We start from the raw sequence: 55,154 nt of genomic DNA on the forward strand, positions 1-55,154 counted from the left end.
GATGGCAGCGTGCGCTGGGTCGCCGTGAACGGACGCACCGAGTTTGAAACCATTGGCGACGAGCGCCGCGCGGTGTTGACCTGCGGCGTGGTGCGGGACGTGACCGAGGAACGCGCCATCATGGACGAGCTGATGGTGGCACAGACGAATCTGGCCACGGCTGTCGAGGCGGCCAACCTCGGCATCTTCCAGTCTGATTTCATCAGCAATACATCCAGCTGGGACCGGCGCGCCGTGATGCTGTTCGGGGCCGATGTCGACGGTGCTCAGCTCGGGGAGCAGGAGATCTTCGAGTCGATCCATCCCGATGACTATGAGGAGGTGATGAGGGCAATCCAGCGCTCGATGGATCCCGACGGCGACGGCGAATACAAGGCCGACCACCGCATCAAGGGCGTCGACGGCGCGTTCCGCTGGATTGGCGTGCGCGGGAAAACCGAGTTCGGCATGCACAAGGGCGAGCGGGCGCCGCTCTACCAGCGCGGTGTCGTGTTTGACCGGACCGAGGACAAGATGCGCGAGGAGCAATCGGCGCTGCATGTGCGCGAAATGAACCACCGCGTGAAGAACACGCTGTCGCTGGTCACGTCGATCATGAACCAGACGCTGCGCTCTTCGGATGACCTGGAGGATTTCCGCGAGAAGTTTTCGGGGCGCGTCGGGGCGATTTCCTCGGTGCACTCGATCATCGTGGATGGCACCAGCAGGCCAGCGCGCCTGCGCGACCTGATCGAAAGCCAGGTGACGCCCTATGTGCCGGACACGGGCGACTGCCTGGAGGTCGAGGGCGAGCAGGTGCAGCTGACGGCTGAACGCGCGCGGGCGCTTGGCCTGGTCCTGCACGAGCTGGCGACGAATGCCAGCAAGTATGGCGCGCTGAGCGTGGCCGAAGGCAAAGTCCGGATTAGCTGGCAGTGCGTTCGCGAGGACGGGCACGACTTTGTCGACATACGCTGGGAAGAAATGGGCGGGCCGGCCGTCTCGGCGCCGGAACGGACCGGATTCGGCAGCAAGCTGATCATGAGCCTGCTCGGCAAGGGGGACGGGTCTTTCGCGAAGACGGACTACCTGCCCGGCGGCGTGCAGGTTTACATGCGCGTGGGTCTCGAGCCGGACTGATCCGGCCACCAGCAATTTCATCAATCTCGATGCGAACCGTGTGGCCTTTGGAGGGATCGGCCCATATTTCGATTGACGTGCGCCGTATTTGTAACAATATTACATCACAATAATTGACACGGGACCGGATGACCGGCCCGGCAAAACCGGAGGAAACACGCATGCTGAACTCAACCGCAACCCGCACACCGGCCGCCGCCCTGATGGCCCTGCCGGTGGCCTATGGCCTGTTCCTGCTGATGAATTCGCTGATCGACGTGAAGGAGATCACGATTGCTCCAGTGGCTTCGCGCGTGCTGGATGCGATCACGCCGCAGCGGCCGGACCCGGATGCGCCGATTACCAACCGCGCGAAGCCCACACCTTTGGAATCGGCCACGCAGCCGCCTCCGCCGCCGCGCGCGTCCGCGACGCAGACTGACATTTTCCTGCCAACGCCTGTCGTGCCCGGCGCCGTGCCGGAGGGCCTGTCGAGCCATGTGCAGATGCCGACGATCAAGCCGGTTGTCGTATCCTCGCGCGACTATCAGGTGGTGCGTCCGCCTTTGCCTGTCTATCCGCGCCGGGCCGCCGAGCGGGGCATTTCGGGGACATGCAATGTGGCGTTCAGTATCGACCCGCGTGGCAAGCCGTTCCGCGTCTCGGCCACGTGTAGCGACCCTGTCTTCGTCAGCGAAGCGGAAAGCTCGGTCTCGAAAGCGGAGTTCGCGCCGCAACTCGTCGACGGCCAGTTCGTGACGGTGACGGGGCTGGAATATCCGCTGAATTTCAAGCTGGGTGAGTGACCGCTTCACCTGCTGCGCAGGCACCTCCCCCGCAAGCGGGGGAGGATGAAGGGGACTATTCCGCCGGGACGGAGGCGGGTTTGCGTTTGTCGAAATTGGTCCAGACGCCGTCTTCGCCGTGCCAGTCGCCGCGGGTTGCGCCTTTGGAATATTCGGTGGCGCGCTGTTCGAAGAAGTTGGCGTGCTCGACCCCGTTGAGGATTTCCGAGAGCCAGGGCAGCGGGTGCTTGTCGATGCCGTAGATCGGCTCAAGCTTCAGCTGGCCGAGGCGCCAGTCGGCGATATAGCGGATGTATTGCTTGATATCGTCGGGCGTCATGCCTTCGATCTCGCCGGCTTCGAAGGCGAGTTCAATGAACTTGTCTTCCAGCGCGACCACGGTGCGGCAGTTTTCGCGGATCTTCTCGCGCAGCGCGTCAGTCATCACGCCGGTTTCCGCGCAGAAGGCGTGGAAGAGCTTGATCATGCCTTCGCAGTGGAGCGACTCATCGCGGATCGACCAGGTGACGATCTGGCCCATGCCCTTCATCTTGTTGAAGCGCGGGAAGTTCATCAGCATGGCAAAGCTGGCGAAGAGCTGGAGGCCTTCGGTGAAGGCGCCGAAGACGGCCATGGAGACGGCGATGTCCTCATTGGTCTCACAGCCGAACTGGCCGAGATAGTCGTGCTTCGCCGACATCTCCTGATATTCCATGAAGGCGGAGAATTCGGAATCGGGCATGCCGATGGTTTCCAGCAGCAGCGCATAAGCCGCGATGTGGATCGTCTCCATGTTGGAGAAGGAGGCCAGCATCATCGACACTTCGGTCGGTTTGAAGAGCGGCATGTAATTGGTCATGTAGTTCGCGCCGACCTCGACGTCGGACTGCGTGAAGAAACGGAAGATCTGGGTCAGCAGGTTACGCTCGCCGTCCGACAGCTTGACCGCCCAGTCCTTGCAGTCCTCACCCAATGGCACCTCTTCGGGCATCCAGTGGACCTGCTGCTGCTTCTTCCAGAAGTCATAGGCCCACGGGTAGCGAAACGGCTTGTAGGCAAAGCTGGGTGTCAGCAGTCCTGGCAAATTCTGGTGTCCGTCAGCCATGGGGGCCTCCTTGGTGTTCATGTCGATGTCTGGAGTAATATACACCACATATAGTGCTTCATTCAGGTTAATGACGCAAGATGTTCCGGTAACGATTGCGACACTTGTCCACAGGCCTGCACACAGGAAAAGCGCTGGCGACGTGTTTGCGGGCAAATGCGCCCAAATTTCTTATACGCCCGATTCCGGTGCGAGTCCCCCGTCGGTCGCGGGGCATTTTGCAGGGGGCGCACGCACAACCCTAATGCGCATCTCGGGACAAATTCGTACGTCAGATTAGCTTATTGTTTATTATATATAATATATACACGCCTGATGCGTTTTGTTGACCAACCTTCTTACGACCCTGAATGGCCTGCGATAATGCCCACGCAAGCGGGGACGCAATAGAGACCGCCCCCATGATCTCCGCACTTGAACATCTTCGGCAGATTTTCGATGCCCTGCCCTATCCGGTCTTCGCCAAGAACGGGAAGCATCAATGGATCTATGGCAACGCCGCGTTCGAGCAACTTATCGGCACCGATGACTATATCGGGAAGGATGATTCTGCCTATTTCCCGATGGAGCAAGTCAAGGTGTTCCGCACCCAGGACCGCCGCGTATTCGGCGGCGAGGAAAGCCTCAATGAGGAAGAGATCGGTGAGGGCCTTTTTGCACTGACCCGCAAGATACCGCTGACCTTGCCCGACGGGTCGCTCGGCCTGGTCGCCATCATTCTCGCCACACTCAAATCTGATGCAGCGACGACGGACCGGGCGTGGATATCCGAAGCCTTGCGCCGGGAACCGGCAGAACAGAAACAGCATCTGGAAACCTCCTGGTCCGAACGGCATGAGGAGCTGCAACAGCGCCTGACCGCAGTTGAAAGCATGCATTCCAGTACGCTGCAGATTGCGCGGACGGACGCGACGACCGGTCTCATGAACCGTCTGGGCTTTGATGCCGAGATCGAAAAAGCCATCCTTGCGTCCAAGGAAAGCGGCAAGCCCTTCGGCGTCGCGTTCATCGATGTTGACCGGTTCAAGCAGATCAATGACCGGTTTGGCCATGCGTCCGGCGACAAGGTGCTGACCGTCGTCGGCAGGCGGCTCAATGAGCTATCTGACGTATTCGCCGTGGCCCGCTGGGGCGGTGACGAATTCGCCCTGCTGACAGAACTGCCGAATATCGGCCTGGAAGCCCTGAGCCAGGGATTCGAAGAGGCGCGCCAATATGCCTTCCGTCCGGTCAAGGATGGTAATCGCAGGATCAGCATTTCCGGGTCCGCCGGTATGGCCGTCTATCCCGATGATGCGACCGACGCTGAAGAGCTGATGCGCTATGCCGATATTGCCCTGATCCGGGCCAAGCAGTCTGGACGCGGACGCGTTCTGATTTTCGATCACAAACTCAATGATGCCGAAAAGCGCCGTACACGGATAATGAGGGACCTGCCCGAGGCCATCGCCAATGGCGAAATAGTGCCCTATTACCAGCCTATCATCTGTACGAGCAAACGCACTGTTCGCGGTGTCGAAGCACTGGCGCGCTGGACGCACAAGGAGTTGGGGCCGATCGATCCGGCAGAGCTGTTTGAACTCGCCCACATGGCCGCAATGGCGAGTGACGTCGACAAGCATCTGCGCACCATGGCCCTGGAGCAGGTAAAGCCGTGGCTGGACAATGGCCTGATCAACTACCTTTCACTGAACATTTCACCGCAGGACATCGTCTGTGAGGATTTCGCAGAGAAGTTTCTGGGCAGGCTGAAGGCGATGGAGATCAGTCCGCAAAGTATCTGCGTTGAGATCCTGGAATCAGCCATTGTCAGCGATCTTGGTCTGGCGCACGCCAACCTCGAGCAACTGAGTGCTGCAGGCGTGAAGATTGCGCTGGATGATTACGGCACAGGGTTTTCAAACCTGCGAGCCTTGCTGGACCTGCCGCTGGACAAGCTGAAGCTGGACCAGTCGCTGGTGCGCGCACTCGGCACGAACAACAAGGTGGGCAACCTGCTGATCTCGATCATGGAGCTGGCCAAGGCGCTGGATGTGCGGGTGGTGGCCGAGGGAATAGAGACCCGGCTGCAGTCCAGCTTCATCACCTCCATCGGCTGTGACCTGATGCAGGGATACCTGTTTTCCCCGCCCCTGCCCTATGCGCAAATGAACGAATGGCTGGGCGAGTATCGCGAGAAAGTGGCCTGAGACCTGTCGCGCTAGTGAGCGTGGCGGGATGACGGCGACAGGTGGGCTGGCAGCACGGGGCGCGGCTGGCCAGGCGCGGTCGCATTCACCGGCATGACGGCCTGAGAGGCAGTCAGCGGCACGTCTTCCCAATCGCTTGTCTCCAGCCCCGATTCGAGACGACGCTCGGCACGCATGGCGCGGCGGAAGACGAAGGCTGTGAGCACGACGAGGCCGACGACCGAGATGGCCAGGGCAATGTTGACGAAGGTCTGCGGGACGTGGAGTTCGGCGAGGAGTGTCCAGACGGCGGTCAGGTCGACAATGGTCGTGATCTCCATGATGAGGAGCGTCATGACCAGGGCTTTCAGGAAGCGGCCCATGAGATGTGTTGTCCATGAAAACACCAGCATGCGCTGGCACAGGTTCTATTATCTGCCTGTCCCGACCGGCCCGCAAGATGGATTTATCAGGTCGCTAGTGTGTCGCCGCGCAGGCGGCCGGGACATGGGCGCCGAGCATGGGCAGGCCCTCGGTGCAAAGTTCCAGACCGCCCTGCCACATCATGTGCAATGCCACATAGAGGATCACGGCAAGTCCGACAAAGGCGATCCAGCGATGCTTGCCAAGGATGCGCGCGATCAGCGATGAGGCGAGGCCCATCAACAGGATGGACAGCGTGAGGCCGAAGACCAGCACCCAAGGATGTTCGCGCGCGGCGCCGGCGACGCCGAGGACATTGTCGAGCGACATGGAGACGTCGGCGAGGATGATCTGCACAACGGCGGCGCGCAGGGACTTGGCAGGTTTTTGCCCGGCAATCGTGCCGTCACCATCAAGGTCTTCCGCCGCAAGGGCTTCAGCCGTGTTGTGCGCAGCGTGTTCCTGAAGCTCGCGCCACATCTTCCACGCGACCCAGAGCAGCAGGACGCCGCCGGCAAAGAGCAGGCCGACAATCAGGAGGAGCTGGGCTGCAACGAGCGCAAAGGCGATGCGCAGCACCGTGGCGGCGATGACGCCAATGAGAATGGCCTTGGCGCGCTGCTGCTTTGGCAGGCCGGCGGCGGCCATGCCAATTACCACGGCATTGTCGCCCGCCAGGACGAGGTCAATTGCGATAACGGCGAAGAACGCCTGAATGAGTTCCGGCGTCAGGAAATCTGGCGTCATGGCGGGAAGGCTTTCCTTGCCGGTTAACCTGGAAATGCTGTCGGCTTCGTTACTCAGATGGGGGTGATCGGTTCAGGCGGCAATGCCATACCTGTTGAAACGGGTCTCCGCTTCTAGGAGCGCGCTGTGCTTGTTGTGATTTCGGCCGTCGTCGAATTGGCGATGAAGCAGAGTTCGTGCGCCTCATGGTGCAGGGCTTCAATCTGGTCGGCGGACGGGGCGAGCCCCTCATAGCTGACGACCGGGTTCAGGGTCACACGGGTGATCGCCATGCGACCGGCCGGATTCTTGCCCATCACACCGACGGCCTGGTCTTCATAGGTGTTGACGACGAAGCCGGCATCACGCGCCTTGTGGAGATAAAACAGCATATGACAGCTGGAGATTGACGCGACAAAGGCCTCTTCGGGATCGACATTACCCGCGACTGAATACGGCAGCGGGACAATATCAGGTGATGCCGAAGCCGGCACTTTCAGGCCGCCGTCAAACTCCCACTCATGCGCGCGTGTGTGCTTGTTGGCCTTGAAGTCCCCCTCACCACGCGACCATCTGATGATGGCTGTATGTTTACCCATGTCAGGTCTCCCGAATGTGCACATTGCGGCTGCCGCTGTTTACCCCGCCGCGACGGCCAGGATCAAGCCGCATGAATCGGAATGCGGTTGCCGCTTCGCCGGTCTAGTCAGGCACCGGAAACTGACAGGAGGCCCCATGCGTGTCGCAGATATTTACTGGGCAGATGTTGAAGCAGCGCTGGACGCAACCGGCTTTGCCTCGCTGGGCGTGCTGCTGGAGGCCGATGCACGAGCGGCGCTGGTCGGCGCGTTCGGTGAGAGCGCACCCTATCGCAGCCATGTGCATATGGCGCGGCACGGGTTTGGGCGGGGGGAATACAAGTATTTCCGCTATCCCCTGCCCGCCGCGATCGCGGCGCTGCGGGAGGCGCTGTATCCGGGCTGCGCGGCCATCGCCAATCGCTGGGCTGAGCGGATGCGCCCGGACATGCACTATCCGGCCGAGCATGCCGACTTTCTGGAGACATGCCGCGCGGCGGGACAGACGCGACCGACGCCGCTGATCCTCTCCTATAAGTCCGGGGACTATAATTGCCTGCATCAGGATCTGTATGGCGGGATCGTTTTTCCGCTCCAGATCGTTATCCTGTTGAGTGAAGAAGATGATTTTGACGGCGGTGAATTTGTGATGACCGAGCAGAGACCAAGGATGCAGTCGCGAGCGCATGTCGTGCCGCTGCGCGCGGGCGAAGCGGTGGTGTTCGCGGTGAACGAGCGGCCTGTGAAAGGCACGCGGGGCGACTATCGCGTGAAGATGCGGCACGGTGTCAGTACGCTGACGCGGGGCGCGCGGTTTGCGACGGGCATTATCTTCCATGAGGCGACCTGATGGCTGACCTGTTGAGCGATTTGAGGCCGGGCGAAGCGTGGCATGGCGAAGGCGTGCTGCACTTGCCGAGCTTTGCCGATGCGGGCGCTATATGGGCCGCGCTGCACCCTGTGCTGAAGGCGGCGCCGTTCCGGCATCTGGTGACTCCGGGGGGAAAGACCATGTCAGTGTCGATGACGAATTGCGGACGGGTTGGATGGGTGTCTGACCGGGCGGGCTATCGGTATCAGGCGGTTGACCCGCTGAGCGAGCGGCCATGGCCGGACATGCCCGACGCCTTGCGCGATGTTGCCGTGCGGGCGGCGGCGGCGTTCGGGGCGCCGGACTTTGACCCCGATGCCTGCCTGATCAATTGCTATGATGTCGGCGCGCGGCTAACGCCGCACCAAGACCGGGACGAGCAGGACCTTGGCCAGCCGGTTGTATCTGTGTCGCTTGGCCTGCCCGGCCGGTTCGTGATTGGCGGGACGGAGCGGGCTGGCCCGAAGCAGACTGTGCTGCTGGAGCATGGCGACGCGCTGGTGTTCGGGCGGGAGGCGCGCCTTGCCTATCATGGCGTGCTGCCGATCAAAGCAGGCGATCACCCGGTGATCGGCGCACGACGCATCAGCCTGACGTTTCGCAAGGCGGGGTGAGGCTCAGAGATTGAGCGCGGCGGTAAGGAATCTGGCGCAGGTTTCTGGCGTGCTGGCTGTCGTATCAACTTCAAGGTCGTAGTGGACGTGGGCATGCACGCGCCCGTATTGCCAGCGAACCTGGCCGATCTCGCGATCACCCCGCGCGACTTCCCGTCGCTCGCTCGCCTCAAGCGTGGCGTAGACTTTGACGAAGGTGACGTCATGGCTCGCAAGTAGAGCCTGATACTCGTCCTGCTCCTTATCGAGCATGACATCATCCACGATGAGATTGAGCCCTTCATTCGCCATGGCAGCAATAGCGTGCCGCATGCCGCGCAGGACACGGGCCGCATAGGGACCCGTCTTGATCATGACTTCCGGGGGATCGATGCCTTCCAGTGGCAGGATCCGTAGACCCTCCGGATGATGCGCATAGCGCAGCGGCATCATCTCAAGAAAGGTGTCCATCTGCACATGCAGGAAAGGCTGCTCAGCCACGGCCTGCAGAGCACGGGCTAGCGTGGTCTTGCCTGCACTGCTGGTGCCGTTGAGAATGACGACCTTTGACCGCATAGGGAATATTTCACCAGTGACTGAATGCCCTACATCTATCGGCCGCATACCCGTGCGGCAACCGCTTCCCTTCTCGACTCCTGCCGGCAGGCCGTGCACCATGGGCACAAAGAAAAACAAGGGAGAAGACGATGCAAGTTGCCGCCTATGCTGCGAAGAGCCCGGAAGCACCGGTTGAGCCACTCGAGATCACGCGCCGCGACTTGCAGCCTAATGATGTGCTGATCGACATTACCTGGTGCGGGGTGTGCCATAGCGACATCCACACGGCGCGCAATGAATGGGGCCGGACGAAGTATCCGATTGTTCCGGGACACGAGATTGTCGGAAAAGTCAGCGCGACTGGCGCAAATGTTCGCAAGCACAAGGTGGGTGATACGGTTGGTGTTGGCTGCCTGGTGGATGCCTGCCTGACGTGTGGGGCCTGTCATGATGGCGACGAGCAGTATTGCGAGAAAGGATCGACGGGCACCTATGGCGGCACCGAGCCGGTGATCGGCGGGCAGACGCATGGCGGCTATTCGAAACAGATAGTGGTGCGCGATGAATTCGTACTGAAGGTTTCCGATAGGCTGAACCCGGCGGAAGTGGCGCCCCTGCTGTGCGCAGGCATCACCAGCTGGTCGCCGCTGAAACACTGGAACGTCAAGGCCGGTGACAAGGTGGGGGTGATCGGGCTGGGCGGCCTCGGCCATATGGGCGTGAAGTTTGCCGTGGCGATGGGCTGCGAAGTGGTGATGATCACAACGTCAGAAGAGAAAGGCACCGATGCCAAGCGTCTGGGCGCGCATGACGTCCTGGTGTCGACGGACAGGGACGCGATGAAGGCGCAGCGGGGAAGTTTTGATTTCCTGCTGAACACCGTGCCGGTGAAGCATGACCTGAACCCCTACCTCATGCTGCTTGGACGCAATGGCACGATGGTGATTGTCGGGGCAATCGAGCCGCTGGAGCCGATGCATGGCGGCCTGCTGCTGAGCGGACGCAAGCGCGTGGCGGGATCGGGCATTGGCGGCATCGCGGAGACGCAGGAGATGCTGGACTTCTGCGCCGAGCATGGCGTGACCAGCGACATTGAAGTGATCGCGATGAAGGATATCAACGCCGCCTATGACCGCGTGGTCAAAGGCGACGTGAAATACCGGTTCGTGATTGATATGGCGACGCTCTAGCGGGCGACGGAGATGGAGAAGGCGCCGAAACGCTGGGGCGTGACTTGCGCGTCGAATTCCTCGGTGCGGTTCACATAGGTGAAGGCGAGCTGGACGTCTCGGTAGTGGATGGCGAGGCCGGCCTGAAGATCGCCGACATAGGTCTTGCGATCATCGACGCGGGGGCTGTCGCGGAACAGGTTGCCATCAAGGAACATGTCGCGGCCGACGGCGCGGCCAGCGACGCCGACAAAGAAGTAGCCGCCCATGGGATTCTCTTCGGTGCCGGGGATGAACTCGCCAGCGCCTGACAGGGCCGGACGGATGCGCGGCGGGCCGAAGCTGGAATCGAGGTCCCAGCCGATCCGCGCAGTCAGGCCCGAGGACGCATAGGTGCGCACGTTGCCGAGCGCACCGCCAAGGTCGAAACCCAGATCGGTTTCGACGCCGAGCGGCAAGGTTGGCCCCGGAAAGCGGTAGAGGCGCTGGGCGATGATCTCGACGCCGGGTTCATCCTTCAGCTGGCTGGTCCAGCCCTGCGCCTCCGCGACGCCGATGATGCGGTGAAAATTGTTCTGGACGAATTCGCCGCCCGCAGAGGGGCCGACAATGCCGAGATTGACCTGCAGCGTGTCCTGCGTGTTGCCATTGGTGCCGACAATCGTGCCTGAAGCGTAGAGCCAGCCGGCATAGGGCCGGTCTGTCGGGTCTGGCACGGCCAGCGTCTTGTCCTCGGGCGTGAAGATGACGTGGCTGAGGGCAAAGCCCTGGCGCAGTTCCTGACGCTTCAGATCGAGGAAGGGAATGCGGTCGGCAACCCATTCGAGCGCCGGGAAGATTTCGTCGGCGCCGGACACGCGCTCAATGCGCAAACCGTTGGAGTAGTTTCGGTCCGTGCCACCGCCGAACTTGTCGTTCTCGACAGTGAGCGAGACGACCGCGGGTTTCTTTACCTCCTGGGCATGAGCCAGGGGCGTAACAAAAAGGGCCGCGACAAGCGCGACCCGTGAACAGGTGTGGGTCAACATCATGACCGGTGAACTAGCATCTATCGACGCATCGTGAAACTTACACCTGCGAAATCTTCAGTGTTGCTGAAACTGCCATTGCGGTCTTCGTATTTCACTTCGCGGCGGATGTAGCTGAGCGAAAGCTCCCCGCCTGCCCGCTGGATCGAAACGCCTGCCTGAAGGTCGCCGACCGTGACCTGATCGGTCAGGGACATGTCGTTGAGATTTGGGGCGAAGCTGGTGTTGCCGGCATCCCAGATGAGGGCTTCGCCATCGGCGCCGGCGAAGATGTACCAGCCTTGAGGCTGGCCGTTCTTGTCGAGGATGTTCAGATCCTTACCGATCCGGACTTCACCGCCGACGCGCTGGCTGAGGAGTTCGCCATCATCCCGCACGGCGATACGCGGGGCGACGCCGACGTCAAACTTGAGGCCGGTCAGGGCGCGGGGCGCAGCGAAGGCCACTTCGGCGGCGATGTCTTTTTCGATCTGGGTTGGCGCGCCCATGCCGAGCTTGCCGCGTTCGGCTGCGATTGCCACCAGAGCGGGGCTGCCGGTCCAGGAGAGCTCCGGAAGGTCAGACGGGACGATGCCGGCGAGTGAGTCGAAACTGGCGGTCGACCCGTTATTGAATTGTGCCACCGGGGCTGGCAGCACACCGAGCACTGTGCCTGAAAAATGCGCAGGTGCGCCGTCGACGACATGAACCGACACGTCGGCAGGCTGTTCGGCTTGAATATTGTGGGTTCCAAGCGCCGAAGGCACTGCCATGCTCATGCCGAGACTTGGCGGCACGGCCGGTTCGCTCCGGACAAAATCATGCGGAGATGTAGACACACAGCCCTGGCAGGCCATGGTCATGACTGTTGATGCTATTGCGAATACCATACGCTTGACACCCTTCATGGCTAATCCTCGTACGCTCACGCTTGTAGAGAATTACACCTTACCCGACTTAATGTAGCATAAAGGACACAGGATCCCCAAATGCCTTTCGCTCGTAAAAGATTAATTACGCCCTATTGAACGCCTTCCTGTAGTTACGGTTCCACAACCCGCATTTTTTTCGATTTTTCCCGCAAGAATTGGGCCGTTGGGCCCATCAATCTTGTTAATCCGTATGAATTTTTGTTCGAATTGCGGCAACCCGGCAAGACCTTGCACGAAATTCAGCCAGGCAGACGTTCCACCTGAATGCGAAAGGCGGCCAGCCCGATTGGACTGACCGCCTTGCCATGCGTGGATTGTGAGACCGGCCTATTGGCAGGCAAGGCACTCGTCATAATCGGTATTCGGCGTGTCGAGCGTCTGGCCCTCGATCCGTTCGGAACCGGCAAAGGCTGCACGCTGCACCGATTTGGAGCGGCAGTAGTAGAGAGACTTCAGGCCGCGTTCCCATGCTGTCCAGTGGAGCATGTGGAGATCCCACTTGGAGACATCACCCTTGAGGAAGAGGTTCAGCGACTGCGACTGGCAGATATAGGGCGTGCGGTCGGCCGCCAGCTCGATGATCCAGCGCTGGTCGAGTTCGAAGGCGGTCTTGAAGACGTTCTTCTCGTGCTCGTCGAGGCATTCAAGGTGCTGGACCGAGCCCTCATGCTCAAGGATGGAAGTCCATATCTCGTCAGTGTTGAGGCCCTTCTGATCGAGCAGGGTTTCGAGTTGCTGGTTCTTCACCGTGAACGAGCCCGACAGCGTCTTGTGGGTGTAGACGTTGGCCGGGATCGGCTCGATGCCTGCGGATGTACCGCCGCAGATGATCGAGATCGACGCGGTTGGCGCCACGGCGAGCTTGTGGCTGAAACGGGCCATCATGCCGACGTCGCGGGCATCCTCGCAGGGGCCACGCTCCTTGGCGAGCTTGACCGAGGCGGCATCTGCACCCTGGCGGATGTGCTTGAACATCTTCTCGTTCCACACCTTGGCCATGGCGCCTTCCATCGAGACGTTCATCATCTGGAGGAAGGAGTGGAAGCCCATGAGGCCGAGACCGACCGAGCGTTCGCGCTTGGCCGAATAGACGGCGCGGGCCATTTCCGGCGGCGCGCGCTCGATGAAGTCTTCGAGCACATTGTCGAGGAAACGCAGGATGTCTTCGATGAAGTGCTCTTCCTTCGACCATTCCATGAACTTCTCGGCATTGACCGAGGAGAGGCAGCAAACAGCCGTGCGATCCTGACCGCGATGGTCGACGCCGGTGGGCAGCGTGATCTCGGAGCAGAGATTCGACTGGGTGACCTTGAGGCCGAGCTTGCGCTGGTGCGCAGGCATCGAGTTGTTCACGGTATCGGTGAACAGGAGATAAGGCTCGCCGGTCTGCATGCGCAGCTCGAGGATTTTCTGCCAGAGCTTGCGGGCATTGATGGTGCGCAGGACTTCGCCCGATTTCGGGCTGACCAGGCCATAGTCTTCATCATTGCGGACGGCTTCCATGAAGTCGTCAGTGATGTTGATGCCGTGGTGCAGGTTGAGGCTCTTGCGGTTGAAGTCGCCGGACGCCTTGCGGATTTCGAGGAATTCCTCGATTTCCGGGTGGTGGACGTCGATATAGCAGGCAGCCGAACCGCGGCGCAGGGAGCCCTGCGAAATCGCGAGCGTCAGCGAATCCATCACACGGATGAAGGGGATGATGCCGGACGTCTGACCGTTCTGGCCGACTTTCTCGCCGATGGAGCGGACATTGCCCCAATAGGTGCCGATGCCGCCGCCATTGGAGGCGAGCCAGACATTCTCGGTCCAGGTCTCGACGATATCGTCAAGCGAATCGCCGACCTGGTTGAGGAAGCAGGAAATCGGCAGGCCGCGCGCAGCGCCGCCATTAGAGAGGACGGGCGTCGACGGCATGAACCAGAGTTTGGACATATAGTCGTAAAGGCGCTGGGCGTGCTCGGCGTCGTCGGCAAAGGCCAGCGACACACGCGCGAACATATCCTGATACGACTCGCCGGGCAGCAGGTAGCGGTCGCGCAGGGTCGTCTTGCCGAACTCGGTCAGCAGGGCGTCACGCGATGGATCCGTCTGCACGGGCGCGCCTTCGACCACGCGCAAAACCGCCTCGGCACCGGCTTTCGGCTTGCCTTTACGGGGCGAATTTTTGGTCACAGACTTGGCCTCGGATGCAGACATGTGCAGCCCTCCAGTTTCATTGTTAAATATAGGAACTGAAGCCCCCGGTCGCCAGATATGGCGCCCAACTTCTCTCCTGACACAACATATAGTGTCCGAAGGTTAACAGTGGGTCAACGGGACAATTCGTGAAAGTGTCAAATTTGGCGTGGAATTCGGGTTAACAAAGCCTTAACGCGACGCCGGATCACCCGCCCCCAAAGGCGAATTGCGCAACTGCTTATTCGTGCAGCAGGCGACCGTCGGGGTCAATCCAGAAATCGGGGGAAAAAGGCGGAGACAGGCGAACGACCCGGGCGGAACTCGTTGGGGCTGCTTCGTTCCCGATCTGACCCGATTGGCGAATGGCCCGTCCGCCACCTGCCTCCTCCGGGCTATATGCGCGGAGAGACAGCGAATCGCAAGGGCGAGGATGAGTCGGTTTCAGGTATCCCCAAGAATCACGCGCTCTTCAGCGGAGAAAGCGCGGGCCCGCGACAGGAACCTTTGCTCGCGGCCATTGTCGAGCGAGAACATGCCGCCACGCCCAGGCACTACATCTAGTATGAGCTGGGTATGCCGCCACGCGTCGAACTGGCTGGACGATATGTAGACGGGCACACCATCGACCGCACCGAGGCAGATGTCGACGTCGCCGAGACGGAACTCGTCCGCCGGGTAGCACATGGGGCTGGAGCCATCGCAGCAGCCGCCGGACTGATGAAAGATGATCTCGGGATGATCCTTGCGAATCTTCTCGATGAGGCGGAGCGCCGCTGCCGTGGCGGTGACGCGTGGGGGGATGGTCGGCGCTTCGGTCATGCGACCTCCGGTTTCGGGCAACTGGTAAAGCTTTGGCGTGTTCCGGCGCGCAACAGGAAGGCGCGCGCGCCGGAACCGCTTGTCAGCCTGAAGGGGCGCCTTCAGGCGATCAAAAGAAGCCGAGCTTTTGCGGGGCATAGCTGACCAGCATGTTCTTGGTCTGCTGGTAGTGATCCAGCATCTTGGAATGATTCTCGCGGCCGATGCCCGACTGCTTGTATCCGCCGAAGGCCGCATGGGCCGGATAGGCGTGGTAGCAATTGGTCCACACGCGGCCCGCCTGGATGGCGCGGCCGAAGCGGTAGCAGGTGTTCGCATCGCGGCTCCAGACACCGGCGCCGAGGCCATAGAGCGTGTCATTGGCGATGGCGAGCGCTTCGGCGTCATCCTTGAACGTGGTGACCGAGACGACCGGGCCAAAGATCTCTTCCTGGAAGACGCGCATCTTGTTGTGGCCCTTGAGGACCGTCGGCTGGATGTAGTAGCCCCCCGCAAGGTCGCCGCCATGGTCGACAGCGGCCCCGCCGATAAGGACTTCCGCGCCCTCCTGACGACCAATGTCGAAATAGGAGAGGATCTTTTCTTTCTGCTCGGAGGAGGCCTGTGCGCCGACCATGGTGGACGGATCGAGCGGATTGCCGAGCTTGATGGCCGCCACGCGCTTCAGGGCCCGTTCCATGAAGCGGTCATAGATCGACTCGTGAATAAGGGCGCGGGACGGACAGGTGCAGACCTCGCCCTGGTTCAAGGCGAACATGACGAAGCCTTCGATAGCCTTGTCGAGATAGTCGTCATCTTCGCGCATGACGTCTGCGAAGAAGATGTTCGGCGACTTGCCGCCGAGTTCCAGCGTGACCGGGATGATGTTCTCGGAGGCATATTGCATGATGAGGCGGCCGGTCGTCGTCTCGCCGGTGAAGGCGATCTTTGCGATGCGCTTGCTGGAGGCGAGCGGCTTGCCGGCTTCGAGACCAAAGCCGTTGACGATGTTGAGCACACCCGGTGGCAGGATGTCTGCGATCAGCTCGGCGAAGACGAGGATCGAGGCGGGCGTCTGCTCGGCTGGCTTGAGGACGACACAGTTGCCCGCAGCGAGCGCGGGCGCGAGTTTCCACACGGCCATCAGCAGGGGGAAGTTCCATGGGATGATCTGACCGACGACGCCAAGGGGCTCGTGGAAGTGATAGGCGACGGTGTCATTGTCGATCTCGCTGATGCCGCCTTCCTGCGCGCGGATGCAGCCTGCGAAATAGCGGAAGTGATCGACTGCGAGTGGCATGTCTGCGGCCATGGTTTCGCGGATGGGCTTGCCATTATCCCAGGTCTCGCAGGTGGCGAGGAGTTCGAGGTTTTCCTCCATGCGGTCCGCGATACGGTTGAGCATCAGGGCGCGTTCGGCAACCGGGGTTTTGCCCCAGGCATCCTTCGCGGCATGGGCAGCATCGAGGGCAAGTTCGATGTCTGACGCATCAGACCGCGCGATGGCGCAGATCGTCTTGCCTGTGATGGGTGATGGGTTGTCGAAATAACGCCCGGCCTTGGGGGCGACGAACTTGCCGCCGATGAAATTGTCGTAACGGTCCTTGAACGGAGACGTCATTGTCGTGGAATCGAGAAACTGGGTGTCGGCCATGTTGATATTTCCTCCATTGGCTTCTTCGTCGTGATGCGAAGACTGGAGTTCAACATTGTCTTGAAAGGATGCGCTGTCAGGTGGGGCGCGAGCGGGCCTGAGGGCCAAGTGTCTCAGAACTGAGACAGGTTACGCCGGAAACGTCAGTCTGCGCTGAGGCCCAGCCGGTCCATGCGGCGATAGAGGGTTGCGCGGCTGATGCCAAGGGCGCGGGCGGCGGCGGCCATATTGCCGTCGGCGCGTGCAATGGCGCGTTTCAGTTCGCGCCGTTCGGCGCTGTCGAGGCCGATGCCGCGCTGGTCGGAATCGCCGAATATGTCGCCGGCGGGGCGCGGCGTGGCGAACGCGCCCTGCCCGAGATTATAGGCCTGACGGGCGGCGCGCGTGGCGCCGATGACGAGGTCATCGCCATTGACGGCAAAGAGGACTGCCCCGCGCTGACCATCGCCCTGCCCGCGCACGATGCGCTGGCCAGCAAAGGCGCTCTGGAAATGATCGGCTTCGATCTGGCGTGCGGCATCAGCCACGGTTTGTGCGATGAGTGTGGCGAAGGGCTGGGTCAGGTCTGACCGGCAGGAGGAGACATCAAGCACGGCGGCGAGTTCGCCATGCTCGTCGAACACGGGCGCACCCATGCAGGTCATCACCGTGTTGCTGTCGTGGAAGTGCTGGTCGCGATAGATAGTGACGACACGTTCCTCCGCTATGCAGGTGCCGATACCGTTCGTGCCTTGTGTGGCTTCCGACCAGTCGGCGCCCTGCCAGAGCCCGGCGGAGCGGAACATCTTTTCGTCCGAGCTGGGTGCGCGCTGGTCAAGCACGATGCCGCCCGTATCGCACAAGAGGATGCTGCAGCCCGCGAGGCCGAGGCTGGCGTGGAGACGGTCCATGACCGGGTTCGAAATGGCGAGCATGCGTCCAAGCACGTCGCGGCGTTCGGTAAGGGCCGCCTCATCAATACGAACGTCCCTGTGTGGGGCGTCTGGCGCGAGGCCGTGCGTGGTGAGAGAGCGTGCCCAGGAGGCCGCGATGGCAGACTTGGCAGCAGCGCTGCGCGAGAGCGCAATCTCGCGCACATGGTCCGCATGCGCCCCGGTGGGCACGGATGCGGACGGATCAGACTTGCTTGCCATGTCCAGAACCTAACACGCGGCGTGACGGCCTCAAAGTGGGCAAGACATGCCCCGTTTTTAAGTTGTCCGGGGCAAAGCCTGCTGGTAGGTCTCGCTCTCGCGAAAAACCAGAAGGGGGAAGCGATGACATTCCGACACATCTTGTTGGCAGGCGTCTCTGTCATGTTGGCGGCAGGCAGCGCCGTGGCAAAAGACGACGAGGCCCCTTCCCGGCGCTTTACCGCAGACCGCGTGTTCGACATGGAATATGCGACCGACCCGCAAGTCTCCCCTGATGGCAAGCGCATCGCCTATGTGCGCCACTCCATGGACCGGATGACCGACAAGGACACGGGCCAGATCTGGGTGATCGACCTTGCGACAGGGTCCAACCGTCCTCTTGTGAGCGGCAGCACAGGTGCATCGTCGCCGCGCTGGTCGCCGGACGGCACGCGCCTCATCTATGCGACCGCAACCGACGGCAAGCCGGAAGTGCGCCTGCTGTATCTCGACAGTGGCCGGAGTTTCCCGCTCGCGCAGTTCCTGGAAGGCCCATCAGAGGCTGTCTGGTCGCCCGATGGCAAGCATGTGGCGTTCAGCATGTTCGTGAAGGGCGAGGCACCGAGCTTTGCCAAGGCGCCCACACCGCCGGAAGGCGCGACATGGAATGACGGCGTCAAGGTGATCGACAAGCTGACCTTCCGGTTTGATGGCGCAGGCTATCTCGAATACGGCGCGACGCAGGTGTTCGTGCTGCCGGTCGATGGCGGCACGCCGCGTCAGGTGACGTTTGGCGACGCCGAGATGCAAAGCCCGGAATGGCTGGACAATGATACGCTGCTCGTTTCGGGCAACACCGCCGAAGACCGCGATCTCGACCCGGTCGAAAGCGAAATTTATGCGGTGGAACTGGCCGACCTGTCGATCAAGCCGCTGACCACCCGTGACGGCCCGGACACGTCCCCTGTCGTGTCGCCGGACGGCAAGACGATTGCCTATCGCGGCTTTGACGACAAGACGTTGTCCTACCAGCAGGCCGACCTCTACCTGATGGACGCGGATGGATCGAACCAACGCCCCCTCGCGGCAGACTTTGCTGGTGACATTGGCGAAACCGTGTGGGCGCCGGACGGCAAGAGCCTGTTCGTGATGTCGGAAGACCATGGCGTGTTGTCAGTTTACAAGATCAACCTCAACGGCAAGGTGAGCCAAGTGGTGACGGGCCTTGGCGGCGCTTCGATCGGGCGTCCCTATGCCGATGGCAGCTTCTCGGTTAGCGGTGGCAAGAAGCCGGTGATCGCCTATACGGCCGGGTTCACGGACAAGCCGTCCGAGATCGCGGTTATCGGCGCGAACGGCAAGGACGCCAAAGTGCTGACAGATCTCAATGCAGATGTCCTGCCCTATCTCGACATGGCTAGAATCGAGGAAGTGAAGGTCAGCTCCAAACATGACGGCAAGGAGATCGAGGCATGGGTCGCCCTGCCGCCGGACTTCAAGGCCGATGGCAGCTTCCCGCTGATCCTGGAGATCCATGGCGGGCCCTATTCGATGTACGGGCCGTTCTTCGCCAGCGAGATCCAGCGCTATGCGGCGGAAGGTTATGTCACGATCTGGTCAAACCCGCGCGGTTCGACAGGCTATGGCGAGGATTTCGCGCTGGAGATCGACCAAGCTTATCCGGGCCATGATTATGATGACCTGATGACCGTCGTCGACGAGATGGTGGCGCGCAAATATGCCGACCCGGAACGCCTTTTCGTGACCGGTGGATCAGGCGGCGGCATCCTGACAGCGTGGATTGTCACGCAGACGGACCGGTTCGTGGCGGCCGCTTCGGTCAAGCCGGTGATCAACTGGATGACGATGGCGCTGGCTGGAGACATTGCGCAGGTGGTGCGACGCCACTGGATACGCGCGGAGCCATGGTCTGACCCGGAAGCCTTCCTCAAGCATTCGCCGATCCGCTTTGTCGACAAGGTGGTGACACCGACAATGATCGTGGTGGGGGAAGAGGATTACCGGACCCCGGCATGGGAAGCCGAACAGTTCTATACGGCGCTGAAAATGCGCGGTGTGGATACGGTTTATGTGAGGGTCCCGGGATCGCCGCACTATATCGCTTCGCGCCCGAGCCGCCTGATTGCCAAGACGGATAATATCATGGGCTGGTTCGCGAAATATGATCCGGCGAAGAAGGACGAGGCAAAAGAAAAAGCCGGGGACGAATAGTCCCCGGCTGGATCAGCGGCCGGTCTTGCGGCGGGTGCGGGCAGGAACGAGTGCTCGTTCCTGCTTCCGGGCAATGAGCGCCGTAAAGAGGCCCATAACGGCTTCCTGCATGATCTCATCCGTCATCGTTTTGAGGCGGAGATCGATGTGATTGGTAAGGCGCTGGACGCCGTTGCGGGCCAGAAGGTCGACACCGCGCTTGCGCTTGGGGCGGGATTTAGTCGGCTGGCGATTCATCTTTAGTCCTCGTTTTGGCGACCCCGGTAATGATGCCGAGGCCAATGAGAATAACAGAGCAGACACCGATCCAGATAAGCGCCACGCCAAGCATGAATGCGCCATAGGCCAAGCCGGCGATGAGTATGATGAAGCCGATGAGATAGAGCGCAAAAGAGGACATGGGGGATACTTCCGGGACTGACTGTACTGGTGGCATAACGCCGTTCAGTCGCCCCGGTTCCCTGTCAGCCCCGTATATCGCTTTAGTGCGCTCCTAACCCGCCAGAGGTCAGTATGGGCCATATGGTGGCGAGCAACAGAAGTGCAGCCGTGATGTTGAAAGCACGCAGCCGGGCTGGCCGGTTGAGGAAGCGACGCACCTGCGTGCCCAGAACCGCCCATGTCGATGTACTGACGAGACCGACCATGGCAAAGACGGTCACCATGACGGCGACGCTGACGAACGGGTGGTCTGGCAGCGTGTAGGCGCTGATCGCGGTGAGGACCATGGCCCAAGCCTTGGGATTGACCCATTGAAAGGCCGCGGCCTGAAGGAAGCTGAACGGCTTGCCTGTGGCCTCGCCCTGCCCCGCTGCCGGCGGCGGCGCGGCATTTGCGATCTTCCAGGCCAGATAGAGCAGGTAGAGCGCGCTGACCGTCTTCAGGGCCACGAGCGCAACAGGAAAGGCCTCGAACACGCGCGCGAGCCCAAGCCCGACCAGAACGATCATGATCGCCAGCCCTACGATGATGCCGCTCATGTGCGGAAGGGTGCGCTTCAACCCGAAATTTGTGCCGGACGCCATGAGCAACAGATTGTTCGGCCCCGGTGTGATCGAGGTGATGAACGCGAAGGCCGTAAGGGCGAGAAGGAGCTGGATTGGCATGATGACCGCAACAATATGCGATGCATGGCGCAATGTGCTTGTTTTTTGGTGCGAATGAACAGTATTTATGCAACCAATGAGCGATATGGACACCATAAACAACAGTATATTGCGCGAACTCCAGACCAATGGCCGGATCAGCAATCTTGAACTGGCCGAAAAGGTCGGGCTGTCCCCGTCCGCCTGCCTGCGCCGGGTGCAGGAGCTGGAGCGCACCGGCGTGATCCAGGGATACCGCGCTGTCGTCGACAGGAACGCCGTGGGCGGTGGCTTTCTCGCCTACATCACCGTCGGGCTGTCACAGCACACGAAAGCGCACCAGATGGCCTTCGAGAAGGCCATGCAGCGGGCGCCCGAAGTGCGCGAGTGCCACAATGTGACCGGCACGATTGAATATCTGTTGAGGGTCGAGGTGGCCGACCTTGCGGCCTACAAGCATTTCCACACGGAAGTTCTCGGCACCGTGCCGCAGGTCAGCTCGATAACGTCATACATTGTGATGGGCTCGCCCAAGGACCAACGCGCCTGACAGGCGGCCCTAGCGGGGGCGGTGCTCTGTACCCTCACCGGCCGTGATGAAGACCGCAGTTGCGCTCTCAGGAACGTCAGCGATGTGCCACACGCCAGGCGGGTTGATCGCGTACTCACCGGGCGAAAGCGTGACACTCTGCGTGCTGCCGTCCGGATATTCCTGGTGCAGGGTCATACTGCCGGCTATGCAGAGCACAATTTCCGATCCGTGCGGGTGAACTTCCCAGCCGGACCAGTCTTCGGTGAACGTGTGCATTGAGACAAGCCGCCCTTCGATGCCGTCATTCGGGTGGAGCTTTCCATAGGCTTCGTACCATTCCATCCCGCCCGTCATTTCCGGCAAGACGTGCGCTGTGGCGCCGAGGCCGAGGTGGACGGGAAACTGCGTGAGCGTCATGGGCTGGGTCATGAGGGCCTCCTGTACGGCCTGAAGCTAGCAGCTTTAGTGGTAGGCTCAAAATCTTTGAGGTGGGCTTGTAAGGCCCCATGAGGGGGCGCAGTGTCCGATCAGGATCGCGGGAGAGAACGCAATGATTCTGATCGGCATGTATGACAGCCCCTTCGTTCGGCGCGTCGCCATTGCGATGAAACTCTACAAAATTGAATTCGAGCACAAGTCCTGGTCGACCTTCGGCGACACCGAGAAGATCGTGGCTTACAATCCGCTCATTCGTGTGCCGACACTGATGCTGGACGGCGGTGAAGTGTTGATTGAAAGCGCGGCCATCCTTGATGCGCTGGACGACATGGTAGGCCCTCAGCGTGCCATGACGCCCACAAACGGGGCGGCGCGGAGGTCGGCGCTCAAATTGTGCGCGCTGGCCTCAGGCATGGCCGACAAGGCCGTGTCGCTTGTCTATGAGCGTCACGTGCATGAGCGCCCGAATCCGAAATGGATCAAGCGATGCACGGGCCAGATTTCCCGTGTGTTGAACGTGCTGGAAGTGGAGCGCGCGGGCCAACACACGCCCTATTGGTTTGGCGAGGACATGGCGCATGGGGACATAATGGTCAGCTGCGCGGTGAACTTCATGCGCGATGCCCTGGCCGATGACATCGATCTTTCGCCCTGGAAAGCCCTCGGCGAGCATACCGACAAATGCGAAGGCCTCCCGGAATTCCGGGAAGCCCTCATGAAGTTCAAGATTGGCTAGGCGTGCGGCCTAGTAATCGTGGTTCGACTTGGCGTGACGCTTGCGCTCATGCGGGTCGAGATAGATCTTGCGCAGGCGAATATTGGTCGGCGTGACCTCAACCAGCTCGTCGTCGGCGATATAGGCCAGCGACTTCTCGAGCGTCATCTGCAGCGGCGGTGTGAGGCGGACAGCCTCGTCGGTGCCCGAGGCGCGCATGTTGGTAAGCTTCTTGCCCTTGAGCACGTTCACTTCGAGATCGTTGTCGCGCGTGTGCTCGCCAATGATCATGCCGGCATAGACCTTGTCACCCGGATGGATGATCATCGGGCCACGATCTTCGAGGTTCCAGAGCGCGAAGGCAACGGCTTCGCCCTGCTCCATGGCGATCAGAACGCCGGTGTGACGACCCTGGATACGGCCTTTGTGCGGCGCGTATTCATGGAAGATGCGGTTCATGATGGCCGTGCCGCGCGTATCGGACATCAGCTCGCCCTGATAGCCGATCAGGCCACGGGTCGGCGCGTGGAAGACCATGCGCGTGCGACCGACGCCTGACGGGCGCATGTCGAGCATGTCGGCTTTACGCTCAGAGAGCTTCTGCACGATGATGCCGGTATGGTCGTCATCGACGTCGATGATGACTTCCTCGATCGGCTCAAGCTTCTCGCCGTTCTCGCCTTCCTGCATGACGACCTGCGGACGCGAGACGCCGAGTTCGAAGCCTTCGCGGCGCATGGTTTCGATCAGCACGGCGAGCTGGAGTTCGCCACGGCCGGAGACGGTGAACGCTTCGGCGTCGGTAGCGCGCTCAACCTTGAGCGCGACGTTGCCTTCGGCTTCCTTCACGAGGCGGTCCCAGATGATACGGGACGTGACCTTGGTGCCCTCAGTACCGGCATATGGCGAGTCATTGACGCGGAACGTCATCGAGATGGTTGGCGGGTCAATCGGCTGGGCTTCGATCGGCGTATTGACCGACGGGTCGCAGAACGTATCGGCGACGTTCGCCTTAGTCATGCCGGCGAGCGAGACGATGTCGCCTGCCATGCCTTCGTCGACCGGGATGCGCTCAAGGCCGCGGAAGGCGAGCACTTTGGACACGCGGCCCTGCTCGACCAGCGAGCCGTCACGGGCGAGGACCTTGATCGACTGGTTCGGCTTGATCGTGCCGGACGAGATGCGCCCGGTCAGGATACGGCCGAGGAAGGGGTCGGACGAGATCGTCGTGGCAAGAAGGCGGAATGGGCCTTCCTCAACTTTCGGGGTTGGGACGTGATCGACGACCATCTGGAACAGCGCGTCCATGTCGGTGGTCGGGTTTTCGTATTCCGTATTCATCCAGCCCTGCTTGGCCGACCCGTAGAGGATAGGGAAGTCGAGCTGCTCGTCGCTGGCGTCGAGGTTTGCGAAGAGGTCGAACACTTCATTGATAACTTCGTCGGGGCGGCGCTCGGGCTTGTCGATCTTGTTGACGGCCACAATCGGGCGCAGGCCGACTTTCAGGGCCTTGGAGACCACGAACTTGGTCTGCGGCATCGGGCCTTCCGATGCGTCAACCAGCACGATCGCGCCGTCGACCATCTGGAGAATACGTTCCACCTCACCGCCGAAGTCGGCGTGGCCTGGCGTATCGACGATGTTGATACGGTAGCCGTTCCACTCGACCGAGGTCGTCTTGGCGAGGATGGTGATACCGCGCTCGCGCTCGATATCGTTCGAATCCATCGCGCGTTCGACGGTTTTCTCGTTTTCGCGATACGTGCCGGACTGTTTGAGCAGTTCGTCGACCAGTGTTGTCTTGCCGTGGTCAACGTGGGCGATGATCGCGATATTACGCATTTTCTCGATAGACTGGGACATAGGGATATAAAGGCTTTCGGGAGGAGGAATTAGGTGTCTGGCGCGCCCCCTAGCCGAACATGGAGCTTTTGACCATGGGGGATGGGCAGGATTGCCAACGCCGGGTAAGGAATTCCCTTCTTTTGGCAAACCGATAGTGTCCCATTCCATGACAAACTCCAATGACATGCCGCTGGCGGCAAAACCCCTTGATCGCGCGGCACACAGGCGGACGGACGAAGCCTGGCTGGAAAAGGCCATGCAGGATGACGCATCTCTTTACTTCCTGATGCGGGCTGGCGAACCCTTCCTGGAAAAGCGCGGCCTGTTCTGGATGGGACCGGAAGCGCGCAAACTTTCCCCGGGATCGCCCGTTCTGTTCATGGGCGAAGACAAGACCGGCGCACCGGTGTTCGCAATGAACCTGCCGGAGCGGTTTGACGTCGCCGCATCGCTGATTGCTGGTACGGGCGAATTCAAGGATTTCCGTGCGGCAGTGGGTGCCATGGCCGAGATGGAAGCCAATCTCGCCTCGACGGCGCGCAGCCTGTTTGCCTGGCATTCGAGCCATGGCTTTTGCGCGAAGTGTGGCGGCGTGGTCGGCATTGTCGACGCAGGCTGGAAGAGCCAGTGTCAGGCGTGCGGGACAGAGCACTTTCCGCGCACGGACCCGGTCGCCATCATGCTGGCCGTGAAAGACGGGAAATGCCTGATCGGACGCCAGGCGATGTGGCCGGCGGGATTCATGTCGTGCCTCGCGGGCTTCTGCGAACCGGGCGAGACGATCGAGCAGGCCGCAGCGCGCGAACTGTTTGAGGAGGCGGGTATCAAATGTGATCCGGCGAGCGCTGAATACGTCGCGTGCCAGCCCTGGCCTTTCGCATCTTCACTCATGGTGGGGCTCATTCTTGAAGCGGAAACAACGGAAATAACGGTCGACAAAACGGAGCTCGATGAAGCCCGATGGATCACACGCGCCGAAGCACGTGAAATTCTTTCCGGAAAACATTCTGAACTTTATGCGCCGCCGCCGATGGCCATTGCGCATCATATACTGAAGACTTGGGCTCTCCGCGACGAATAAACGTACACGGATGTTCGTCTCGCGCTCGCGTCTCAGGTGAAAATCAAGAGTTGATTTCCCGCGAATCACAATATTATTGGCTCGCCACTGACAGGAGATTGGAAATGGCGACTGCAACGAAAAAACCGGCCGCAAAAAAACCGGCCGCAAAACCAGCAGCAAAAAAGCCGGCCGCTAAGCCAGCCGTAAAAGCTGCGACCAAGACCGCTGCTAAACCAGCCGCGAAAAAGCCGGCTGCAAAGCCAGCCGTGAAAAAACCGGCCGCGAAGCCTGCTGCGAAAGCCGCTGCGAAGCCTGCCGTGAAAAAAGCTGCTGCGAAACCAGCCGCGAAAAAGCCAGCCGCGAAAAAGCCGGCCGCCAAAAAGAAATAAGTCTACGGACGATAATTCGAGAAACGGGCGAGCGTGTCTCGCCCGTTTTTTTATGCGTTTTCAAAGCACTGCGCAGATGTGCAAAAAAAAGAAGCCCCCGCACTCTCTTGGAGCACGGGGGTCGTCCTGCCTTGCGGTCAATTCAAGGGCTGCCCACGCGGCCGGACCCTTTCGCCCTGACTAGAATTTCAGGACATAGGCCACGTCGATCACGTCGACCGAGTCGTCATAGTCCAGATAAGTATAGCCAACGCGCACGCCCTGGTTCGGGGCGAAATAATAGTCGCCACCGATGCCCAGCGCAGCAGCATCATCGTCGGCGGAAGCCGAGACGCCGCCAGCGGATGCCTTGATTTCCGTGCTCACGTAACCGACGCGACCGAACACGTCGGCTTTCTCGGAAAACGGGATCCGGCCCACGGCATATGCGCCGTAGGAATTTTCCAGTTCAACGTTCACATCGACGCCAGCAATCGAGGTGGACTCGTCGGCGACGCCGATTGCGCCCTCGATTTCGGCACCGAGGAATTCGTTGAAGTTGTAGCCTCCACGCAGCTGGATGGCGCCAAGGTCGGCATCATCGGCGCTGTAGTTTCCATAACCGAACGTGCCGTAAAAACCCTGCTCCTGCGCGAGGGCGGGAGTAGCGGCGAGAGCAGCGATCGTCAGGGCCGTGGTGAGTGCAAGTTTCATGGGAGGTATTTCCTTATGTTGATCCCGTCTCCGGGAACCCGAAATCTAGCGATTGATTGTGGCAAGGTGCGTGAATTCCGATTCATGTTTGCATACGGCCAAAGTGTGTGGCCGGCGTGCAACGCCCCTGAATCGGCGCCTTGGGAATACAGGAAAAAACACGTCGCCCGCCCTCGGAATGAGAGCGGGCGACGGTAAAAATACGATTCAGATGTGTGGCAAAACCTGCCTTAATGGTTAAGCGCAGACCATTCCGCATCGGCCTTGGAAACGAAGCCCGGAATGTCCGCATTCCATTTACCCTGGATGTCGGAATTGTAATTCAGATAGAGCTTGCCATCGACGATCTTCCAATAGCGCGCATCGCCTTTGGCATATTTGCCGTCGGCCATCGCCCAGGCACAGTATCCGCCATATTGCGGCGCATAAGCCTCAGGGTTTGCGAGAAAGGCATCGCGATGCTCGGCATTGGTGAACTGGAAGGTCGCGCCCTTGTAGTCAGTCGTGAAATCCTTCGACCCCTTGGCGGGCGCGCCGGTCTCGAAATAAGCGACAGGATCGTATCCCTGCAGCGCCGTGGTCGAGAAACGGCCCGTGTAGATGGCCGGTTCGGCCGAGGCGATTGGGGCATATATCGCAGGTGCAAGGAGCAGCGCAGCGACGAAGAGCGTGGAACGGAATTTCATAAGGCACCCATGGTCTGGATTAAAAAAAGGGGTCGCCGGGGCGGAGAGCGAACGAGGCAGGAAGGGGCGATGCCTCGCCAACATATCCCCGGCGACCAGGCAGGAACTCAGACAGCTTTCGCCTGAGTTCCTGTAACGTGTGATGACGGGCCGCGCGCCCCTCTGGGAAGAATGGCATCGCGGATGCCGCCAAGAATCCTGAACAGCGTCTCGCGCCTGAAGATGAGCAGGGCCAGTGACCCCAGCCAGACAGTGACGGCCATGGCGAACAGGCCGCCGCCGTCATTGTTGGGATCAATGCCCAGCGGCGTGAACAGGTGGAAGCTGACCGCGCCGCTCATGACTGCGACGGCAATCAGGGCAGCCAGTGTTTGAAGGCGGCGCAAGGCCGGGACAAGACCGAGTAGGAAAAGTGTCGAGGCCACTAGCTCGGCGGAGCCAATCACGTACTGGCTGAAAAGGCCGGTCTGCCCGAACAGGCCCCCTGCCCCGAAACTGGCCGCCCATGCATCCAGCCGGCCGAAGATGACCTGCGTTTCGACAGCATTGGTGAACTTGTAGCGAAGGCTATCGAGGAACACCGCCGCAGCGATGAGGCTGAAAACAATCGGTGCGTATGTCTTTATCCTGTCGAGCATTTGCGCGTCCCTCTCCTTGTTTATGAACGCAATGTCTCACGGGAGGCCGCCGCATGACAAAGCAAACCGGTGTAACGCGGGCCCACAATTCCGTGAGCGGCCCATTACCGGTTGTGAAGTATGCGACCCACGCCTAACCCGCGAAGCAGGCCCGCGTGCACGGTGCCCAGGCAAAGGGTTTGTAGGCCTTATTGAGCGGCGTTTCGGCGACATGGTTGGTGTAATTTGAGATCGTCTTCAGGGAGACGCCAAGAATGACGGCCAGAATATCCGCCTTGTCCCAGCCGGCATTCAGAAAGACCGACACTTCCGTATCGGATACGAAGCCACGCTGACGCACCATGCGGCGCGTAAAGACACGCAATGCATCCAGACGGGCATCTGCAATGGCCTGATTGCTTCTGACCGCATCAATCACTGCCGGATCGAGCCCCGCCTTTAATGCGGCTGCGGAATGGGCCGCGACACAGAAGTGGCACGCATTCTCGATGCTGACCGTGAGCAAGACCACCTGACGCGCAAGCGGATCCAAGCCTGAGTGCTCAAAACTTTTCGACAGGGAGAGGTACCCCTCCAGCGCTGCGGGGTTTTCGGCCAGAACGCCCAGCATGTTGGGGATCATGCCATAGGTTTTATTTACCCCAGCAAGCGTATCCCTCGCGGCAGATGGCGCCGTGGTCTCGTCATGTATCTTCAGGTCACTCATGGGGTGGCTTTCCTGGATCAATCACCGGACGGAGAGATGTCCGTCCCTGTTCGTGAAGGATTTAGGCGGTTTTGCCCTTCGCAGAACGCCGAGAGACCCCATATGCTTCATTCTGAATACGCATAGGAGGCCCGGGGTGGACCGAATTGATGCCATGCGCCTGTTCATTCGCGTTGCGGATGCTGGCAGTTTTTCCAAGGCAGCGAGTGATCTCGGCCTCGGCCAACCGACCGTTTCCCGGCGGATACAGGACCTTGAAGCCACGCTGGATGCCGCGCTCTTCATGCGCACGACCCGCTCGCTGAGCCTGACAGAGGCGGGCGAGCGTTTCTACAAGCGCGCCGGCGACATCCTGGCCGACTTCGACGATGCGGAAGCCGAAGCGCGCGGGCTGGACCATGAGCCGGTTGGCCTGCTGCGGATTTCCTGCGTCTCGTCCATGGCGCGCCTGGTGATCGGGCCGCGGATTGCGAGCTTCATGAAGCTCTATCCACATATCCGCGTCGATGTGCTGACCGATGACACCTATACTGATCTCGTTGGCGAGGGCGTGGATCTCGCCTTCCGGATCGGGACGCTGGTGGATTCCAGCCTCATGGCGAAAAAAGTTGGCGAGGCCCCCCGCGCCCTGTTTGCGGCGCCGGAATATCTTGAAGCGCGGGGTGTGCCCCAGCATCCGCGCGACCTTAGCCAGCATGACGCTCTCATGTTCCGCCAGACGTCGACAACCGAATGGACACTATCTCGCAATGGCGAAACGGAGACGGTTAAAGTAGATGGGCGATTCAAGGCCTCGTCCGGCGACCTGCTGCTACAGGCTGCTCAGAACGGCCTTGGCCTTTTCCTGGCGGCGAGCTGGCTTGTACATGGATGCGTCAATGACGGCAGCCTTGTGCGCGTTCTGCCGGAATGGACAGCCACGCCAAGCCCGATCCATTGCGTGTGGACATCCGGCAAACTGCGCGGCAAGGCCAAGCTGTTCGCCGAGCATGTCGCCGACGCGCTGAAATTCGAGACGCCCGTCTGCTAGAAACCGAGGGCCGGCTTGGCGGGGAACACGCCGAGGATCTTCAGCGACTGCGAGAAGAAGCCCAGCTCTTCCAGAGCGATCTGCACCGGACGTTCGTCCGGATGACCTTCGATTTCTGCGTAGAACTGCGTCGCCGTGAATGAGCCGCCGATCTGGTAGCTCTCCAGCTTGGTCATGTTGATGCCGTTCGTGGCGAAACCGCCCATCACCTTGTAGAGCGCTGCGGGAATGTTGCGCACTTCGAAGAGGAAAGCGGTCTTCGCAGGCCCCTGCCCTGCTTCGACATCCTTAGCCGTGCGCGACATGATGATGAAGCGGGTCGTATTATGGGCCGCGTCCTCGATATCCTCGGCAAGGATGTCCAGACCATACACTTTGGCCGCTAGGCGTGGCGCGATGGCCGCCACGGCGCGATTACCGGCTTCCGCGACTTCGCGGGCCGCGCCAGCCGTGTCTGCTGCCGTCACAGGCTCGATATTATGAGCCTTCAGGAAGTTCCGGCACTGGCCAAGGCCCATGATATGGGACCGCGCCTTCCTGATTTCGTCCAGCTTCACGCCCGGCAAGGCCATCAGCTGGAACCGGATGGGCAAATAATGCTCGGCCACGATCTGGAGGTTTGTCGTGGGCAACAAATAGTGGATGTCACCCACACGGCCCGCGATCGTGTTTTCCACCGGAATCATGGCTAATTCGGCTTCCCCCTTCTCCACAGCGGTGAAGCAGTCCTCGAACGTACGGCAGGGGAGCGGCGTCAGGCGCGGGTAGGCCTCGTTGCACGCGATGTGGGAATTTGCGCCTGGTTCGCCCTGATACGCGATGTGATTGGCCATTCAGCGTCCTTTTTAACCTTCTGTGCATGCGTCGGATCGCCGCGACGAAAGGAGAAGCGCCCCTTCCTCACAGCCTTTATGTTGTCTGCACTCCGTTAGCGTGCCAAAAGGCGCGCGCCAAGACACATGACAGATAGATTCGAAGGAATGCCCCAATGGGAGAACTCGGTCTCAACAAGATCCTCGGCGCGTTGCTCGCCACCGCGCTCGGCCTGATGGCCCTGCACCAGCTTTCGGCCATCGTGTTCAACCACGGTGGCGGTGGCCATCATGGGGAAGAACACGCTGAAGCGACCTCCCTGAGCGAGCAAATGTGCACCAAGTACGCCTATTGTATCGATGTTGCCGATGCTGGCGGCGGTGCTGAAGCCGAAGAAGAGGTGTTCGACCTCGGTGCAGCGCTTGCCGCTGCTGACCCTTCCAAAGGCGAGCGCGTCTTCAAAGCCCAGTGTACCACCTGCCACAACATCACGGACGGCGGCGCCAATGGCACCGGACCGAACCTGCACGGCGTTGTCGGCGCCTCCAAGGCGGCACACCCGGGCTTCACCTATTCAGCCGCTCTCTCGGGCCTGGGTGGCAGCTGGAACTATGAAGACCTGAACCACTGGCTCAACAATCCGGGTGCCTTTGCACGTGGCACGTCCATGTCTTTTGCCGGCCTGCGCCGCGACACTGACCGCGCCAACGTGATCGCGTACCTTGCAGCGAATTCACCAGGCGCGCCTGCTTTCCCAGCTCCGATGGAAGCCTCGTCCGATGAAGCCGCCCCTGCTGAAGGTGAAGCGGCTACTGAAGCCGAGGGCGAAGCTGCCCCCGCCGAAGCCGCGCCGACGGAAACCGTTACTGAAGCGGTGACCGAGGATGCAGATGCTGCGACCGAAACAGATGAGCAAACCTTTACCGAAGACGCACCCACACCGACGGACGAAGAAAACGAGTAGGGCTCAGGCGCCGGTCTTCCAGACTGGCGTTATCCCGCTCTTAGACGAGACATGTATGCGCCGGGCCCCTATGGGCTCGGCGTAATACGTTTTGATACGGGTTATCGCCTGATCGAGCGGTTCACGCGCGACGGCCATGTGCCAGGCATTCGCGTGCAGAAGGTGATGCGCGTCCGTCATGATGCCGACGTGGCCCTTCCAGAAAACGAGATCGCCGCGCTTGAGGGCGCCTGAAACTTTCCAGTCGACGATCTCTTCCCCTGCCCAAGCGTATTGCATGTCGCTGTCACGCGGCAGGAGCACGCCCGTCGCCTCAAAGGCCTGCTGTGTGAGGCCGGTGCAATCGATACCCAGACTGTCGCGTCCACCCCAGCGGTAGGGCGTGTGTAGATAGGTTTCGGCCACGGCAACCGGATCGGCCTCCAGCGTATCCAAGGGCGCGACATGGTGCGTGTGGAGCCATCCGGCGGCAGATTGGACGTATTGCCCCTCCGTTGCGGTAGGCGACAACAGAGCGCCCCGGCTGAGAACGCACTGAACGGGCGCTTTCAGGTCAGGTGCCGCATATGCAAAGGTCCGGAGAGCTGAGATTTTATGGGTAGGTTCTGCGACCTCTTGGGACAGGTCTGATGCCTTCATCCAGCCGACATAGTGGTCGCGCCGGGACCGCACCTTTGCGTAATCGCCCTGGTGCCCGAAGACGTCAACAATCTCGCCGAACAGGGCCTGCGTGGCCACCCGCGCTGTCGCATCGGGCCCTTCCAGCAGGTCTGCTGTTCCAACAACTACCTGAAAGGCCTGTGCCTGCCCGTCCGGACGGGCAAGGCGGCTATCTGTCAGTTCGGGCATGTTCGGGCCTCGGCAAGCGGCGCCTAGGCAGCTGCGGTCGACTTCCCGCCGCGCCGTGGCGTCATGGTTTCGTCAGTTTCGCCTGAAGCTGCGGCCATAACAAGGCCGGCAAAGGACCGAAGATAGGTCATTCCGGCAGGCGTGCGCTCGATGAAGATGTTCCGGAGGTCATTGTCATCCTTGATACGTCGGATGAAATCGAGCCGTGACAGGGTGTCGAGGGCGCGCGTGACGGCCGGTTTGGCAATGTCGAGATGATCGGCCAGTCCGCGAACGGTGTGCGGGCCGGGAACGAGCGCAATGGTCATGAGGATCGCCTGCTGGCGCGCCGTCAAATCCGGCGCATCCGAGCGCACTGAGGCTGTTACCGCCCGCCGCCAAAGCTCCAGTCCGCCGCGTTCCGACAATTCCATCTACATATCCTCTTGATTCGCCTCAGAAACGAATCTCGGGTGATTTGCAAAGGTCGTCCAGACCGGAAACAGGCGTTAACCGCTTGCCTCTTCACATTGGCACCAAAACACACGACATTGCGCGCATGGCCACTGCACACACACACGATCATATTCACGCCAACACGCCCTGCAGCCCGCAGGATGTGGAGACGTTCCTGAACGACGCCGAAGCGCTGGTGATGCGGCGCGGGGCGCGGATGACGCGCATCCGCCGTAAAGTCCTGCGACTGCTGCTGGAAAGCGCCGAGCCCGCCAAGGCCTATGACCTCTTGGCGAACCTCGACGGCGAAGGCTCGGCCAAACCGCCGACTGTCTATCGCGCGCTCGATTTTCTGCAGGAAGCCGGCCTTGCCCACAAGATCGAGAGCCTGAATGCCTATGTCCCTTGCGGGCATACGAGCCACAGCCATTCGGCCGTGTTCCTCATCTGCGATACATGTGGAGGTGCCGAGGAGCTGCACGCGGTTGCGACCAGCGATGCGCTAAAAGATGAAACAGCCGCTGCAGGCTTTAAAATGACGCGCGCTGTCGTTGAAGTGCGCGGTATCTGCCGGGACTGTAACGCGTGATCACACTTTGGCGGGGCAGTTGCAATCAATGGGATTGCGACGAGATGGGCCACATGAATGTGCGCCTCTATGTCGAAAAGCAGGTTGAGGGACTGGCCGCCTTCACCCATGCATTGGACATGCCGCTGGCCTTCCAGGAAAGCGCGCCATCCACGCTTGTTCCCGTAGATCAGCATGTCCGCTTCATTCGGGAAGTGCTGCCGGGCCGCCCGATCAGCATGGATGGCTGCATCGTCAGCGTCGGCGAGAGCGATGCTGTCATCTATCAGGAACTGCGTCACAGCGATGGCGCACTGTCGGCCGCCTTCCTGACACGCGTTGCGCATGTCGATACAAAAGCCCGCGAACGCTTCGCGTGGAGCACGCGCGCCCGGGCGGCGCTTGAGGCGCATATTGATACACCACCCGCAGAAGCGGCGCCGCGGTCATTTGATCCCAATGCCCCTGCCTTGGCGACGACCGACATCAACATCGCGACCGCCCGTAACCTTGGTATTCCCATGATCGGCAAAGGCGCCGTGCCGCAGCACCATCTGGATGTGCACGGGTGCATGTCGCCTGCCTGGATCATCGGACGGATTTCCGACAGCGTGCCGAACCTACTTTATGATTGGCGCAAGCGGGTGGCCGACGCCGCTGGCGGCGTTCGCATGGGCGCGGCGGTGCTGGAAAACAGGCTGCGCTACCATCGCTGGCCGAAGGCCGGCGACCTTTACGAGATCCACACCTCGCTCGGCTCAACGGCCGAGAAGACCCATTCGCTGGTGCACTGGGTCATGGACCCCGTAACAGGCCTGCCATGGGCCACCAGCCAGGTCGTGGCGATCACGCTGGACCTCGATGCGCGCAAGGCCATCGCGACGCCCCCAGCTATGCTGGAAGACCTTGAGCGAATCGCCCCGCGCGGGCTCAGCCTCTAGAGATATTCGGCGAGGATTTCCGCGATGCGCGGAATGTCGGCCTGACGAAGGCCGGCAATGTTCATGCGGCCGGATGATGGAAGGTAGAGCCCGTGGCGCTCCCGCATCTCGACGGTTGCTTCCGGCGTGACCGGCACCTGGCTGAACATGCCGTTCTGGGAGGCGAGCGCGGCAAGGCGGTTTGAGCCCGTGCGGGCAACCAGTTCGTCCGAGAGTGCCTTACGCAGGCCGACCATGCGTTCGCGCATCTGTGTGAGTTCAGCTTCCCATTCGGCGCGCAATTCGGGATTACCGAGGATCGTTGCGACAATGGCCGGGCCATGGGCAGGCGGCATGGAATAGCTGGTGCGGGAAATGTCGGCGACATGGGTCATGACCGCCTGGGCGGCACGGGCGGTATAGGCCTGGCCGAGGAAACAGCCTGCCCGCTCGCGATAGAGGCCAAAATTCTTCGAGCAGGAATATGAGACCATCGAGTCTTCGGCAATCTGCAGGAAGAGGCGCGCGCCCTCCATGTCGGCATCAAGGCCGCTGGCAAAGCCGTGATAGGCGATGTCCAGCATCGGGATTACGCCGCGCTCGACAGTCAGCATAGCCAGATCAATCCATTGCTTGACGCTGAGGTCGATGCCCGTCGGGTTGTGGCACGGGCCCTGGATGATGATGCCATCGCCGCGTTTCGTTTGTGACAGGCTGGCCATCAGGCCTTCGAAGTCCACCTTGCCGGTTTCCGGATCGGCATAGTCATACTCGGCGACGGCGAGCCCGGTATTCTTGATCAGTGCAGGATGGTTCGGCCAGGTCGGGCGGCTGACCCAGACGGTCTTCACACCAAGACGCTTCATCAGGCCGACGCCGAGATAGAGCGCCCCGCAGCCGCCGGGCGTGGCCAGCGAGACAAGGCGGCCCTTCTCGATAAGATGCGAACTGTCGCCGAACACGAAACGCTCGATGGCTGCGCAGAAATCCGGATTGCCGCGTGGGCCTTCATAAACTTTGGTCGTCTGCTGCTGCAGGATCATCGCTTCCGCCTTGGCGACGGCGGACATGACGGGCGTATGGCCCGCATCATCCTTGTAGACGCCGACACCGAGATCGAACTTCTCAGCGCGCTTGTCTTCGCGATAAGCGGTCATCAGACCGAGCAAGGCGTCGGGCGCAAGAGCCGTGAGGGATTCGAAGGCGGGGTTCATGATGTGTCCAGTTCAAGCGATATAGTTTCAATTGCAACCAATAGGCAAAGCGGTCCACGCCCGCAACATCACAAGTGCAGGCGCGGAACAAGCAGGCTGTGAAGCAGTAGTCCCTATAGCGCTGTTGCGCATGGACGGGGAATATATGGTCAACAATCTCAACACCACACTCGGCTGGCTGATGCGGGCGGGTTATGCCGCACGCGGGCTAGTCTATCTTGTCGTTGGCGCGCTGGCCCTGTTTGCGGCCATCAACGGCGGCGAAGCCGAAGGCACGACCGGGGCCCTGGCCTATATTTTTTCACGCCCGCTTGGCGCCTTCCTTTTGGCCTTCGTTGCTGCGGGACTCTTTGCCTACACACTATGGCGTCTCGTCGATGGGGTGATGGACCTTGAGAATGAAGGCGACGATGCCGAAGGCTATGCCAACCGGGCCGGGCAGATTATGTCGGGCCTGACGCACGCGGTGCTCGGCGTCTCCGCGCTAACCATTCTCTGGAAAGGCCATGCCAGCGATGACGGCAACTCGGCTGCCAACTGGAGCGCGATGTTGATGCAGCACCCTGCAGGACGTGCGCTGGTCATTGCCGCGGGGATAACGACGCTCGGCGTCGGGATATATCTCTTCATCAAGGCCTGGCAGGCTTCCTATCGCAAGGACATTCGCTGCACGCCGGTTACCGAACGGCTGGCGCCCTTTCTGCGCTACGGACTCGCGGCGCATGGCTTCGTGTTGCTGATTGTTGGCGGGCTGATCCTCTATGCGGGGCTCACGGCTCATGCCGAGCATGCCGTCGGCTTTGGCGAAGCGCTGGAGAAGCTGGAGACGCAACCGTTTGGACGAACCCTGCTGGGCGCGACTGGTGTGGGCCTGATGGGCTTTGCGCTCTATTGTTTCGTCCTGTCGCGCTACCGAATCGTGCCGCGCCTTGCGCCCTCCGACCTGCCGACACTCGGATGAAATAATGACCGTTGCGATTTGCGCCGCAATGGTCATCTATTCTCGGGCAAAGAGACCGAGAGGAAACACCCATGTCTGCTTATGTCATCCTGATCCGCGACCGCCTGCGCGACGAAGAAGCCATGTCGCGTTACGCAGCCGCCGCTGGAGCCGCGCGCGGGGATCACAAGATCACGCCGCTCGCCTTTTATGGCGCGCATGAAGTGCGCGAGGGCGCAGACGCGGATGGCGTGGTGATCCTCGGCTTCCCGGACATGGCCGCAGCCAAGGCCTGGTATGACAGCCCGGAATACACAGCGGCCCGGGAACACAGGTTCCAGGCCGCTGATTACCGCGTGATCTTCGTTGAAGGCGTTCCGGAGAGCTAGTCGACGAGCGTCGCTTCGGTCTTGGACTTCACTTCGTCCATGGTGACGCCCGGCGCCAGTTCGATCACTTTCAAGCCGCCCTCAACGACGTCCATGACGCAAAGGTCGGTGATGATCCTGTCGACCACAGCTTTGCCGGTCAGCGGCAGGGTACATTCCTTCAGCACCTTGGTCTCGCCCTTCTTGTTGGCGTGATCCATCACGACGACGATGCGCTTGACGCCGGCAACGAGGTCCATTGCGCCGCCCATGCCTTTGACCAGCTTGCCAGGGATCATCCAGTTGGCGAGATCGCCATTCTCGGCCACTTCCATGGCGCCGAGGATAGCGAGGTTGATATGGCCGCCGCGGATCATCGCGAAGCTTGTGGCGCTGTCGAAGAAGCTGGAGCGTGGCAGCGTGGTGATCGTCTGCTTACCGGCATTGATGAGGTCCGGGTCTTCCTCGCCTTCATAGGGGAACGGGCCCATGCCGAGCATTCCGTTTTCCGACTGGAGCGTCACGTCGACGCCCTCCGGGATATGGTTTGCCACCATGGTCGGGATGCCGATGCCTAGGTTCACATAGAACCCGTCTTCCAGTTCCTGCGCGGCGCGGGCCGCCATGTCGTCACGTGTCCAGGGCATTTGAAGCTCCTAAAATAGTAGACCAAAAAGGCCTCGAATTATTATCCAGTAGATAGGCCAAATACCCGCCATGAACATTTTAACGGGTATCGCGATTATCCAATTCCAAGCGTTGTATCGATAGCCATCAAAAAAAGTCAGGAACACAAAAGTGCCAATCGCTCCGACGTTATATATCAACATCAGTAGAGCGGTCGGCGTTCCCCCTCGCATCACATGCTACCGCGCTTGCGTGTGGTTCGCTGCTCGATGCGCTTCTCGAAGCTGCACTTGACGATGCGCTGGACGAAGACGCCCGGCAGGTGGATTTCGTCCGGGTCGAGATCGCCCGTGGGGACGATTTCCTCAACCTCGGCAATGGTGACCTTGCCGGCCATGCCCATCGGCGGATTGAAGTTGCGAGCGGTCTTGTTGAAGATCAGGTTGCCCTGCGTGTCAGCCTTCTCGGCCTTGATGATGGAGAGGTCGGAGACGAGGCCTGTTTCGAGGATATAGGTCTCGCCATTGAATTCGCGGTGCTCCTTGCCGTCGGCGATGATCGTGCCGACGCCCGTCTTGGTATAGAAGCCGGGAATGCCTGCGCCACCCGCGCGGCAGCGTTCGGCCAGCGTGCCTTGCGGGTTGAATTCAAGCTCGAGCTCGCCGGAGAGATACTGGCGCTCGAACTCCTTGTTCTCGCCGACATAGGACGAGATCATCTTCTTGATCTGGCGGGTCTCCAGAAGCAGGCCGAGGCCGAAACCATCGACGCCCGCATTATTCGAGATCGCCGTGATATCCTTGACGCCGCTGTCGCGAAGCGCCGCGATCAGGTTTTCAGGAATGCCGCAGAGACCGAAGCCCCCTGCCATGACGGTCATGCCGTCGAATGTGAGGCCTTCGAGGGCCTCTGCTGCCGTCTTGTAAACCTTGCTCGCCATCAGGCTGATGCCACCTTCTGCTCAATTGCGCCGAAAATCGAATGGCCTTCGCCATCCAGCATTTCAATGCGTACCACATCGCCGGGAGACATGAAGGGGGTCTCGGGTGCATTTTTCAACAATTGTTGAATCATGCGGATTTCCGCGATGCAGGAATAGCCGCGACCGCCCTCGCTGACCGGCTTGCCGGGGCCGCCATCCTCGCCCTTGTTGGAGACTGTACCGGACCCGATGACCGTGCCGGCGCTCAGCGGCCGTGTCTTCGCAGCATGGGATACGAGACGCGCGAGGCTGAATGTCGCGTCCTGCCCGGCTTCGGCCCGGCCGAAGGGCTCGCCATTATAGTCGACGCGCAATGGCAGGTGCACGAGGCTGCCTTTCCAGGCATTGCCGAGCTCTTCCGGCGTGACCGCGACGGGGCTGAAGGCGCTCGGCGGTTTGGACTGGAAGAAGCCGAAGCCCTTGGCGAGTTCGCCGGGGATGAGACTGCGCAGGGAGACATCATTGCAGAGGAGGACGAGCTTGATGTGGCCTGCCGCGTCCTTCTCCGACACGCCTGCTGGCACGTCATCAGTGATGACGGCGATCTCGCCTTCCATGTCGCAGCCCCAGCTCTGGTCGCCGAGGGGGATGTCGTCGCGCGGGCCGAGGAAGGCGTCGGAGCCGCCCTGGTACATCAATGGATCATCATAGAAGCTTTCCGGCACTTCGGCGCCACGTGCCGCGCGGACCAGTTCGACATGGTTGATGTATGCCGAGCCATCGGCCCACTGGTAGGCGCGCGGCAGCGGGCTTTCGCAGTCATGCTCGTGGAAGCGGAACGTCGGCACCGAGCCGATCTCGACCTGCTCGGCCAGCTGCTGCAGCTGCGGCGCGTAGACGGCCCAGTTGTCGAGCGCGGCCTGAAGCGTCGGGACGATGCGCGCAGCATCGGTGCATTTGGTGAGGTCTTTCGAGACGACGACGAGGCGACCATCGCGGGCGCCGTTTTTAAGGGTGGCGAGTTTCATTTCGTTTCTCTCTTCTAAGTTTCTAGTTGTAGTAAGCGCGCCAGTCTCCGTTGTATTTTTTTTCGAAGTTCTCTCTGGAGTCAAAGCTCACCCGCAACGGCTCCGCGTCAAAATACCTGCACGCATCATATTCCTTTGACTTTGCCTGAAGTGCTTTGCGCCACGCCTCCTGCGCGTGCTTGCCCGCCTTGCTTGACAAGTCACTATCCGCTTCAAAAAACACGATGGCGACTCCAAAGATTCTTGAAACCAGCCAGGCGCGCGGCCCAGGCATGACAGAACGAATGGCCTGGATATCAGCGTCTGTAATCGCGGCCACAGCCTCTGCCCTGACGGCATTTTCAAGCTCTGAAAATATCACCAGCGTTTTTTCCTGCGACGCGGCATCAAGATGATCCAGCACGCCGAGTTGACGTGCCGTTTTTAGAACCCTGCCTTGCTTGCGCGTGTTGAAACCGAACCCGTCCTTCTTCTGGAAACTGGCGGCATCGCCCCGGCGATCAAAGATGATATTCAGCCGTGGCAGTTCTCCATCATGGATCTCATCATAGTGAACGTTCAACGGAGCGGTAACACCGTAGTGGGATGCAACCCACGCACACAATTGCGCATCTGGCGCTGATAGCGCGGCCTTCCCGAGCTTGATTTGCAAGGTTTCCTTGTAGCCGGGCTCTCTCGCGTAAATCAAACCTCAACTCTCCTCTCGAAACATTGCGGCGCGCCTCAGTGCCTTTCCGTCTCGATCTTTTCGTGAAGCCATGCGGCGTGCTTGGGCGCTTTCTTCGTCCGGCTCCATTCTTCCAGCATCTCCGGCGCAACGCGCTTTAGCTCGGCCATCTGTTCCGGCGTGCCGGTGTTGCAGGCGAGTTCGAGACGGTGACCGTTGGGGTCGAAAAAGTAGATAGAGCGGAAGATGCCGTGATTGGTCGGGCCGATCACATCGAGGCCGTGCGCCTCGGCGCGCGTCTTGGCGTTCAGCAGGTCATCCATCGTGGCGACCTTGAAGGCGATATGCTGGACCCATTGCGGCGTGTTGTGGTCGCGGTCCATGTCGGGCTGCTCGGGCAGCTCGAAGAAGGCGAGCACATTGCCGTTCCCGGCATCCAGGAAGATGTGCATGTAGGGATCATAGGCCCCTGTGGACGGCACATGATCTTCCGCAATGGCGAGCTGGAAATCCATGCCGAGCACATCATGGTAGAACTCGACCGTTTCCTTGGCATCCTTGCAGCGATAGGCGACGTGGTGAACGCCCTGAAGATTAGGAAGATGAGTCATCAGAACCTCTCATTTCACAGCTTGATATTCATTTTGTCGAGCAACCAGCCAATACCAAAGCCCAAGCCCCCACCGATGGGTGTCCCGACTAAAATTCCCAAGATTACGGAAGCAGCGGCAACTCCTCCCAATTGAGAAGGGCTGGCCTCGGGCTTTTCAAGCATATGCTCAAAAATCTGCCATGCGATAAGGCCGCCAAATATGGCTCCGCCCGATGCCAGTTGTTTCGCAAAGGAGTGTCGGTCTTCGCTCAAACTTTCTCACTCACATTCAGCACACCGCGCTCAACCTGATCGCGTTCCATGCTTTCGAACAATGCCTTGAAATTGCCTTCGCCGAAACCGTCCTTGTAGTCACCCTTGCGCTGGATGAACTCGAAGAATACCGGGCCGACCTGGGCCTGCGCGAAGATCTGCAGCAGGAGGCGAGGCTCGCCGCCTTCAGTCGTGCCGTCGAGCAGTATTCCGCGCATCTGAAGCTCGTCGACAGGCTGGCCATGGCCCGGCAGGCGACCGTCGAGCATCTCATAATAGGCGGCTGGCGGGGCGGTCATGAAGGGCACACCGAGTGCCTTCAGGCGGTCCCAACAGGCGACGAGATCGTCGCAGATGAGGGCGATGTGCTGGATGCCTTCGCCGTTGAACTCGCGCAGGAATTCCTCGATCTGGCCCTTGCCGCCTTCGCCTTCTTCATTCAGCGGGATGCGGATCTTGCCGTCCGGCGCCGTGAGGGCCTTGGAGGTCAGGCCGGTATATTCGCCCTTGATATCGAAATAGCGGATTTCGCGGAAGTTGAAGAGCTTCTCGTAGAAGTCCGCCCAGTACTTCATGCGGCCGCCATAGACATTGTGCGTCAGGTGATCGACGAGCTTGAAGCCTGCCCCCTTGGGCTGGCTGTCGACGCCCGGCAGGTATTCAAAGTCGATGTCGTAGATCGACAGTTCGTTCTTGCCGGTGTCATAGCGGTCGATCAGGTAGATGATCGAATTGCCGATACCGCGAATGCCGGGGATGTGCAGCTCCATCGGGCCGGTGCGCATTTCGACCGGCTCGGCGCCCTGCGCCAGAAGATGGTCATAGGCCTTGCGCGCATCGCGGACACGGAAGCCCATGCCGCAGGCCGAGGGGCCATGCTCGCGGCTAAAATACCAGGCCGGGGATTTCGGCTCGTAATTGGTGATCAGGTTGATGCCGCCCTGGCGCCAGAGCTCAACATCCTTGGAGCGGTGACGCGCCACTCTCGTGAAACCGATGGTTTCGAACACTTTCTCGAGGTGGCCCTTTTCAGGGGCGGAGAACTCAATGAACTCGAAGCCATCAAGCCCGGCGGGGTTGTCAAACAGGTCGGCCATGGTTCACTCCTCTAGCGATGCAATAATATAGTTTCATATGTAACTAATTTGCACAGCCGTGGCAAGTGTGAAAGTGGAATGGATTGATGCCTGACGCCCCCTCGAAACCCTCCCTACGGCTGAGCCAGTTCCTGCCTTACCGGCTGTCGGTACTATCCAACACCGTGTCGCGAAACATAGCGGACCTCTATGACCGTGAGTTCGGCATTTCGATCTGGCAATGGCGGGTGATGGCCGTACTGGGCGAGAATTCGGGCATTACGGCCACCGAGATCGGCCAGGTTACGGCCATGGACAAGGTGGCCGTCAGCCGCGCCGTCTCCGGCCTGCTCGACAGCGGCCATATTGCGCGCAGGGCCTCGAAAGAGGATGCGCGCCGGGCGATCCTGACACTCACGGCCAAGGGTAAGGAAGTCTATGACCAGATTGTCCCGATTGCGCTGGGCGCCGAGCGTGATCTTGTGGAAAGCCTGAGCCCGGACGAGCAAGCCCAGCTGGCAGCATTGATGGAGAAGCTCGCCCGCGCGGCCGAGCCGGATCGCCCACTCTGGTAGGCGCTAGCTGAGCGGCCAGAACAACGGGATGACGAACATCGAGACCACGAACATGAGTATGTTCAGCGGGAGCCCCACCTTGACGAAATCCATGAACTTGTAGCCGCCTGCCGTGTAGACCAGCGTATTGGTCTGATAGCCGATGGGCGTCGCGAAACTGGCACTGGCGGCAAACATTACGGCCACCACAAATGGGCGCGGGTCGATGCCGAGATGCGTACCGAAGCCGATAGCGATAGGCGTGAGCAGCACAGCGGCGGCATTATTGCTGATGAATTCGGTCAGCGCGGTCGTCACCAGGTAGATCATGGCGAGCAAAGTCAGTGGACCAAGGCTGCCCATCGGTCCTGCGACAAGATCAATCACGAGCTGGACGGCGCCGGTCTTCTCCATCGCCTGCCCCAAAGCGAGCATGCCAAATATCAGCATGAGAATGTCCCAGCGGATGGCCTGATAGGCTTCCTGATGGTCGAGACAGCCGAGTGCGACGACAGCGGTCGCCCCGATGATTGCAAGCGCCGCAATCGGCAGGACTTCAAAAGCGGCCAGTCCCATGACCAGGAGCAGCGCAATGACCGCTATGCCCGCCTTGTCCCGGCGTACGGACCGGTCGCTGGTGGCCGTCAGGTTATTGAGAGCCCCATCCTCGAACATCTGGCGCATGCCCGCCGCTGGCCCCTCGACCAGGACCGTATCGCCAACATCAAGGCGCATCTCGCCAAGCTGGTCCGCCATGTTCTCGCCGCGCCGGTGCACGGCCATGATGTAGACGCCATAAAGCCGGGCAAGGCCAAGGCCGAGCAGGCGCCGGCCAATGAGGCGCGACTGCGGGCCGATCACGCCCTCGGCGATGATCACTTCGCTCGCCTGCACTGGCTCGAACGCCGTGCCTTCCTGGGCATCCGCCCCGATGGCCACATGGCCGAGTTCCTTGAGGCTGAGCATTTCGGACACAGGCGAGCGCAGGACGATCCGGTCGCCGCCGCGCAGGATCAGCTTGCCGAGTGAGGCCTTCAGCGACACGCCCTCACGCAGCACGTCGATGATCGAAAAGCCGCGCTGGGGCGAGAAACCCGTCTCGGAAAGGGGCCGTCCGATCAGCACGGAGTCGATGGGGATCAGGATCTGCGCAATGAAACGACGCTCTTTCTGGTCGGGCAGCATGCCAGCCAGCGTGTCGCGCTTGGGCAGCAACCACCAGCCAACCAGGACAAAATAGGTCATGCCCGCAAGGGCCAGCAATGATCCGGCAGCCGTGATCTCGAACATGCCGAATGGTTTGAGCCCGCCAGACTGTGCCACGCCGTCAACCAGCAGGTTGGTGGACGTGCCGATCAGAGTGGTGGTGCCGCCGAATATGGAGGCAAAGGAGAGCGGGATCAGCAGCTTGGACGGCGATATCTTCAGCGACTTGGCAAGCCGGATCGCAACGGGAATCAATACGACGACAACAGGCGTGTTGTTGATGAAGGCCGACAGGAAGATCACCGCCACCATCATAACGAGAATGGCAAGAATGGGCGACCAGCCATGCGTTGCCAGCGTCACCCATCGCCCGGCCTGATCAATCACGCCAGTGCGATCGAGCGCGGCCGACATTACGAACATGGCGGCGATGGTCAGCGGCGCGGCATTCGAGAAGACACCCAGCGTTTCCTTGACGCTCATGATGCCGGTCAGCATCAGCGCTCCCATGGCCAAAAGCGCAATCACGTCTGCAGGAAGCGATTCCCGTACGAAACCGAAAAATACGACAGTCACGAGGAACAGGACGATCGCGATCTGTACGGGGGACGAGGCCAAAAACTCGACCATGCGGATGAACTCCAGAATTCTGGAGCGATTAGACCTGAAGCCACGATCTGCGCAACGGCTCTTGCGTGTTCACTGCGCAAACGACGATACAGATTTTCTAATCGATGAGCCTAGCTGACCCGTCGGCGACGAGCGTAGAGCGAGCGCGCCACAGGACCATCTTCCTCGACTGTGAAGCCTTCCACGAGTCGCGCGATGAACGCCGATAGCTGGTCACGCACCTCATAGGGCGCTTCCATTGGCAGGAAGTGCGATGTGCCGCGCACCTGTTTCATCATCAGGTTGGGGTGCATCTGGATGAGCTGGGCGCGCACCTTTCCGCTGATGACGGAATCGGAATTCGGCCGCAGGATCGTGATCGGGATCTTCTTCTTGCGCACCTTGCGCATGGCGCCCCAGGGACGATTACGCTGTGCGGCAAAGGTCGCCGCTTCCCATTTCGGTTCGCACAGCAGGCGCCATTCCTGTTCTGCGTTGGCAGCTTCGGCATGATCAACGCGGTCAACACCATCCAGCAGGTAATCGGCCAGGAAGGGCTCGCGCCAGCTGCTGAAGGCGCCCCGGCCCGTATAGGAATCCAGCGCATCGCGGAACGATTTGAACACGGGTTTGCGCTTGCGCGCCCGCTTGGCCATGCCGTTGCGCGCAATCAGCATCGAGATCGGCGGGAAGACGTGGTTCCAGAAATAGACTTTGCGCGAGAGGATGACCGGATCGACCAGAACGAGGCCTTTGACAAGGTCAGGCCGCTTGCCTGCCACCATCAGTGCGACGCACCCGCCCATGGAATGACCGCCGAGGACAACGCCGTGTGGCGCCTCTTTTTCCAGCCACTCGATGACGTCGTCGCGAAAACGGCTCCAGGATCTCAGGCTACGCGGTTTGGCGGGCAGCGTGCTACGGCCATGACCACGCATATCGAGCGCCGCAATGCGGGCCCGCAGGCCAAGCGGCGCAAGTAGGGACTGGTAAGTCATGGCATTGAAGCCGGTCGCGTGAAGCCACACAGCCGCATAGGGCTTTATCGGGTCCCCGAACTCGATGCCGGCCAGTTCGCCGCCAGATTTCAACTCACTCTTAATTCTGCGCATCAGGCGCGGTTCCCGAATACGCGGCGCAGAATTTCGCTGGTACGAGCCAAAGGATTTTCCCGGATTTTCTTTTCCTCTTCCGCCACATAAAGGAAGATTCCGTCAAGACCGAGACCCACCGCATGCTGCGTCAGATCGTTCTGCAAACTGCCCGTGACACCGCCAAAGCCATACTGGCCTGCAACCTGCTCCATTGAGGTAAAGGCGCCGGACTGGGCGAGCGTCTGTTTAACGTAGGGCGTGAAGGACTGGCGCAACTGTGATTCCGTACGGGAACGGAGATAATCCGTCGCAGCCGTGTCGCCGCCATTGAGAATCTGCAGGGCATCATTGATCGTTATGGATTTCACGGCGCCGAGGATAAGTGTCTTGGCCTCTGGCACGGCGGCCTCGGCAGCGCGGTTCATGCGCAACTCAAGATCATCAAGCGGTCCGCTGGCCCCAACGCGGGCCAGATTGATCTGGATGTCGCGATAGGTCTTGGGCAGTGGGATGCGCACGCGCGGGTCGCCGAAATAACCGTTCGTCTTGCCGAGCTGCGAGGCCACGAGATTCGTGCCGACCGTTAGCGCTTCGCGCAGGCCCGCATCGATTTCTGCTTGCGTGAGGGCGCCCTGACCGGCCTGCGAGCCCATGATGTCGCCGAGAATCGCGCCGTAATCACCCGTCGCACCGGTCGTCGCGCAGCCTGTTGGCAACAGCACCATCGCCAGCGCACTGAATGTCGCTAATCTCATCGCCCTCTCCTCAACTTGCCGCCCTGACCCCAAGCCGCGACCCTACAGGACCGCCCAAGTGAATAGAAGAGACAAGAACACCGCTGCGGCATCAAAGCGGGAGGTTACACTCTTGTCATCAGAAATGCATTGACCACGAATGTAGTCCTCGCCTAAGACTACGGGTGTAGTCCATCTCGGGGAGAGAGCAGGAATGAAAATATCGGCCGCAGAACTCGAAGTCCTGAGCGTGCTGTGGGAGCAACCCGGCATCGCGGCAAGCGATGTGCATGAGGCGCTCGCAAATGACAAGGACTGGACAAGCCGAACGGTCAAGACGCTGCTTTCGCGTCTCGTTGAAAAGGGCGCAGCCAGCACACAGGAAGACGGGCGCCGATATCTCTATTTCCCTGCGATTGACGAAGAATCCTACAAGGCCAAGGCAGCTGGCCAGTTCATCGACCGGGTATTCTCCGGACGCGCTGCACCACTCGTTGCCTATCTGGCAGACAGCCGCGGCCTGACATCCCAGGATATCGAAGACCTGGAAAAACTTTTGGGGGACCTCAAGAAATGATCACCGAATTTCTCACGCCTGATCCGAAATCCTTCCTGGAAATGGTTCTGGCCGTTTCCCTGCTGATCATTCTGGTTCTTTTTACCCGCAAGGCCATCGCCCGCGAATTCGGCCCGGGCCTCGCCTATGCGCTCTGGCTGCTGCCGCTGGCGCGCCTTGTCATGCCGCCGTTACCGACGGGCATGTCATGGGTCAGCCTTCTCGGTCTTGCGCCCGCGCTGCCGCTGACCGATGCAGCAACAGTCACAACATCAACGGCCACCCAAGTATTCGCTTCAACTGGGGCGCAAAGCGGGACGATGGCCCCCATTTCCAATACGCTGGAACTCACGCCGGCTGCTCCTGTCACGGCGGATGCCAGTTTCCTGCCCGGCATGGGTATGGCCGTCTCGATTATAACCGTCTTACTGGCGATTTGGTTGATCGGAGCGCTGGTTTCACTTGTTCGGAACAGCGCCGCACAGCACGACTTCATGAAAATTGTCGCTCGCGAAAAGGTTCCAGCTTCACCACAACTGCAAGCGCTGGCCGATGATGTTGCCCGTCAGGTTGGCCTCAAGCGGACGCCGCAGATTGCCACCAGCCTGATCTCGAATGGACCGCTCGTGACCGGACTCTTCCGCCCGATCGTATTGCTGCCCGCATGGTTCGAGACTGATTATGACCGGGTCCAGCAACGCGCCGCGCTTGCACACGAATTGACCCATGTGAAACGGGGCGATCTGTGGGCACTCCAAGTCGCCGAACTTTTTGTTGCATGCCTCTGGTTCAACCCATTGGCCTACATGGCCCGCAAGGCCTTCCGCACTGATCAGGAAGCCGCGTGTGACAGCGATGTCTTGCGCTGCGGCGCGGCCAGCCCGCATGCCTACGGCTCGACCCTGCTGAAGGCTGTACGGATCTCCGTGCCGGAACGCCTGCCCATGGCAGCCAGCCTGCCGCTGACGCATTCCCTGAAAGAGCGTATGCGCCGCTTGGCCTATCCGGCCCCGACGAAGCGCCGCCGGTTGGCCGGCATGGGGCTCACCGCCCTGCTCGGTTCAGTCGCGCTTATTTCCACGGCGTCCGTGACGGCGACCGCCGGGGAAATGAAGGCAGAGCTGACGCGCAGTCTGAAGATCGACAACTCCACGCTGTTCATAAATGGCAAGAAGGTTGAAAACCGCCAGTTCGTCCTGTTGGGGGATCCGATCAAGACACCTGATCCGGCTATTGAGGCGGAGATTGCTGAACTCAACCATCGCATCAGCCTGGAAACCAGCAAGTTCGTTGTGCCAGAGGCCATGCCGCCTCTGCCGCCGATGCCTGTCATTCCACCTCAACCGCCTGTTCCGCCTGTCGCAGATGTGTCCGAACTGGACGGTGGCGCCGGCAACCATGCGTACTCTTCTCATGATGCCGAGAAGCTGGCGGCGGAAAATGAAGCCGCCTGGGATGCCTGGGAAGCAGAGTACGAAAGCAGCATGGCGCAATGGGAAGCGGAGGTCGATCACATCGTCTCCAAATGGGAAGACACCTACGGCGATGATTTTGAAAAAACCAATCTCATGATCGAAACCCGTATCGACGGCCTGACTGACAGACTCGAAGCCAAGATCGAGGCGGCCTATGGCGACGGTCAGGCTGGGCGCGACGAACTGGTGACCAGCGCACTTGAGACGCTGGCGCTCTCCTGCCGCGACGCGAATCTTGCCCCCGGCGAAACCCGCATCCTTGGCGCTACCGGCCCTGATGGCGACGACTTTCATGTCGCCTGTGTCGAAGGTGACGCAACCCGCCTGGAAGCTGCCGAAACGGTGGCCGCTATCACCAAGAGCGACCTGCTCTGCGACGATGAGAAAGCTTCGTTCAAAAAGCGGAAGACCAGCCACCGCACGATCGAGATCAACAAATAGGCGTGGTAACCTCAACCTTTGCCAACGCTTTTCGGCCCCGGTGTTTCTCCGACACCGGGGCCCTTTTCTGTTCAATGCCCTTTGCGCCCGTCTGACGCCGCCTTAGGGTGCGTCATGATCAGCCAGAACAGGACGCTGTAATGATGAGAACCCGATTTGCCGCCATCTTGCTGGGCCTCGCAGGCCTCACGGCCTGCGCCTCGGTCGAGCCAAAGCCCTGCACGGCTGAATGGGTCGACTACAAGACCGACAAGGTGCTGAAGAAATTCGCGTCCAACAATCGCGGCATGATCAACGACCTGCGTCGCCTGCAGAATGCCGATGGCGATGTCGACCCGTTCGTGGCCATGCAGCTGCTTTCGAAGAAGAACCAGATCGAACGCTTTGCCGACACGTTCCAGACCATTGTAGTTCCAGAGCTGCAAGCTGCGGTCGACCAGTGCGGCGACGCGGAACTTATTCCTGCGTTCACCGAGTTCCTGCGCAATGAAGGCGTGGGCGACGCGACGCTTCAATGGGTTGGCCCGTTGATCGGATTGATGCAGGACATGCGCGAGCCACAAAACCAGCGACCAAACACGCTCTAGGTAACGCCCGCATGAAGACGCTCATTGTTGTCCCTGCCCGCTATGGCTCGACCCGTTTTCCGGGCAAGCCGCTGACACTGATTGCCGGCCAATCCATGGTCAGCCGCGTCGCCGCCATGGCCGCCAAGGCCGCTGCCGCGCTTGAAGACGCAGCGCATGTTGTCGCGACCGACGATGCGCGCATCGAGGCGCATTGCAAGGAACGCGACATTCCCGTCGTGCTGACCGACCCGGCCCTGCCATCGGGCAGCGACCGCGCTTTGGCCGCCGCAGATGCGCTGGGTGTCCTGCCGCAGGTCGTGGTCAATCTGCAAGGCGACTCGCCGTTCACGCCGCCCGCACACATCATCGCGGTGGCCGAAGCCGTACTGACATCGGGAACGGACGCCGCGACGCCCTATGTGCGCCTGACATGGGAGGCGCTGGATGACCTGCGCGCGCACAAGCTGGAGACGCCGTTTTCCGGCACCACGCTGACGCATGATACCGAGGGCCGCGCACTCTGGTTTTCGAAAATCATCCTGCCTGCCATGCGCAAGGAAGCGGCGCTGCGGGCCGCTGGGGACCTGTCACCGGTCTGTCGGCATATCGGCCTTTATGCGTTTCGCTTTGAAGCTTTGCGGCGGTATGTGAGCCTGCCCGAAGGCCATTACGAGCAGTTGGAAGGGCTGGAACAACTGCGTCTTCTGGAGAATGGCATGTCGATCCAGTGCGTTGAGGTTGCGCCCGATACGATTGCGATTCCGGGTATTGATACGCCGCAAGACGTTGCGCTGGCCGAACGGCTGATCCGCGACCATGGCGACCCGGCGGGGGCGTAAGACCCTTGGCCCGCCTGATCATCCTGCGCCACGGCAATACGTTCGACAAGGGTGATACCCCGACCCGGGTCGGGGCGCGGACGGACCTTTCCCTGTCCGTTTCGGGGTACACGCAGGCCCATTCACTGGCCGCACATTTCCGCGATACGGCCTTCCGCGCCGCCTTCTGCTCCCCGCTGCTGCGGACGCGGCAGACGGCCCGTGCCGTGCTGGACGCCCGGCCGCACGCGCCCGCCTTGCGCATCCTGCCCTTCCTGACGGAAGTCGACTACGGACCGGACGAGAACCAGACGGAAGAGACGGTGATCGCGCGGATAGGCACCGAGGCCCTCGCAGCATGGGACCGTGACGCTACGCCGCCGCCCGGCTGGCAGGTTGACCCGGCCGCTTTGCGCGCCGCCTGGGCGAGCCTGCTGGAGCGCGCGGCAGAGTTGGATGCAGATGACACTGTGCTGATCGTGACCAGCAATGGCATCGCGCGCTTCCTGCCGGATGTCGTGGATGGCCAGCCAGAGGGTCTTGACCGGAAGCTGAAGACCGGCGCTTGGGGCGTTGTGGACGTCGGCCCGGACGGCACGCGTATCGTCGACTGGAACCTGCGGCCTTAAGCGACTTCGCGGGCCTCTTCCTCGGCGACGCGTTCACTGGCGCCTGAGATGGGCAGAAGGATAGAGACGGTCGTGCCTTCGCCTTCGATGGATGAGAGGCTCATATGCCCACCATGCATTTCAGCGAAGGATTTGGTGAGTGCAAGGCCGAGACCCGTGCCTTCATAATTGCGATCGCGCGTGCCTGAGACCTGCTCGAACGGCTTGGCGAGACGGGGAAGGTCCTCAATCGGAATGCCGATGCCCGTGTCGGTGACACCGATCTGGATGTCTGCGCCGCGCTGTTCAACGGTTACGGTGATCGTGCCGCCTGAATCGGTGAACTTGATGGCGTTCGACAAGAGGTTCAGCACCATTTGACGGATCGCACGGTGGTCGGCGTCAAGGTCCGGCAACCCGGGCTGCGCATCCAGCACGATCTGGATGCCCTTGTCCTCAGCCTTGCGGCGGATCATGCGTACCGCGGCGTCGACCGGATCGACCGGGTCAATCGGTTGCGGGTTGATGGTCATCTTGCCGGCTTCGATCTTCGCCATGTCGAGAATGTCGTTGATCATGTCGAGCAGGTGCTGGCCGGATGTCAGAATGTCGTGGGCATAGCCCTTGTAGCGCTGATCGCCGAGGGGGCCGTAAAGTTCGTGCGCGAGGATTTCCGAGAAGCCGTTGATCGCGTTAAGCGGCGTGCGCAGCTCATGGCTCATATTGGCAAGGAAAGCAGACTTGGTGTGCGCGGCGTGCTCGGCCTTGGCCTTCTCTTCAGAATAGCGCCGTGCCAGTTCGCCCGCGCGACCTTCAGACCGTTCGAGATCCAGCACGGCCTTGCGCATGCTCTGCTTCTGGCGCTTCAGGGCTTCTTCATTGTGCACATTCTCAGTCACGTCGATACCGACCGTGATCAGTCCGCCGTCAGATGTCGGCCGCTCGACAAGCTTCAGCCAGCGATCCGTCTGCAACTCCACCAACAGAGTGCGTGCATCCTCGGAGGATTGCTTCTCGGCGCGGATGGCGCCTGTGCGAGCGATCATGATTGTATCATAGCTGATGCCGGGCCGCAGCGTATCCTGCAGGCCGAAGTCGAGCGCGAAGGCACGGTTCCAGTAGAGCAAACGCTTGCGATGATCCCAGAGTGCAAAGGGACCGTTGAAGCCTTCAATGGCTGTGCGCAGGCGGCGCTCGGCCGCTTTCACACGGTCTTCCGATTGCTTGCGCTCGGTAATGTCGAGCACGATACCGCCGAAAATCGCCGCCTTACCTGTCGGATCATCCGTCATGCTGCCACGCATCTCGATCCAGAGTGGCGGTTCGGAATGGGAGAGGAACTGCGTCTGGATCCACCCAATGTCGCGGGCCTTCTCGAATGTATCGATCATGCGGGCCTGATGCTCCGGATGGACCTGCTGCAACAGGGCCTGCACGTCGATCAGGCCGGAGCCGTCCATTCCGAAAAGGTCTGACGCCCCATCGCTGAGGAAGACGGCTGAACTGCCGGGTGCCCATTCCCAATAGCCTGCCCGCGCACCGCGCATCACGAGGCCCATGATGCGGTCGGCCTCATCCTCACGCGTTTCCTCGATCAGGGTGACGGCGTCCTCGCGCGAAAGACGGTTCATCAGGCCGACAATGGCCAGCACGGGCGCCGCCAGCAACAGGGCGAAGATGAGCAGGCGGACGAGATCATCCAGCGTAAAGAGGGGATGAAGCACGCTCTCGCAAACAGCAGCAGGGCTGCCGTCCAGAGGCACACATGCAGTGGCCAGCCGGTTGAAATCGGGGGCCGATGTGAGACGGGCCTCGCCGGGCTTGAGGGTAAGCGTTGCCGATTCGAGCGCCGGGTCGCCGGACCCCACGCTGGTATTGCCGGAGACCAGGGTCACCCTGCGACCTGCACCGGCCGCTGGGAGCCAGGTTCCGCCCGGAGCCAGGGCCAGCATGGCGCCGCCTTCTTCCGGACTGGAGACGAGAACGATGTCACCCTGCGAAGAGACACTAAAGCGCTGCCCTTGTTCAAGGAGAGAGGCAGCCGTTTGTGCGGCAACCTCCAACCGGCTTCCGGCAGGCGATTGCTGGGCATCCTTGAGCGAGAGAACCGCATCAACGCCCGGCGTTGCGGTCGCGATGGCAGAACGGGACGCGCCAGACTCGGCGACGAGGCGGATGGCAATTTCAGCTGTCTCGGCGCGGCCTTCCATACGGGCCGCTGTGGCGGCGGCTTGGGCGTGAAGCCCTGACAGAAGCGCGGCATCAGCACTCTGGCGCTCTTCCCATGCCTTGAGACCGAGGGCGCTGGCCATGAGGACGATTATGGCAAGGATCGTCCACTTCAGCCGAACGGAAGCCCGTGCAGACGCCTTGTCTGCAACGGTCATTCCATCAAAACTGACGATTTGATCCGCCAAGAAGGCTCCACTCCCCGTAACTGGACATACTTACCCGTATACCGTTTTCCGGTGGAATCATTGCCTAAGTGTTAATAATCCTGACGAAATCGTTAACTACTTCAGCCAAGCGCCCGACCGACAATGTCTGCCGAATTGGGCGACAGTTTCGCTTCCTGTAGTCGCTTCAGGGTGGCCTGCGCTGCAGCGCCTGCCTTTGGCTCCAGCACGCGCCATTGTTCGAAGGCGGTGATGAGGCGAGCGGCGAGGGCCGGGTTGGCGGCGTCGGCCTTGAGGATGATGTCCTCGACAGCGCGGTATCCCGAACCGTCCGGCGCGTGGAAGGCCGCCAGGTTGGCAGTCGAGAAGACGCCGACAACCGAGCGCACGCGGTTCGGGTTTTTCAGGTCGAACTCCGGATGGGCGGCCAGTTCGGCAACCGTCTCGGCCGTTCCCTGCCCGGCCTGCACGGCGAACCACTTGTCCATGACAATCGGGTTGTGTTTCCAGTTTGTCTCGAAATCAGCCAGCGCTTCGTCACGCTCCGGGCATTCTCCGTGCATCGTAAGGGCTCGCATGGCGGCGAGGCGTTCCGTCATGTTCGTCGCCTTCTGGTACAATACCAGTAGCTTGCGGCGCGCGTCCTTGTCCTCGGACGCGCCGAGCAGATTGATGCACGCCCCGCGGAAGGCCCGCACACCGGCCTGTTCCGCCGAAGGCGCATAGGGCGCTGGGGATGGGGCTTCGAGCGTGGTTCCGACCGTGTCCGAAAGCGCTTCAGCGAGAGCCGCCTGCAGGCGCTTGCGGGCAGAATGGAGGGCGACCGGGTCAGCCGGTTCACGCTCGAGAAACAGTTCGCCGACTTCCGGCAGGCGCGTCAGAAGCGCCGCGAGGGCCGGGTCATCGCCTGCGTTGCGGATGGCGGCAGCAATGGCACCGACGAGTTCGCTGTCGGGCCTGGTCTGGCTGCCCTCGGAGAGCTTGAGGATTTCCTCGGTGACGAGCGTGCGCACGCCTTCCCACTGGTTGAAGGGGTCTGTCTCGGCCACGACGAGGGCAAGCCTCTGGTCGCGGGTAAGGTCACGCTCGACGCGGACCGGGGCGCTGAAGTCGCGGTTGACAGACAGGAGGGGACGCCCGGCGGCTGCCTTGCGGGTGATCGTCGTTTCAGCGGTGTCCAGCACTGTCATCCAGGCATCTGTGCCGCCCTTGCCGTCAAGCACAGCAAGTTCCAGCGGTATGGGAACAGGCTTCTTGTCGGGCTGTCCGGGTGTTGGAGGGGTTGTCTGGGAGAGGTTGATGGTGAGTTCCTTGGTGGCCTCGTCCCAGCTTTCCTCCACCGTGACGCGCGGCGTACCGGCCTGTGCATACCAGAGGCGGAACTGGGTGAAGTCCTTGCCGGTCACGTCCTCGAAGCATTTGTAGAAGTCCTCGATCGTGACGGCCTGGCCATCATGGCGCTCGAAATAGAGATCCATGCCTTTGCGGTATGTTTCCTCGCCAATGATGCGGCGAAGCATGCCGATGACTTCGGCGCCCTTCTCGTAGACGGTGGCCGTATACAGGTTATCGATCGAGCCATAATTATCTGGTCGGACCGGGTGGGCCAGCGGGCCAGCATCTTCGGCGAACTGGCGGGAGCGCAGACGGATAACGTCCTTGATGCGCTGCACCGGGCGCGAGCGCATGTCGGCGGAGAAGTTCTGGTCGCGGAAGACGGTGAGGCCTTCCTTCAGGCAAAGCTGGAACCAGTCGCGGCAGGTGATGCGGTTGCCGGTCCAGTTGTGGAAGTATTCGTGGGCAACGATGCTCTCGATGGCTTCGAAGTCTGCATCGGTGGCGGAGTCCTCATCGGCGAGAACATAAGCCGAGTTGAAGACGTTGAGGCCCTTGTTCTCCATGGCGCCGAAATTGAAGTCGCGCACGGCAACGATGTTGAAGACGCCAAGATCGTATTCGCGGCCATAAGTCTGCTCGTCCCAGGTCATGGAGCGCTTGAGACTGTCCATCGCCCAGGCGGCGCGGTCTGCA

At 60.8% G+C, this 55,154-nt stretch carries 59 protein-coding genes and 1 other RNA gene (2 of these 60 cut by a window edge); 23 read left to right on the forward strand and 37 right to left on the reverse strand.

What is annotated here, in order from left to right:
- On the forward strand, positions 1–1,119 hold the 3' portion of the coding sequence (locus HOC_RS04365; RefSeq protein WP_035536099.1) for a sensor histidine kinase. 306 nt of this gene lie to the left of the window's left edge; 1,119 of the gene's 1,425 nt are visible here — the last part of the coding sequence; its start codon lies off the left edge, out of view; its stop codon occupies positions 1,117–1,119.
- Positions 1,120–1,280: 161 nt separating this feature from the next.
- Positions 1,281–1,904 carry an energy transducer TonB gene (locus tag HOC_RS04370; RefSeq protein ID WP_162174804.1) on the forward strand — a complete coding sequence of 208 codons (624 nt, stop codon included), beginning with the start codon at positions 1,281–1,283 and terminating at the stop codon, positions 1,902–1,904.
- Positions 1,905–1,959: 55 nt separating this feature from the next.
- On the opposite strand, the gene HOC_RS04375 is transcribed toward HOC_RS04370, so the two are convergent.
- Positions 1,960–2,988 (reverse strand): ribonucleotide-diphosphate reductase subunit beta, encoded by a 1,029-nt coding sequence (locus HOC_RS04375; RefSeq protein ID WP_035536252.1) that lies wholly within the window; start codon positions 2,986–2,988, stop codon positions 1,960–1,962.
- 401 nt (positions 2,989–3,389) lie between these two features.
- On the opposite strand from HOC_RS04375, the gene HOC_RS04380 reads away from it, so the two are divergent.
- A complete protein-coding gene (locus tag HOC_RS04380; RefSeq protein ID WP_035536101.1) occupies positions 3,390–5,177 on the forward strand; it encodes a sensor domain-containing protein in 1,788 nt (595 codons plus the stop codon).
- 11 nt (positions 5,178–5,188) lie between these two features.
- Here HOC_RS04380 and HOC_RS04385 read toward each other — a convergent pair whose 3' ends face one another.
- The 3 genes from HOC_RS04385 to HOC_RS04395 form a co-directional block, all read right to left on the reverse strand.
- A complete protein-coding gene (locus tag HOC_RS04385; protein ID WP_035536103.1) occupies positions 5,189–5,539 on the reverse strand; it encodes a hypothetical protein in 351 nt (116 codons plus the stop codon).
- A gap of 94 nt (positions 5,540–5,633) precedes the next feature.
- Positions 5,634–6,326: a TerC family protein gene (locus HOC_RS04390; RefSeq protein ID WP_035536105.1), complete on the reverse strand. Its 693-nt coding sequence runs from the start codon at positions 6,324–6,326 to the stop codon at positions 5,634–5,636.
- A 113-nt stretch (positions 6,327–6,439) separates the two neighbouring features.
- Positions 6,440–6,904: an OsmC family protein gene (locus tag HOC_RS04395; RefSeq protein ID WP_035536106.1), complete on the reverse strand. Its 465-nt coding sequence runs from the start codon at positions 6,902–6,904 to the stop codon at positions 6,440–6,442.
- A 136-nt stretch (positions 6,905–7,040) separates the two neighbouring features.
- Here HOC_RS04395 and HOC_RS04400 point away from each other — a divergent pair, with 136 nt between their 5' ends.
- Both HOC_RS04400 and alkB read left to right on the forward strand, forming a co-directional pair.
- Entirely contained in the window at positions 7,041–7,733 is a 693-nt protein-coding gene (locus HOC_RS04400) for a 2OG-Fe(II) oxygenase (RefSeq protein WP_051624516.1), read from the forward strand.
- Positions 7,733–8,368, forward strand: a complete 636-nt coding sequence (gene alkB / locus HOC_RS04405) for a DNA oxidative demethylase AlkB (protein ID WP_035536108.1) — start codon at positions 7,733–7,735, stop codon at positions 8,366–8,368. Before HOC_RS04400 ends, alkB begins: the two co-directional genes overlap by 1 nt.
- Before the next feature lie 3 nt (positions 8,369–8,371).
- Here the strand turns inward: alkB and HOC_RS04410 are convergent, their stop codons facing one another.
- Positions 8,372–8,923, reverse strand: a complete 552-nt coding sequence (locus HOC_RS04410; protein WP_035536109.1) for a chloramphenicol phosphotransferase CPT family protein — start codon at positions 8,921–8,923, stop codon at positions 8,372–8,374.
- Between the two features lie 131 nt (positions 8,924–9,054).
- Between HOC_RS04410 and HOC_RS04415 the strand changes: the two genes are divergently transcribed.
- Entirely contained in the window at positions 9,055–10,095 is a 1,041-nt protein-coding gene (locus HOC_RS04415) for an NAD(P)-dependent alcohol dehydrogenase (RefSeq protein ID WP_035536111.1), read from the forward strand.
- Here HOC_RS04415 and HOC_RS04420 read toward each other — a convergent pair.
- The 7 genes from HOC_RS04420 to HOC_RS04445 form a co-directional block, all read right to left on the reverse strand.
- Positions 10,092–11,105 carry a lipid A deacylase LpxR family protein gene (locus tag HOC_RS04420; RefSeq protein WP_051624517.1) on the reverse strand — a complete coding sequence of 338 codons (1,014 nt, stop codon included), beginning with the start codon at positions 11,103–11,105 and terminating at the stop codon, positions 10,092–10,094. The genes HOC_RS04415 and HOC_RS04420 overlap by 4 nt on opposite strands.
- Before the next feature lie 17 nt (positions 11,106–11,122).
- Positions 11,123–11,989, reverse strand: coding sequence for a lipid A-modifier LpxR family protein (locus HOC_RS21040; RefSeq protein WP_051624518.1), 867 nt, complete (start codon positions 11,987–11,989; stop codon positions 11,123–11,125).
- A gap of 351 nt (positions 11,990–12,340) precedes the next feature.
- A complete protein-coding gene (locus HOC_RS04430) occupies positions 12,341–14,209 on the reverse strand; it encodes a ribonucleoside-diphosphate reductase subunit alpha (protein WP_035536113.1) in 1,869 nt (622 codons plus the stop codon).
- Between the two features lie 275 nt (positions 14,210–14,484).
- Positions 14,485–14,574, reverse strand: an RNA gene (gene ffs, locus HOC_RS21685) — signal recognition particle sRNA small type.
- Positions 14,575–14,632: 58 nt separating this feature from the next.
- A complete protein-coding gene (locus HOC_RS04435) occupies positions 14,633–15,010 on the reverse strand; it encodes a DUF779 domain-containing protein (protein WP_035536259.1) in 378 nt (125 codons plus the stop codon).
- A 109-nt stretch (positions 15,011–15,119) separates the two neighbouring features.
- Complete coding sequence (adh, locus tag HOC_RS04440; RefSeq protein WP_035536114.1) at positions 15,120–16,643, reverse strand: aldehyde dehydrogenase; 1,524 nt, start codon at positions 16,641–16,643, stop codon at positions 15,120–15,122.
- A 143-nt stretch (positions 16,644–16,786) separates the two neighbouring features.
- Positions 16,787–17,776, reverse strand: a complete 990-nt coding sequence (locus HOC_RS04445; protein ID WP_051624519.1) for a GAF domain-containing protein — start codon at positions 17,774–17,776, stop codon at positions 16,787–16,789.
- 123 nt (positions 17,777–17,899) lie between these two features.
- Between HOC_RS04445 and HOC_RS04450 the strand changes: the two genes are divergently transcribed.
- Positions 17,900–19,987, forward strand: a complete 2,088-nt coding sequence (locus tag HOC_RS04450) for an alpha/beta hydrolase family protein (protein WP_035536116.1) — start codon at positions 17,900–17,902, stop codon at positions 19,985–19,987.
- Positions 19,988–19,999: 12 nt separating this feature from the next.
- On the opposite strand, the gene HOC_RS04455 is transcribed toward HOC_RS04450, so the two are convergent.
- The 3 genes from HOC_RS04455 to HOC_RS04465 form a co-directional block, all read right to left on the reverse strand.
- Entirely contained in the window at positions 20,000–20,224 is a 225-nt protein-coding gene (locus HOC_RS04455; RefSeq protein ID WP_035536118.1) for a hypothetical protein, read from the reverse strand.
- Positions 20,205–20,387 carry a hypothetical protein gene (locus HOC_RS04460; RefSeq protein ID WP_035536119.1) on the reverse strand — a complete coding sequence of 61 codons (183 nt, stop codon included), beginning with the start codon at positions 20,385–20,387 and terminating at the stop codon, positions 20,205–20,207. The genes HOC_RS04455 and HOC_RS04460 overlap by 20 nt, the downstream gene beginning before the upstream one ends.
- Before the next feature lie 82 nt (positions 20,388–20,469).
- On the reverse strand, positions 20,470–21,093 hold the full coding sequence (locus HOC_RS04465; protein ID WP_035536261.1) for a LysE family translocator: 624 nt from the start codon (positions 21,091–21,093) through the stop codon (positions 20,470–20,472).
- Positions 21,094–21,169: 76 nt separating this feature from the next.
- Between HOC_RS04465 and HOC_RS04470 the strand changes: the two genes are divergently transcribed.
- Positions 21,170–21,622, forward strand: coding sequence for an Lrp/AsnC family transcriptional regulator (locus HOC_RS04470; protein WP_035536120.1), 453 nt, complete (start codon positions 21,170–21,172; stop codon positions 21,620–21,622).
- A 9-nt stretch (positions 21,623–21,631) separates the two neighbouring features.
- Here HOC_RS04470 and HOC_RS04475 read toward each other — a convergent pair whose 3' ends face one another.
- Positions 21,632–22,033: a cupin domain-containing protein gene (locus HOC_RS04475; RefSeq protein ID WP_035536121.1), complete on the reverse strand. Its 402-nt coding sequence runs from the start codon at positions 22,031–22,033 to the stop codon at positions 21,632–21,634.
- A 121-nt stretch (positions 22,034–22,154) separates the two neighbouring features.
- Here HOC_RS04475 and HOC_RS04480 point away from each other — a divergent pair, with 121 nt between their 5' ends.
- Positions 22,155–22,778, forward strand: a complete 624-nt coding sequence (locus tag HOC_RS04480) for a glutathione S-transferase family protein (RefSeq protein WP_035536123.1) — start codon at positions 22,155–22,157, stop codon at positions 22,776–22,778.
- A gap of 9 nt (positions 22,779–22,787) precedes the next feature.
- Here HOC_RS04480 and typA read toward each other — a convergent pair whose 3' ends face one another.
- Positions 22,788–24,620 carry a translational GTPase TypA gene (typA, locus tag HOC_RS04485; protein WP_035536124.1) on the reverse strand — a complete coding sequence of 611 codons (1,833 nt, stop codon included), beginning with the start codon at positions 24,618–24,620 and terminating at the stop codon, positions 22,788–22,790.
- Between the two features lie 148 nt (positions 24,621–24,768).
- Between typA and nudC the strand changes: the two genes are divergently transcribed.
- Positions 24,769–25,683: an NAD(+) diphosphatase gene (nudC, locus tag HOC_RS04490; RefSeq protein WP_051624520.1), complete on the forward strand. Its 915-nt coding sequence runs from the start codon at positions 24,769–24,771 to the stop codon at positions 25,681–25,683.
- A 104-nt stretch (positions 25,684–25,787) separates the two neighbouring features.
- Positions 25,788–26,054, forward strand: a complete 267-nt coding sequence (locus tag HOC_RS04495; protein ID WP_081812043.1) for a hypothetical protein — start codon at positions 25,788–25,790, stop codon at positions 26,052–26,054.
- A 180-nt stretch (positions 26,055–26,234) separates the two neighbouring features.
- On the opposite strand, the gene HOC_RS04500 is transcribed toward HOC_RS04495, so the two are convergent.
- From HOC_RS04500 to HOC_RS04515, 4 genes are all read right to left on the reverse strand, one after another.
- Complete coding sequence (locus HOC_RS04500; protein ID WP_051624521.1) at positions 26,235–26,747, reverse strand: porin family protein; 513 nt, start codon at positions 26,745–26,747, stop codon at positions 26,235–26,237.
- 230 nt (positions 26,748–26,977) lie between these two features.
- Entirely contained in the window at positions 26,978–27,433 is a 456-nt protein-coding gene (locus HOC_RS04505) for a YHS domain-containing (seleno)protein (RefSeq protein ID WP_051624522.1), read from the reverse strand.
- 107 nt (positions 27,434–27,540) lie between these two features.
- Positions 27,541–28,071 (reverse strand): hypothetical protein, encoded by a 531-nt coding sequence (locus tag HOC_RS04510; RefSeq protein WP_051624523.1) that lies wholly within the window; start codon positions 28,069–28,071, stop codon positions 27,541–27,543.
- A gap of 133 nt (positions 28,072–28,204) precedes the next feature.
- Complete coding sequence (locus HOC_RS04515) at positions 28,205–28,777, reverse strand: carboxymuconolactone decarboxylase family protein (RefSeq protein ID WP_035536127.1); 573 nt, start codon at positions 28,775–28,777, stop codon at positions 28,205–28,207.
- A 136-nt stretch (positions 28,778–28,913) separates the two neighbouring features.
- Here HOC_RS04515 and HOC_RS04520 point away from each other — a divergent pair, with 136 nt between their 5' ends.
- Positions 28,914–29,807 carry a LysR family transcriptional regulator gene (locus HOC_RS04520; protein WP_035536129.1) on the forward strand — a complete coding sequence of 298 codons (894 nt, stop codon included), beginning with the start codon at positions 28,914–28,916 and terminating at the stop codon, positions 29,805–29,807.
- Here HOC_RS04520 and HOC_RS04525 read toward each other — a convergent pair.
- Positions 29,804–30,640, reverse strand: coding sequence for a prephenate dehydratase (locus HOC_RS04525; RefSeq protein ID WP_035536130.1), 837 nt, complete (start codon positions 30,638–30,640; stop codon positions 29,804–29,806). The two genes, HOC_RS04520 and HOC_RS04525, sit on opposite strands and share 4 nt — an antisense overlap.
- A 155-nt stretch (positions 30,641–30,795) precedes the next feature.
- On the opposite strand from HOC_RS04525, the gene HOC_RS04530 reads away from it, so the two are divergent.
- Positions 30,796–31,584, forward strand: coding sequence for a c-type cytochrome (locus HOC_RS04530; protein WP_051624524.1), 789 nt, complete (start codon positions 30,796–30,798; stop codon positions 31,582–31,584).
- A gap of 3 nt (positions 31,585–31,587) precedes the next feature.
- Here the strand turns inward: HOC_RS04530 and HOC_RS04535 are convergent, their stop codons facing one another.
- Together HOC_RS04535 and HOC_RS04540 are read right to left on the reverse strand one after the other, a co-directional pair.
- A complete protein-coding gene (locus HOC_RS04535; protein WP_035536131.1) occupies positions 31,588–32,433 on the reverse strand; it encodes a C40 family peptidase in 846 nt (281 codons plus the stop codon).
- A gap of 23 nt (positions 32,434–32,456) precedes the next feature.
- Positions 32,457–32,846, reverse strand: a complete 390-nt coding sequence (locus tag HOC_RS04540; protein ID WP_051614788.1) for a MarR family transcriptional regulator — start codon at positions 32,844–32,846, stop codon at positions 32,457–32,459.
- A gap of 125 nt (positions 32,847–32,971) precedes the next feature.
- On the opposite strand from HOC_RS04540, the gene HOC_RS04545 reads away from it, so the two are divergent.
- Together HOC_RS04545 and HOC_RS04550 are read left to right on the forward strand one after the other, a co-directional pair.
- A complete protein-coding gene (locus tag HOC_RS04545; protein WP_035536267.1) occupies positions 32,972–33,457 on the forward strand; it encodes a transcriptional repressor in 486 nt (161 codons plus the stop codon).
- Entirely contained in the window at positions 33,454–34,377 is a 924-nt protein-coding gene (locus HOC_RS04550; protein ID WP_035536132.1) for a thioesterase family protein, read from the forward strand. The genes HOC_RS04545 and HOC_RS04550 overlap by 4 nt, the downstream gene beginning before the upstream one ends.
- Here HOC_RS04550 and HOC_RS04555 read toward each other — a convergent pair.
- Positions 34,374–35,570 carry an amino acid aminotransferase gene (locus HOC_RS04555; protein ID WP_035536133.1) on the reverse strand — a complete coding sequence of 399 codons (1,197 nt, stop codon included), beginning with the start codon at positions 35,568–35,570 and terminating at the stop codon, positions 34,374–34,376. The two genes, HOC_RS04550 and HOC_RS04555, sit on opposite strands and share 4 nt — an antisense overlap.
- Before the next feature lie 130 nt (positions 35,571–35,700).
- On the opposite strand from HOC_RS04555, the gene HOC_RS04560 reads away from it, so the two are divergent.
- Both HOC_RS04560 and HOC_RS04565 read left to right on the forward strand, forming a co-directional pair.
- Positions 35,701–36,531 carry a DUF1206 domain-containing protein gene (locus tag HOC_RS04560; RefSeq protein WP_084146131.1) on the forward strand — a complete coding sequence of 277 codons (831 nt, stop codon included), beginning with the start codon at positions 35,701–35,703 and terminating at the stop codon, positions 36,529–36,531.
- Positions 36,532–36,602: 71 nt separating this feature from the next.
- Positions 36,603–36,899, forward strand: coding sequence for a DUF1330 domain-containing protein (locus HOC_RS04565; protein ID WP_035536135.1), 297 nt, complete (start codon positions 36,603–36,605; stop codon positions 36,897–36,899).
- Here the strand turns inward: HOC_RS04565 and HOC_RS04570 are convergent.
- The 7 genes from HOC_RS04570 to hppD all read right to left on the reverse strand — a co-directional run bounded on the left by HOC_RS04570 (position 36,896) and on the right by hppD (position 42,084).
- Positions 36,896–37,525: a CoA transferase subunit B gene (locus tag HOC_RS04570; protein ID WP_035536139.1), complete on the reverse strand. Its 630-nt coding sequence runs from the start codon at positions 37,523–37,525 to the stop codon at positions 36,896–36,898. The genes HOC_RS04565 and HOC_RS04570 overlap by 4 nt on opposite strands.
- A gap of 212 nt (positions 37,526–37,737) precedes the next feature.
- On the reverse strand, positions 37,738–38,445 hold the full coding sequence (locus HOC_RS04575; RefSeq protein WP_035536140.1) for a CoA transferase subunit A: 708 nt from the start codon (positions 38,443–38,445) through the stop codon (positions 37,738–37,740).
- A complete protein-coding gene (locus HOC_RS04580) occupies positions 38,445–39,455 on the reverse strand; it encodes a fumarylacetoacetate hydrolase family protein (protein ID WP_035536141.1) in 1,011 nt (336 codons plus the stop codon). The genes HOC_RS04575 and HOC_RS04580 overlap by 1 nt, the downstream gene beginning before the upstream one ends.
- Before the next feature lie 22 nt (positions 39,456–39,477).
- Positions 39,478–40,143 (reverse strand): hypothetical protein, encoded by a 666-nt coding sequence (locus HOC_RS04585; protein ID WP_035536142.1) that lies wholly within the window; start codon positions 40,141–40,143, stop codon positions 39,478–39,480.
- A gap of 35 nt (positions 40,144–40,178) precedes the next feature.
- Positions 40,179–40,733 carry a VOC family protein gene (locus HOC_RS04590; protein WP_035536143.1) on the reverse strand — a complete coding sequence of 185 codons (555 nt, stop codon included), beginning with the start codon at positions 40,731–40,733 and terminating at the stop codon, positions 40,179–40,181.
- A 14-nt stretch (positions 40,734–40,747) separates the two neighbouring features.
- On the reverse strand, positions 40,748–40,987 hold the full coding sequence (locus tag HOC_RS04595) for a hypothetical protein (protein WP_035536145.1): 240 nt from the start codon (positions 40,985–40,987) through the stop codon (positions 40,748–40,750).
- Complete coding sequence (hppD, locus tag HOC_RS04600) at positions 40,984–42,084, reverse strand: 4-hydroxyphenylpyruvate dioxygenase (RefSeq protein ID WP_035536146.1); 1,101 nt, start codon at positions 42,082–42,084, stop codon at positions 40,984–40,986. Before hppD ends, HOC_RS04595 begins: the two co-directional genes overlap by 4 nt.
- Before the next feature lie 86 nt (positions 42,085–42,170).
- Here hppD and HOC_RS04605 point away from each other — a divergent pair, with 86 nt between their 5' ends.
- On the forward strand, positions 42,171–42,638 hold the full coding sequence (locus tag HOC_RS04605) for a MarR family winged helix-turn-helix transcriptional regulator (RefSeq protein WP_035536148.1): 468 nt from the start codon (positions 42,171–42,173) through the stop codon (positions 42,636–42,638).
- A 3-nt stretch (positions 42,639–42,641) separates the two neighbouring features.
- On the opposite strand, the gene HOC_RS04610 is transcribed toward HOC_RS04605, so the two are convergent.
- From HOC_RS04610 to HOC_RS04620, 3 genes are all read right to left on the reverse strand, one after another.
- A complete protein-coding gene (locus tag HOC_RS04610) occupies positions 42,642–44,453 on the reverse strand; it encodes an SLC13 family permease (RefSeq protein WP_035536158.1) in 1,812 nt (603 codons plus the stop codon).
- 110 nt (positions 44,454–44,563) lie between these two features.
- On the reverse strand, positions 44,564–45,544 hold the full coding sequence (locus HOC_RS04615; protein ID WP_035536161.1) for an alpha/beta fold hydrolase: 981 nt from the start codon (positions 45,542–45,544) through the stop codon (positions 44,564–44,566).
- Positions 45,544–46,281 (reverse strand): DUF4197 domain-containing protein, encoded by a 738-nt coding sequence (locus tag HOC_RS04620; protein ID WP_084146132.1) that lies wholly within the window; start codon positions 46,279–46,281, stop codon positions 45,544–45,546. The genes HOC_RS04615 and HOC_RS04620 overlap by 1 nt, the downstream gene beginning before the upstream one ends.
- A 193-nt stretch (positions 46,282–46,474) precedes the next feature.
- Here HOC_RS04620 and HOC_RS04625 point away from each other — a divergent pair, with 193 nt between their 5' ends.
- From HOC_RS04625 to HOC_RS04645, 5 genes are all read left to right on the forward strand, one after another.
- Positions 46,475–46,837: a BlaI/MecI/CopY family transcriptional regulator gene (locus tag HOC_RS04625; protein ID WP_035536165.1), complete on the forward strand. Its 363-nt coding sequence runs from the start codon at positions 46,475–46,477 to the stop codon at positions 46,835–46,837.
- Positions 46,834–48,732, forward strand: coding sequence for a M56 family metallopeptidase (locus tag HOC_RS04630; protein ID WP_035536166.1), 1,899 nt, complete (start codon positions 46,834–46,836; stop codon positions 48,730–48,732). The genes HOC_RS04625 and HOC_RS04630 overlap by 4 nt, the downstream gene beginning before the upstream one ends.
- A gap of 140 nt (positions 48,733–48,872) precedes the next feature.
- Entirely contained in the window at positions 48,873–49,319 is a 447-nt protein-coding gene (locus HOC_RS04635) for a hypothetical protein (protein WP_035536168.1), read from the forward strand.
- An 11-nt stretch (positions 49,320–49,330) separates the two neighbouring features.
- Positions 49,331–50,140 (forward strand): 3-deoxy-manno-octulosonate cytidylyltransferase family protein, encoded by an 810-nt coding sequence (locus HOC_RS04640; protein ID WP_035536170.1) that lies wholly within the window; start codon positions 49,331–49,333, stop codon positions 50,138–50,140.
- A 5-nt stretch (positions 50,141–50,145) separates the two neighbouring features.
- Positions 50,146–50,748, forward strand: a complete 603-nt coding sequence (locus tag HOC_RS04645; RefSeq protein WP_035536171.1) for a histidine phosphatase family protein — start codon at positions 50,146–50,148, stop codon at positions 50,746–50,748.
- Here HOC_RS04645 and HOC_RS04650 read toward each other — a convergent pair.
- Positions 50,745–53,144 carry a sensor histidine kinase gene (locus HOC_RS04650; protein ID WP_051624525.1) on the reverse strand — a complete coding sequence of 800 codons (2,400 nt, stop codon included), beginning with the start codon at positions 53,142–53,144 and terminating at the stop codon, positions 50,745–50,747. The genes HOC_RS04645 and HOC_RS04650 overlap by 4 nt on opposite strands.
- Before the next feature lie 101 nt (positions 53,145–53,245).
- Positions 53,246–55,154, reverse strand: the 3' portion of a protein-coding gene (pepN, locus tag HOC_RS04655) for an aminopeptidase N (RefSeq protein WP_035536174.1). It continues 668 nt past the right edge of the window; only the last 1,909 of its 2,577 coding nucleotides appear in the window; the start codon falls outside the window, past its right edge; it ends in the stop codon at positions 53,246–53,248.

This window comes from Hyphomonas oceanitis SCH89 (assembly GCF_000685295.1).
Lineage (GTDB): Bacteria > Pseudomonadota > Alphaproteobacteria > Caulobacterales > Hyphomonadaceae > Hyphomonas > Hyphomonas oceanitis.

Excerpts from the sequence above, each read along its gene's own strand:
- HOC_RS04565 (WP_035536135.1), top strand. The coding sequence starts at position 36,603 with ATGTCTGCTTATGTCATCCTGATCCGCGACCGCCTGCGCGACGAAGAA.
- HOC_RS04505 (WP_051624522.1), bottom strand. The coding sequence starts at position 27,433 with ATGAAATTCCGTTCCACGCTCTTCGTCGCTGCGCTGCTCCTTGCACCT.
- HOC_RS04475 (WP_035536121.1), bottom strand. The coding sequence starts at position 22,033 with ATGACCCAGCCCATGACGCTCACGCAGTTTCCCGTCCACCTCGGCCTC.
- HOC_RS04495 (WP_081812043.1), top strand. The coding sequence starts at position 25,788 with ATGGCGACTGCAACGAAAAAACCGGCCGCAAAAAAACCGGCCGCAAAA.
- HOC_RS04515 (WP_035536127.1), bottom strand. The coding sequence starts at position 28,777 with ATGAGTGACCTGAAGATACATGACGAGACCACGGCGCCATCTGCCGCG.
- HOC_RS04620 (WP_084146132.1), bottom strand. The coding sequence starts at position 46,281 with ATGAGATTAGCGACATTCAGTGCGCTGGCGATGGTGCTGTTGCCAACA.
- HOC_RS04530 (WP_051624524.1), top strand. The coding sequence starts at position 30,796 with ATGGGAGAACTCGGTCTCAACAAGATCCTCGGCGCGTTGCTCGCCACC.
- HOC_RS04525 (WP_035536130.1), bottom strand. The coding sequence starts at position 30,640 with ATGGCCAATCACATCGCGTATCAGGGCGAACCAGGCGCAAATTCCCAC.
- HOC_RS04380 (WP_035536101.1), top strand. The coding sequence starts at position 3,390 with ATGATCTCCGCACTTGAACATCTTCGGCAGATTTTCGATGCCCTGCCC.
- HOC_RS04420 (WP_051624517.1), bottom strand. The coding sequence starts at position 11,105 with ATGATGTTGACCCACACCTGTTCACGGGTCGCGCTTGTCGCGGCCCTT.
- HOC_RS04385 (WP_035536103.1), bottom strand. The coding sequence starts at position 5,539 with ATGGGCCGCTTCCTGAAAGCCCTGGTCATGACGCTCCTCATCATGGAG.
- HOC_RS04535 (WP_035536131.1), bottom strand. The coding sequence starts at position 32,433 with ATGCCCGAACTGACAGATAGCCGCCTTGCCCGTCCGGACGGGCAGGCA.
- HOC_RS21040 (WP_051624518.1), bottom strand. The coding sequence starts at position 11,989 with ATGAAGGGTGTCAAGCGTATGGTATTCGCAATAGCATCAACAGTCATG.
- HOC_RS04435 (WP_035536259.1), bottom strand. The coding sequence starts at position 15,010 with ATGACCGAAGCGCCGACCATCCCCCCACGCGTCACCGCCACGGCAGCG.
- HOC_RS04390 (WP_035536105.1), bottom strand. The coding sequence starts at position 6,326 with ATGACGCCAGATTTCCTGACGCCGGAACTCATTCAGGCGTTCTTCGCC.
- HOC_RS04445 (WP_051624519.1), bottom strand. The coding sequence starts at position 17,776 with ATGGCAAGCAAGTCTGATCCGTCCGCATCCGTGCCCACCGGGGCGCAT.
- HOC_RS04590 (WP_035536143.1), bottom strand. The coding sequence starts at position 40,733 with ATGACTCATCTTCCTAATCTTCAGGGCGTTCACCACGTCGCCTATCGC.
- HOC_RS04625 (WP_035536165.1), top strand. The coding sequence starts at position 46,475 with ATGAAAATATCGGCCGCAGAACTCGAAGTCCTGAGCGTGCTGTGGGAG.
- HOC_RS04395 (WP_035536106.1), bottom strand. The coding sequence starts at position 6,904 with ATGGGTAAACATACAGCCATCATCAGATGGTCGCGTGGTGAGGGGGAC.
- HOC_RS04375 (WP_035536252.1), bottom strand. The coding sequence starts at position 2,988 with ATGGCTGACGGACACCAGAATTTGCCAGGACTGCTGACACCCAGCTTT.
- HOC_RS04605 (WP_035536148.1), top strand. The coding sequence starts at position 42,171 with ATGCCTGACGCCCCCTCGAAACCCTCCCTACGGCTGAGCCAGTTCCTG.
- HOC_RS04415 (WP_035536111.1), top strand. The coding sequence starts at position 9,055 with ATGCAAGTTGCCGCCTATGCTGCGAAGAGCCCGGAAGCACCGGTTGAG.
- alkB (WP_035536108.1), top strand. The coding sequence starts at position 7,733 with ATGGCTGACCTGTTGAGCGATTTGAGGCCGGGCGAAGCGTGGCATGGC.
- HOC_RS04400 (WP_051624516.1), top strand. The coding sequence starts at position 7,041 with ATGCGTGTCGCAGATATTTACTGGGCAGATGTTGAAGCAGCGCTGGAC.
- HOC_RS04630 (WP_035536166.1), top strand. The coding sequence starts at position 46,834 with ATGATCACCGAATTTCTCACGCCTGATCCGAAATCCTTCCTGGAAATG.
- HOC_RS04640 (WP_035536170.1), top strand. The coding sequence starts at position 49,331 with ATGAAGACGCTCATTGTTGTCCCTGCCCGCTATGGCTCGACCCGTTTT.
- HOC_RS04555 (WP_035536133.1), bottom strand. The coding sequence starts at position 35,570 with ATGAACCCCGCCTTCGAATCCCTCACGGCTCTTGCGCCCGACGCCTTG.
- hppD (WP_035536146.1), bottom strand. The coding sequence starts at position 42,084 with ATGGCCGACCTGTTTGACAACCCCGCCGGGCTTGATGGCTTCGAGTTC.
- HOC_RS04455 (WP_035536118.1), bottom strand. The coding sequence starts at position 20,224 with ATGAATCGCCAGCCGACTAAATCCCGCCCCAAGCGCAAGCGCGGTGTC.
- HOC_RS04580 (WP_035536141.1), bottom strand. The coding sequence starts at position 39,455 with ATGAAACTCGCCACCCTTAAAAACGGCGCCCGCGATGGTCGCCTCGTC.
- nudC (WP_051624520.1), top strand. The coding sequence starts at position 24,769 with ATGACAAACTCCAATGACATGCCGCTGGCGGCAAAACCCCTTGATCGC.
- HOC_RS04570 (WP_035536139.1), bottom strand. The coding sequence starts at position 37,525 with ATGCCCTGGACACGTGACGACATGGCGGCCCGCGCCGCGCAGGAACTG.
- HOC_RS04500 (WP_051624521.1), bottom strand. The coding sequence starts at position 26,747 with ATGAAACTTGCACTCACCACGGCCCTGACGATCGCTGCTCTCGCCGCT.
- HOC_RS04460 (WP_035536119.1), bottom strand. The coding sequence starts at position 20,387 with ATGTCCTCTTTTGCGCTCTATCTCATCGGCTTCATCATACTCATCGCC.
- adh (WP_035536114.1), bottom strand. The coding sequence starts at position 16,643 with ATGGCCGACACCCAGTTTCTCGATTCCACGACAATGACGTCTCCGTTC.
- HOC_RS04610 (WP_035536158.1), bottom strand. The coding sequence starts at position 44,453 with ATGGTCGAGTTTTTGGCCTCGTCCCCCGTACAGATCGCGATCGTCCTG.
- HOC_RS04450 (WP_035536116.1), top strand. The coding sequence starts at position 17,900 with ATGACATTCCGACACATCTTGTTGGCAGGCGTCTCTGTCATGTTGGCG.
- HOC_RS04635 (WP_035536168.1), top strand. The coding sequence starts at position 48,873 with ATGATGAGAACCCGATTTGCCGCCATCTTGCTGGGCCTCGCAGGCCTC.
- HOC_RS04575 (WP_035536140.1), bottom strand. The coding sequence starts at position 38,445 with ATGGCGAGCAAGGTTTACAAGACGGCAGCAGAGGCCCTCGAAGGCCTC.
- HOC_RS04545 (WP_035536267.1), top strand. The coding sequence starts at position 32,972 with ATGGCCACTGCACACACACACGATCATATTCACGCCAACACGCCCTGC.
- HOC_RS04540 (WP_051614788.1), bottom strand. The coding sequence starts at position 32,846 with ATGGAATTGTCGGAACGCGGCGGACTGGAGCTTTGGCGGCGGGCGGTA.
- HOC_RS04470 (WP_035536120.1), top strand. The coding sequence starts at position 21,170 with ATGAGCGATATGGACACCATAAACAACAGTATATTGCGCGAACTCCAG.
- HOC_RS04480 (WP_035536123.1), top strand. The coding sequence starts at position 22,155 with ATGATTCTGATCGGCATGTATGACAGCCCCTTCGTTCGGCGCGTCGCC.
- HOC_RS04560 (WP_084146131.1), top strand. The coding sequence starts at position 35,701 with ATGGACGGGGAATATATGGTCAACAATCTCAACACCACACTCGGCTGG.
- HOC_RS04510 (WP_051624523.1), bottom strand. The coding sequence starts at position 28,071 with ATGCTCGACAGGATAAAGACATACGCACCGATTGTTTTCAGCCTCATC.
- typA (WP_035536124.1), bottom strand. The coding sequence starts at position 24,620 with ATGTCCCAGTCTATCGAGAAAATGCGTAATATCGCGATCATCGCCCAC.
- HOC_RS04410 (WP_035536109.1), bottom strand. The coding sequence starts at position 8,923 with ATGCGGTCAAAGGTCGTCATTCTCAACGGCACCAGCAGTGCAGGCAAG.
- HOC_RS04430 (WP_035536113.1), bottom strand. The coding sequence starts at position 14,209 with ATGTCTGCATCCGAGGCCAAGTCTGTGACCAAAAATTCGCCCCGTAAA.
- HOC_RS04370 (WP_162174804.1), top strand. The coding sequence starts at position 1,281 with ATGCTGAACTCAACCGCAACCCGCACACCGGCCGCCGCCCTGATGGCC.
- HOC_RS04615 (WP_035536161.1), bottom strand. The coding sequence starts at position 45,544 with ATGCGCAGAATTAAGAGTGAGTTGAAATCTGGCGGCGAACTGGCCGGC.
- HOC_RS04465 (WP_035536261.1), bottom strand. The coding sequence starts at position 21,093 with ATGCCAATCCAGCTCCTTCTCGCCCTTACGGCCTTCGCGTTCATCACC.